Genomic DNA, 57,671 nt, shown 5'->3' with positions numbered 1-57,671 from the left:
AAGTCCTTTAATAGGGCGAATGGAAAGTCTCGACAGTGCAAATGCCAGACCAACAACAGGGAAAAAAGCAATGATAATGACCAAAGAAACAGAAACGAAAGTTTCTCTTATTCGGCTCCAGAACAAATTGGTATTATGCAAGGAGTAGACTTTCCAGCCATTGTCTAAATTACGCACATCGAATGAGTAAGACAGATTGGAGCGATTAATTAAGGCCGTTGCTCCAAACAATTCATCACTTTGAATTTCGACCGTAACCGGGGTTAGATACTCTAACTTTAAATCCTTTGAACTAAATATTACTCGGTTGTTTTTTCCAATAACGAGCAAGCTCACATTGCGTTTCGACGCATACTCATTCCGAAAGAGGTCAAATGCATAGAGATTTAATGAACCTTCGACAATACCATTGAACTGCTTTTCACCGTCATAGAAGGGTGCACTAATGGCAACAATAGGATCGGTGCCAAAACCCTTGCCTCGGAAAGCGTCGGATAAAAACGGCTGATGCTTATCTCTGGCATGAGTAAAATATTCGCGGTCAGCAACGGATAGGCCATTTTTAGCCAACTCAGATGGACTAGACAATATGAGCTCACCATCTCTATCAGCCATCAGCATGGTGATAAACCCACCATAGTGCTGATGTAGATTCAAAAGATGGAGTTGTTGTTGCTGAGTTGAGAACTCAGAGTTAGAAAGGATCATGGCGAAATTCTCTATCGCCTTACGATATTCATTTAAAAAACTTTCTATTTTCTCGGAGCTTTGCTCTGTTTCATAGACCAGAAGGGTACGAATATCTTTTAACTGTGAGCTTTGTATTTGAGATTGCGTAATCAAAGAGACAATCATCAAAGGTACAAACAATAACAAGGTTAAGGCTTCAGAGTAAAAGGTGGTGAGAGAGCGTTGTGCTCCTTTTCGAATACGTTCAACGGAGTACTTTTGAATTGCCGGAAACCATAAAATTAGGTCGGCAATCAAGATATAAATAAAACCATTAACAGGTTGCTTCAAAAGGATACTAAAAAAGGCCGAGCTATCGGTGGGCTCTATATAAGTCAAAATAAACCAGACCAGCGGAATACCAAGAATCAACCAATAAAGTGCATCGACCAAAATAGGCTGCCAGCCTTTGCGGCACCCCCAATAGAAAAACAGACACTCCAACGTATAAATGATCGGATTATACAAGCTCTCGTATAACCAACAAAAATGTCCCATGGTAATAATCAAAGTAACGAGTCCATAACGAAGCCCCAAGGCTCGTACAGAGATCATTAACACAATAGGGGAAGAAATCAGTTCAATTGGCGGAAGTATGGGTACAGAAAGGTAGTTTAATCCTATTCCTATAATGCCCAATAAAGATGCATAGAAAAAACTTGTGAATGCTCGTTGGCTCAAAACTCGTTGCTCGACTTTCATGGTTACACAAAAAATAGCACAAATATCAATAACTTGTGCCAATTATTCTCGAGCTTGTTAATAATATGCCTTCCATTTCATCTCAAAGGAAGAATATTATTAGTGAGAGAGAGTCACTACTCAAGATTGAAAAGCTTTTGAGATAACCTTAATCTAAAACAATCCTTTCTACCAGTAACCGATATTTTCGTAAATCACCCTTACGAAACAAGACAAGCACAGGTTCTACATCATGACCCATCCCGTTGATAAGCTGCTCAAGAAACACACAGGCCTTATTCAGTCCGATATGAAAAAAGTCACCTCTCATGTACAAAGAGAAGACGGAGAATGGTTTATTAACACTCTAATGATTGACGGTTATGAACCACCCTTTAAATACAAGCGGAAAAAAAAGTACAAAAACCTCGAAGGGCAACGAGTCAACCTTACCTACTATCCAGATAAAGAGACTGTCGCTGGTTTTGAGATCGAAATTATGAATGTCGTTCGTATCAAAATTGCCTAATATTTATGGTTAACAACACAACTCTAAGTGATCAAGCAATATGCCTTCGTATTTTTTGAAGAATAAGAGTAGTTCATGAGCGAATCCGAGAACACAGTTCACCATATTATTTTAGTTGAAGACGACCCTAAATTGGGTCAGTTACTTGAACAATACTTTTCATCCCAGGGCTTCACGGTCACTCTGGAAGCCAATGGCGCCCTTGCAGCCAGCCTTATTCAGCAACAACAACCAGCTCTTGTTATTCTTGATCTCATGCTTCCAGGCAAAGATGGACTAACTATCTGCCGCGAAATTCGTTCGCAGTTTACAGGGAAAATCCTATTTTTGACCGCAAGTGACGATGATATAGATCAAGTAGCAGCACTTGAAATAGGCGCCGACGACTTTGTTGTCAAACCTATCCAGCCCCGAGTACTACTTGCCAGAGTAAGAATGTTACTGCGCAGAACCTCTTCAAACACTCCCGATGGCAAACAACGTCCTTTAAAGGAACTGTCTTTTAATGCCCTCCGCCTGGATATATTGCTCAAGCATTGCTATCTCAATGAGCAGCGTATTGATCTAACCCCCGGCGAGTTTGATCTGCTGTTATTATTGGCTGAGCACGCAGAGCAAGTATTGTCGCGAGAAGAACTGGTCAAAAAAACAAGAGGGATAGACTACGACGGACAGGACCGTACTATCGACAACAAAATCGCTAGCCTGCGCAAGAAGCTAGGCGACAATCCTTCTCTTCCACAAAAGATCATCACGGTAAGAGGCAAAGGCTACCTGTTTGTGCCCGACAATTGGTAACTTACTTATCGGTACATCTTCATACAGACCCTAGCGAAGTATATCGATATACTCTTGACTAAGGCGAAAATTAAGTCCTCCAGGATTTACTGATGAAAAAGCTATTTATTACACTCTACCTGGGTATCGTTGGCACCTTATTCTTGTTTTTGATACTCGCCAACATTTTGACTCAAATACTTTACTTTGATGATGAAGCAGAAATAGAAAGAAATCAGTTTAAAGTGCAAAGTCAACTGCTTCAAACGCTCGCCGCTGTTGACAAGCAAGGCATCAATAGTCAATTCAAACCGCTTGAATCACTTAATCACTATCGTTACCAACGCCTGGAAAAAGAAAGACTGTCTTGGTCATCCGCTCGATGGAATTATCTAAAGGAGAAGCAGGCTATCTTTGATTTGGATGACGATAACATTATCTATCTCTATCTCTCAGAATCAGAACTCATTAAAGCGACCAGATTGGAAGAAAATCAATTTTGGCAGCAAGTAGATGCCATTGACGGAATTATTCTCCAAATGCTTTATTTGTCGATAGCAATCAGTACTGCTCTTTGGTTGCTGTTTTTGCACAGGAAGTTGGCTCGACTCAATGAAACCGCCAAACGAATAGCGGATGGTGACCTTGGCGCTCGTGCACCAACTCAGTCGCGGCTACAAGTTGGCGATCTTAATACGACATTTAATTCAATGGCCGAAAAAGTTCAGCAACTACTACAACGAAACAAACAGTTAACCAGTGCCATAGCTCACGAGATACGCTCCCCTGTTTTTCGAATTGAATGTCAATTAGAAATGCTAGCCTCCAACAAACTAGATGAAAGTCAGATGGCGACACTAGGCAGCATTCATGATGACCTGGATGAAGTATCCCAGTTGATTGATGAACTGCTTAACTATGCCCGTATGGAGCGCTCAGAAGTAGTTGTAAAGAAAGAAATGCTGAATATAGAGGAGCATCTAAGCTGGGTACTAGAGAGCCTTCAGCGAGAGTCTCAAATTAAGTTTGAAATTAATTATAACACCACCGACCTATTAGTACTTTTTGATTCCAAACTCATGGAGCGAGCCATCAATAACTTGATAAGAAATGCAATAAAGTTTGCTTCAGAGCACATAGATGTTTACGTGACAAAAAGTGAGAGTGATATTCTATTGACTGTTGATGATGATGGCCCAGGAATACCGCTCGATAAAAGAGAAGACGTGGTTCAACCTTTTCATCGTCTTGATCCGTCACGAACCAAACAGACCGGAGGTTTTGGTTTAGGTCTTGCCATTGTGAGTGAGATCATATCACTCCATAATGGATCGCTAACTATTGGGAAGTCAAAATATGGCGGTGCTAGCCTCCAGTTATGTTGGCCTCAAAAGAAAGAAGAGGCTTGATAACCTCTTCTTTCACCACTCAAGCAATACGAAAATTAGGACTCAGATTTTTAATGTAGTCCATCTGATCGCCTAATATTCTCTTATTTGATAAGACCAACATTTCAAAACGATTAGGACGAAAAGGCACTGCCAGCAATTTCATTTTGGCCTGCTCAGGTGTTCGACATCCTTTTTTGTTGTTACACGCAAAACATGCGGATACCACATTCTCCCAAATATCTTTGCCTCCCTGACCTTTTGGAATAACGTGATCTCGAGTCAGTATTTTGGAGTTATAAATATTGCCGCAATATAAACACATGCTTTGATCTCGCTGAAACAAAGCATCATTAGTCAGTGCGACAGCAAATGACTGATACTTGGAGATACGGCCTTCGGTTGCAACAATGGGATGCAAAGCAATGACTGACTGCTCCTGTGTCATGCGACAAATTCCACCATGCAGATGAGTAAAACTATCTCCTAACGTCCACAGCACCTGATTTTTGACGTAAAGCGATGCGGCTTGCTCATAGTTAATCCATTTAATCGGTGTACCCGCTTTATTTAATCTCAAAATTTTAGCTGACATAGCTTGCTCCAAAAAAGATTTGCTTTTTTAAAAGCAAATCATCCCTAAAATAACAAAAACATCAGAAGTTCATGTTTTGTCATTAAAAAAGTCAGTCGCAACAATCCTATCGATTGATTTTCAAATAAAATTTTATTAATTAAGTATAGTCGACCTAGCTTAAAACTTTATGACAAATCAAAGAAAGTGGTTAAAACACCGTTGAAACTGCAATAAAATAGAAGTGGAGAGAGTGGGATTCGAACCCACGTACTCGTAGCAATACTGATTAGCACAGATGTTAAAAACCACACATGCTTCCCCCCAAAATTAGTTCCGTTAGACTGAACTCGAAATCAAAGATATCTATGCACTTCTCCGAGGCCAATTTAATGTCAAATGTAAGGTCTCCATCCTTGGAGATTTTGATCACACTCCTTACTCCATAACCGTTGTTCACCGCATGCTTTTAAAACCAGAGCAAGTACCCAATGCCATAAATTGAAAAGTTAAATGCACTAATCCAATAACGTGTATTCGTTCGCTCAGAAGATCATTTCGATGCTTAAAAATATGAGTCAGTGGCTTTTCACTTAATACGCCACTAAAAAGTTATCTTCTCTTGGAGTTACAGCCATCCTGCTGTCACAAATATCCTTGTCTCTCAATTGGCAAAATTTTGCACTCAGTTGCTTTTGAAGTCAAGCTAAACCTCATAAAAATACAATCTAACTCATTGATTTTTATATTTAATTAAACATAAACATACCTCGTAAAAAATCTACGATAATCCTGGATATCACTTAGTCAATAAACTCAAAAAAACACTTACTTAATGTCAAAATATCTCGTTAATTGTTTTCCTTAACCAACACATATAATCCTTTATGCTTTGGTTTAATACATTTCTGATAATCTTTGCTTATTCTCTAACGCGAAATGAAAAATGATACTTCCTTAAATATTTGAGCGGCATTTTAACTGAAGCCAGCGACAAATCAAGTCCATCTTAGATATTCAACTTTAAAACCTCCCCTGCAAACTGGATGAAGTGTGATATTCTCTAGCAATACCGCCGAATAAAAAGTCTGAGAATAAACATGAAAAAATGGACTCGAAGAGGATTGATCGCAACCAGCTTAACTCTTGGAGGAGGTCTGCTAGTTGGTGTCGCAGTAAGACCTGGAAACAGAAATAGTCAGCTATCTCCTTTGGTTAACAAAGAAAATGAAACACTGGTTAATACCTGGGTGAAAATCGACTCGAATAATCATGTTACCGCTATCATACCGCACGCCGAAATGGGTCAGGGCGTGCACACCAGCTTGGCTCAAATGTTAGCGGATGAGCTCGATGCGGATTGGTCACAAATGAAAATGATGGAAGCCCCCGCCCATTCAGGATATGCCAACTATGCTTTGGCTCGAGGATTCCTTGCTGGTGATTTGAGCGTACCAGACATTTTGGTACCAACAATCAATGGGCTTTTTCTGCAAGCGACACAGCTGTTAGATATCCAAGTCACTGGCGGCAGCTCTTCAGTAAGGACAACGGGCCACTTGGGAATGCGCGTGGCAGGCGCGGCAGCAAGAGAGCTACTCATAAGAGCCGCAGCTCAAACATGGCAAGTAGAAGAATCCAGTATCAAAACAGAAAAAGGCATTTTGTATCACCCTGCTTCCAATCGAAAGGCGCCCTACTCTGAGTTCGCCAGTGTCGCAGCCAAGCTGACACCTCCGGATCAACCAACACTAAAATCCCATCAGCAATTTAAACTGATGGGCAAGAGTCTGCCTCGCTTTGATACACCTGGGAAAGTCAATGGACAGGCAACCTTTGCCCTGGACATACAATTGGATGGAACCTTGTATGCAGCCATTCGACAGGCCCCGGTATTTGGTGCAACAGTAAAAAGTTATTCGCCCTCTTCTATAGAGTCAACGAAAGGCGTCGTTAAAACCGTCAATTTAGAAAACGCAATTGCTGTCATAGCAACCAGTTACTGGTTGGCTCAAAAGAGTGTAAACCAGCTTTCTATTGAGTGGGAAGAACCGAAAGAAAACCAGCTATCACAATCCGATATTTATCAACAATTTAAAACCGCGATAACAGATGCTCAACAACACAATGGCGGAGATATAGATTTACAGGCAGGCGAACCCGATAAATACTTCGCAACACAATCCGAGAGTATTCAAGCTGACTATCAGGTCCCTTATCTGGCTCATGCTGCCATGGAGCCACTTAACGCTGTAGCAAACTGCTCGTCGACACACTGCGAGCTTTGGGTTGGAAGCCAGAATCCCTTAGGTGTCAGAGCAGAAGTCGCCGATAAACTAGATATGCCCGCCGATGATGTCATTGTTCATAACCAATTGCTCGGAGGCAGTTTTGGTCGCCGCTTGATGAGTGACTTTGCCGTTCAGGCTGCTCAACTTTCTCATGCGGTTCAAAAACCCGTTAAGCTTATCTGGTCAAGAGAAGAAGATACGCAACATGATTTCTATCGGCCAGCGGTGGTCAGTCGTTTTCGTGCAGCAATGGGCGACGATGGTTTGCCTTATGCTTGGGAAAACTACTACGTTGATAAGCATGACCCCAAGTTTGCGCCTTTTATTCCTTACCCAATACAACATCAAAAGGTGGTTAGCGTAGAAAGCCCAACCCATGTTCCCTTTGGTTCCTGGCGCAGCGTTGCCCATTCTCAGCATGCATTTTTTACCGAATCTTTTTTCGACGAGTTAGCGCACAAAGGAAATAAAGATCCGTATCAATTGCGTCACGATATGCTTCAAGACTCACCAAGAATGCAAAAAGTTTTGGACTTGGCCGCCTCAAAAGCCCAATGGGGGAAACAGCTAAACGAAAACTCTGCTCAAGGGATCGCAATTCACAAATCATTTCACTCTATCGTTGCACTGGTTGCTCAAGTATCCATGGTTAACAATCGGCTAAAAATAGAAAAAGTGACTTGTGCTGTTGATGTCGGTTTTGCTATCAATCCTGATGGACTGAAAGCTCAAATGGAGTCAGGTATCATCTTTGGACTTACCGCAGCTCTCTTTGGCAATATCACTATCGAAAAAGGCGCGGTCAAACAGAGTAACTTTCATGACTATCCAATGCTAAGAATGAACCAATGCCCAGAAATTAACGTTCATATTTTGAATAGTGGAGAGCCAACAGGAGGTGCAGGAGAACCCTCAACACCTGTCATAGCGCCAGCGGTTACCAATGCTATTTTTTCTCTCACAGGAACAAGGATCAGAGAACTGCCTATTAACAAACACTTCTCTGTATAAATCAACTCAGGCGGCTGTTCTCATGCCGCCAGTCACCTTAGTCATTACTCTGGCGGAGCATACTTAGCAAACACTTCTGCTCCAGTCATATTTTCGGTCTGATTAACAAATGCATAATGCTCAGGTTTCTCATCAATAAAAATTTGATGGTCAAAATCAAAATTTGTTTTTTGATCAAATATTCCTGCAGACATGATCAACTGCCCTGTTGGCTTCAACCGATAAAACAAATGACTGCCGCATTGCTTACAAAACCCTCGTTCAGCCCAGTCTGAAGAAGAATAAACACCGATCATCTCTTCGCCGTCAAACTCTACGTCTGTACCACAGTCTAAAGTCAAAAACGGCCCACCGCCCCAATTACGGCACATGCTACAATGACAAGCTCCCATAGCATCACTCGCTTGAGAAGCCGATACTTTAACAGCGCCACACAAGCAGCTGCCTTTATTTTCATGCGTATTAGCCATTACACTCTCCGAAACTATCTATTTCGCCCACACAAAACTACTTAAACAAGTAGCGCTTTGAGTATGACATAATTTATCGGATAAGCAACTAAAACCAGCGGTTTAACGCACACTCAAACTATCCAGCTGCAGTTCATTAAAGATGGCGCTCGGATAGTAGACTGAAAAACCAGAGGCTCTAAGTGCAGAAACTATCATTCGGGCATCCATTACCTGACCGAGTTCAAAGATCCTTTCGGGCTCAACCCATCGATACCGACAACACTCTGTGATTTTTAGTTGCACAGGTTGATCGCTATTAACCAGGGTACATAAAAAATAATAATTACCATGCATCAAAGTTTGAAGTCGAATTCCCTCTAGTTCTAATCCCACTTCTTCTCTTACTTCTCTTGCACAACCATCCTCGGGTCGTTCGTTAATATGAATAGAACCGCCCGGTAAACACCATTGCAAGGAACGAGACTTGCTTGCACTACGTTGAACAAATAATACTTTCCCATCGTTTTCTATAATTGCCCATGCTGCCATAATAATAGTCCTTTATAACCGTTGAGATAGAAGGGTCAACACGCTCACTGTGAATAACATCTTCTTGCTCTCAATATAATAGAACTTTAAAAACTATGCCAAGATTTTAGCATTGAATTTTTTACCTATTTATTAATCCTATAGGCATTACGTCTCAAAAGTTTTACAAAGCCTATTAGCCATACAAAAACTCAAATTAGAGATACTTTAAGTATAAAATGTGAAACCTTTTGTTAAATCGATACAAAAATTAAGTATTAGTAATACGGTTGCAAACTACATGAGCCACAGATAATGCTACCCTAGCGAGCCTGCCCAATTAATGACAGAGAGAACTATGTTAGGAAAATGTCTTTGTGAAGCCGTTCAGTTTGAAATTATTCAGCCACTCCCCGCGATGTATCAATGCCATTGCAGCTTGTGCCGTCGAGTAACAAGCTCTGCCTGCAACTCTTCTTTAATCATTCCTATCGAGCAACTGCGCTGGATATCGGGCGAAAATAATATTCAGTCTTTTATCAAAAACAGTGGTTACCGAGTTGATTTTTGCAAGACTTGTGGCAGTCCAACGGCAAACGAAATGAGAGACCAAAAACATGCCTGGATACCTGTTGGTGCCTTAGAGAACTCAGATGAATTAGAAATGGGCGCTCATTTATTTATGGATTCCAAAGCTCAGTGGGATCAAGTTGGAGACTCTGGTAAAAAATATTCTGACATGCCAGAAATTAAAGAGCTTATCCATCAACTCTATGCAACTCAATAAACTCCGTGTTAATCAATAAATTCAAGGAACTAAGCTAGACAAACCAAAACTTTATTATTGCAAGCCCCAAAAAATCACTTCCAGGTAATAAGCTATACAAAGGAGCTAATGTTTAAGAGTAGTCATTGCAAAGAAAAGATAACTTTTCTACACTACTGCGCCTAAAATTTATACTATTGCTATATTCAAGCCCAAGGAGGGCTGTTACATTATGTCGATTTCGGAAGAAAAATTAGAAGCGCTGATACATCAGGCGGAAGAAGATTTAAATAACAACCAAGACAAATACAAACGCAAGCTCTTTTTTTATTCACTATTAGGCTATAGCGTTATTTTTGGTTTAATCATTTCTCTTATTGGTCTGGTTTCGGGTACGGTGGCTCTGGCCTTTTATAGTTCATTCTTTTTGATTCTTTTACTTAAGAAAAAATTGATCATTCCTCTGCTTATTATGATTTGGGTTCTATTTAAATCAATATGGATAAAATGGCCCAAGCCCGAAGGATACAAGGTTACGAAAAAAGAGTGTCCTACGCTTTTTAAAGAACTTAAGGCCATGCAGAAATCCTTAAAAACTCCAAAGATTCATCAAGTCATCTTAACGGCTGACTTTAATGCCGCGATTTCTCAGACACCCCGCTTTGGTGCTTTAGGGCTCTATCACAACACCTTGTTTCTTGGTATTGAATTACTACTCACATTGTCGCAAGAACAAGCTAAGGCAGTGATTGCACATGAACTAGGGCATCTGTCAGGTAATCATAGTAAATTTAACGGGTGGATTTATCGAGTCCGAGAGTCTTGGGAGCGTATTATGTATGCTCTGGACCAACAAGGTGGTTGGGTTACAGCTCCATTAAGAGCATTTTTCGACTGGTATGCACCTCGGTTCTCAGCTTATTCGTTTGCACTGGCTCGGCTTAATGAATATGAAGCCGACAAAGTATCCGCAGAGATCACTTCCAACCAGGATGCAAGCCTTGCACTTGTGAACACTTATGCCACGGCACCTTATTTAGAAGAACACTACTGGCAGGAATTCTTTAAAGAAGCCGATGATTTTCCTGAACCTACAACGTCGCCATTTTTGGGGCTTTATGAATTTGTCCAAAAAAATCAACAAGGACAAAAGGAAGTTCTAGAAAGAATCAAACAGGCACTAAAAGTAGAAACCACTTACCATAACACTCACCCAGCGCTTAAAGATCGACTGCGAGCTCTGGGTGATCTATCTGTAGTTCCGAAGCCATTAGATAAAAGCGCTGCACATTGCCTGCTCGATGCACACCTTGATGTGCTCATTAATGATTTTGACAACTTATGGAAGCAACATAACCTTCCACTATGGCAAGAACACTACAAAGAAACTCAAGAAGAAAAACGTCGCTTCTCAGAACTCAAAGCAAAAGCAGAAGCATCATTGACTCAGGACGAGCAATGGGAGCTGGCTTACTTCACCGATAAGTTTGCTTCGCCAGATGAAGCATTTGTCCTCTTTGATCGCTATAACCAGAACTTCCCCAGTGACCTCAAAGGCGACTTTATAGTAGGACGGATGAAACTCGAACGAAAGGATGACTCAGGTTTAGCCAAACTTGAAAAAGCCTGTGAGTCTGATGACTTTGTTAGAAGTGCTTGCGAAATAGCTTACACCTTCCTGATAGAGCTAGAACGCACTGACGAAGCCAACGAATGGTTAGCAAAACTTCGACGTCAGGACGAAATTGATCTACTCGCCGAAAAAGAAAGACGAGAGCTACTACCAACGGATCAAATTGTGGCCTTAAATCTTGATAAACAACTGGTCACACATATTGCCAATCAACTGTTGACGGTAGATAAAGTAAAAGAGATTTATCTGGCACAGAAAGTAGTGAAACACTACCCCAGTAACCCGGTTATCGTGTTTGCCATCAAAACAACCGGAATGTTTACTGACGATGATGACGTGCTCAATGCCATATTAGACTCATTAGATACTCCAATTCCAGTGTTTGGTATCTCGAAAAAAGAGCACAGTCAGCTATTCAAGTCTGTTAGCGAAGTGGGAACCCAAATTCTCTAAGTAATCAGCAGGAGTGTGATCCAGCACTCCTAAAACATTATTTGTTATTTTTTGTCCGCATTTTTGATTGCTTCCTGTATTAGTCAGTAAGGCTTATCACTTAATGGTGCTATGCCCTTACCGGATATTCAATTAACAGGAGAATCAGGATGAATAACCTATATCAGAAAACACTTAAGAAAATCTGCAATGTCACTTTTTTATTGATGGTGTCGGCTGGATTAAATGCTATTTATGCCGACGATGCTTATCAAAAAAACAAAAGCAGACATTACAATCTGGACTTAGAGTTAACGGACCAACCTAACAAGGGCTACGCGTTTATCAAGCAGATTCTTGATAGAGACCGTGAGGTGCCCTTTGTTACCGTGAGTCTCCGCAACACACCGACTTGGGAGCTTCCCGAAAACTGGACCTGGGAAGTCGTTAATCCCAGTGATAATCAACTAAAACACGATTTAACCTTTAAATGGTATGATCAGGCTGCTTGCCCTGGTGACTTAACCCACTTATCGGTGAATGGTCCTGGTGGCTATAAAGTGCAAAACCCGTTAAAAAATCCTATCGCAGGATACTTTAACTATCAAAGCTTTGATCACCAGAATATTAAAAATATTTGTGTCGACTGGGCAACGACAAACAACTGTGATCCAACCGATCCAGGCTGCCAGTTGTACGAAGAGTTTAACTTGGTAGGCGGTGTATTTCCGGTAGCGAATGATCTACTCAACCTTAGAGCACAATGCGCTAACGGAACAATGATCGATAATCTCTATGCGCCAGTGATGACACTTCGTTGTGATAGAAGTGGGTTGTATTAATATTTAGATATCTTCCTTTAGTGGACGAAAGAGAGAAGTGCTAAAGCATCATGCGCTTCTCTCTTCCTATATTGCAGATGCTAAAAATACAGTTCGCACCAAATCGGAATACATTTCATCAAGTTCTCAGCCTCTTCCTTAGATACCGTTATTGAAGCCCCAGTTGGTTGGTAATCATCAAGCCTATCCCATATTGAGCGGCTATAAATTTTTTTAACTCTCATATTCTCGATGGCATTAGCCCTAATAACACACCTGACATATTTACCTGTTTTGCAATGTTGGCCGACAGCAATAATGCTTTCGCACATGCCAAAATAGGCACCAATAATATGAACTTTAGCACCACCTCTGAATTGATTCGTACCATTTCTTATCTCTTTACCGCCGGGTCCATAAGGAATATCTCTTCTTATGTTAGCAACAACAGCCCAAAGCTCTGTACTTGCTTCTCTCTCCATTACTTCTAATCCTTTTAAATATTTAGTTTTGATTTTATTCGCCAACAAAACCATCTGAAGACAAAAGTTTCTTAGCGCACAGCGGGTATGACGAACTGTGAAACTCATTCTCCTCCTTTCCATAAAACACGCTAAAGATTGGCTCGTTAAAATGATTATCCTTTCTATTTACATAAACTTCGCCTAACTTAATATTGCCTTTAAAAACCGACACAAAGACACATGTCTGCTCACCAATATCTAACACCACACAAAATCCAAGGCTTCGCTTGAGCACTTCCTTCGCCAAAGCTTTCAATTCGGATATTTCCCATACTCCATCACTTTCAGGGCAAAAATAATCTGGGCATCGCCACGATTCTGGTTTTGATAACTCCATCTTCTTTATCACTTGTTACTTTTCTAAAGTTGCTAATAAGCAAACACTTCAGATACAAAAAACCCGCAAACTGAGCAAACAATTTACGGGCTTTTAGTGCAATGACTAATTGAAGATTCTCGTCTTAGAACGGAATATCATCGTCAAATGCATCATTAAAGCCACCATCGCCTGCAGGTTGCTGTGCTGGCGCCTGCTGAGGAGCAGCCTGTTGTGGTGCCGCTTGCGGAGCAGCCTGCTGAGGAGCAGCTTGTTGTTGATAACCACCGCCTTGCTGCTGATAGCCACCTTGTTGCTGTGGAGGACGTTGCTGATAGCCACCGCCTTGTCCCATACCTGCTTCACCACCGGTACGGCCACCTAGCATCTGCATAACACCGCCAATATCAATAACGACTTCGGTGCTGTAACGATCCTGGCCTTGTTGATCTTGCCATTTACGGGTCTGAAGTTTTCCTTCCAGATAAACCTGAGAGCCCTTGCGCAAATACTCACCAGCAATCTCGGCTAACTTGCCAAAAATAACCACACGGTGCCACTCGGTTTTTTCTCTTGGCTCACCTGTGTTTCTATCTTTCCAACTTTCAGACGTTGCAATGCTCAAATTAGCAATTGCGCTACCGCTTGGGGTATAGCGAATCTCAGGATCATTACCTAGATTGCCTACCAAAATGACTTTGTTAATGCCTCTACTGGCCATGAACTTTTTTCTCCTTTACGATTTTCATCGTAATTCACACGACGCGTGCTTAAATGAACAACTTTCGGTTTGCACCGATATTAACATGCCCTCATAACGGACATAATATATTCTTTATGCTGGCAGTCTAACAGATAAGCGCTCAGGACACGATAGGCTAGGTGCGTTGGCCTAGCTTTTCCCCTGGTTACTCTTGAGAGCCTGAAGTGCCGCCTCATCAAACTGGCTCTTGTCCACCTTTAAATACACAGCCCCAGCCTCAGGTAACGCAATAGCTTCTGCCACACCTTCTATTGCATGAATGTCTTTTAACAGCTCGGCATAGTTGTCTTCGACCATACTATGAACCGTCATAGTGTAACTTGTCAGGCGTGGAGGAGATTTAAGACCTAACCCCGCAACGGCCCACAATAGAGCCAACACTGCGCTCGCCCAATACACTGCTTCACCGCCATGAGTTTGCACTAACCAACCAGCAATGGGTCCACCTAGTGCAGCACCTAAAAACTGACTGGTGGAATATATTCCCAATGCTGCGCCTTTTTCTGACACCGGAGCAATACGAGAAATCAGTGAAGGAAACAAGGCTTCCATCACATTAAAGCCAGTAAAGAACAATCCTAGAAGCAGGACCAGTCCCCACATGGGCCCCACGTAGGCAACAAAACCCGCCTCTAGCAGAGCGATTGAAACAATGATCCCCACCATCACAGCTTTATGCAGCCACTTTTTTTCAGCCAAGATGATAAAGGGCACCATCAGCACACCAGCAATTAGCATTACAACTAAATAGAGCCATCCACTATCAGCGAGGTTCATATTCCAATCAGCCAGTTTTAATGGAAAGCTGACAAAGAAAGCTGTCATTAAAAAATGTAGAGTAAAAATGCCACAATTCAGCCGCCACAGTTGAGGATGACGAATCAGTTTTCGGATCTGGCCTTTACCCGCAATTGCATCTCTTTGCAGCATCTGATGTTTGGGTGTAGGAGTCCACCATTGAATAATTAAGATACCGCAAACCGCTAGAACCGCTGTCACCCCAAAGATTCCTGACAGCCCCTGCCATTGCGCCAACCAGGGTCCAACAAACATGGCAACGGTAAATGCCAAACCAATGCTCATACCGATAGACGCCATCACTTTGCTGCGTTGTTCGTCACGAGATAAATCAGCCGCTAATGCCATCACCGCACTGGCGATTGCACCAGCACCTTGCAATAAACGTCCGAATATTACGCCATAAATAGATTCAGAAAATGCGGCAACCACGCTGCCTAGAGCAAATAAGATTAAGCCAATCAGAATAATGGGTTTACGTCCCCACCGGTCTGATAAACGGCCAAAGGGAATTTGAAAAATGGCTTGTGTCAGACCGTAAGCACCGATGGCTAAACCAATCAGTAAGGGTGTCGCCCCATCCAGTTGCTGGCCTAAAACAGCAAATACTGGCAGCACCATAAACAACCCTAACATGCGGGTAGCAAAAATCAGACTTAAGGATATAGCCGTCTGCTTTTCAATCGAGTTCATTTAACTGGATTCCTGATGGCGGTGCGTATTAAGATACGCAGTTCATCTTAATAATTCGGTCCGAAGACATCGGCAAAGCTAAAAGGCGGCTATTATACACGATGGAAAATATAGAAGTACGTGGTGCACGCACCCATAACCTGAAAAATGTGAATTTAACCCTGCCCAGAGACAAACTGATCGTCATAACGGGCCTTTCAGGTTCAGGAAAATCCTCTCTGGCTTTTGACACTTTGTATGCCGAAGGTCAGCGTCGCTACGTAGAATCCCTGTCGGCTTACGCCCGCCAGTTTTTGTCTTTGATGGAAAAACCCGATGTTGATCATATTGAAGGGCTATCTCCCGCCATCTCAATTGAACAAAAATCAACCTCTCATAATCCACGATCAACGGTGGGTACCATCACCGAAATATATGACTATCTGCGTCTGTTGTTTGCTCGTGTAGGCACACCACACTGTCCTGAGCACGACATTGCGCTAGAAGCTCAAACCGTCAGCCAAATGGTTGATCAGGTGTTGGCATTGCCCGAAGGCACCAAAGTCATGTTGATAGCACCTGTGGTTCGAAATCGTAAAGGGGAGCATGTTCAACTGTTTCAAGAGTTGCAGGCCCAAGGTTTTGTTCGTGCTCGAGTTAACGGTGACATCATCGAAGTCGCTTCACCGCCTAAGCTAGACCTGCATAAAAAACATACTATCGAAGTCATTGTCGACCGCCTGAAAGTTCGCCAAGATCTACAGCAACGTATCGCCGAGTCTTTTGAAACTGCACTCGACATGGCCGAAGGTCTGGCTCAAATCAGCTTTATGGACGGTGACAAAGACGACTTACTCTTCTCGGCAAAGTTTGCCTGTCCAGAGTGTGGTCATAGTTTGACAGAGCTAGAACCTCGTCTGTTTTCATTTAATAACCCAGCAGGAGCATGCCCAGAGTGTGATGGTCTAGGTGTGGATCAATTTTTTGATCCTGAGCGAGTCATTATTAATCCCGAGGTGTCTCTCGCTGGCGGTGCCATACGAGGGTGGGATAGACGCAGTATTTATTACTACCACATGTTGCAATCACTCGCGGCACATTACGACTTTGATATCGAAGCCCCCTATCAAAGTCTGCCAAAGAGAATCCAAAAGTGCATTTTGTATGGCAGTGGACGTACATCCATTGAATTTAATTATGTGAATGACCGAGGCGATGTTTACGTTCGTAATCATCCCTTCGAAGGTGTTATTCCAAACATGCAACGGCGCTATCGCGAGACTGAGTCTCAGGCAGTAAGAGAAGAACTGTCGAAATACATGACGACGCAAAACTGTCCGAGTTGCGATGGCAGTCGTTTGCGCGAAGAAGCGCGTCACGTATTCATTAAAAAAATGGATCTGCCTACAGTAACTCACATGCCGATTGGCGATGCGTTTGATTATTTTAACAAGCTCAAACTTGCTGGCAAACGAGGCAAGATAGCTGCCAAAATCCTCGCCGAAATTCAAGCTCGTCTTGGCTTTTTGGTGAACGTGGGTCTGGAATATTTAACCCTGGAACGTAGCGCCGATACTTTATCAGGTGGTGAAGCACAGCGTATTCGTTTAGCTAGCCAAATTGGTGCTGGACTCGTTGGCGTGATGTATGTACTCGACGAGCCATCCATTGGCTTGCACCAACGCGACAATGAGCGACTCCTTAAAACACTGACTCACTTGCGCGACTTAGGTAATACAGTCATTGTTGTCGAACACGATGAAGATGCTATTCGACTGGCTGATTATGTGGTTGATATCGGCCCAGGCGCTGGTGTGCACGGTGGAGAAATTGTTGCCGAGGGGACATTCGAAAAAGTTTGTAAATCACGTAAGTCGCTGACCGGAAAATACCTTTCTGGCAAAAAAGAAATCAGCATTCCGAAACAACGAACGCCTGTTAACGAAGAGCAGATCTTTAGACTGTTTGGCGCGACCGGGAATAATCTAAAAGATGTGGATTTAGAAATTCCTGTCGGTTTATTCACATGTGTCACTGGTGTTTCGGGATCAGGAAAATCAACGTTAATCAATGATACGGTTTACCCACTTGCTGCCCATGACTTGAACGGTGCAGAGTCTCATACTCCTGCACCACACAAAAGTTATGAAGGCATGGATAACTTCGATAAGGTGGTGGACATCGACCAGAGCCCGATTGGCCGTACACCCCGCTCTAACCCAGCAACCTACACAGGTATTTTCACTCCAATACGTGAGCTGTTCTCTGCTACCCCCGAAGCACGTTCACGGGGTTACAAACCTGGACGATTCAGCTTTAATGTGAAAGGTGGTCGTTGTGAAGCCTGTCAGGGTGACGGTGTGATTAAAGTCGAAATGCACTTCTTACCTGACGTCTATGTTCCTTGTGATGTGTGTAAAGGTAAACGCTATAACCGTGAAACTCTGGAAGTCCTTTACAAAGGAAAAAACATTCACGAAGTACTCGACCTTACCGTTGAAGATGCTCGAGAATTTTTTGATGCTGTGCCTGCGATTGCCAGAAAGCTGCAAACCCTGATGGATGTTGGTTTGTCTTATATTCGTTTAGGACAAGCCGCGACGACACTCTCTGGAGGTGAGGCGCAACGAGTAAAACTTTCACGAGAATTAAGTAAGCGGGATACTGGAAAAACCCTTTATATTCTGGACGAGCCAACCACTGGATTGCACTTCCATGATGTGAATCAACTGCTCACGGTATTGCATCGACTTAGAGATCATGGCAATACGGTAGTGGTGATCGAGCATAATCTGGACGTCATCAAAACTGCAGACTGGTTGATTGACTTAGGCCCAGAAGGTGGTAATAAAGGTGGTCAGATTATTGCGACAGGAACACCCGAAGAGGTAACCAAAGTGAAAGCCTCGCACACAGGGCGCTTCTTAAAACCCATGCTAGCGAAAAAAGCAAAGAAGTAGCGAAACAAAAAAGGAGAAGCTAAGCTTCTCCTTTTTTTATTAATTGACGAACTAATATTCACTTTCGGTAGTATTACTTGGTACTTTCATCATTCATATTGTCTATTAGCAGCTCATGCTCCAATTTATTAACGTTTTTATGCTCTTCAAAAAAAGCAACTACGGCATATATTTGCTTCAACTTTTTGCCGGTAAAGTGTTCATCTAAGAAAGATTTTATCTCGGAAAACTGCCAAGTAACTTCGTTATTAGGGATATTTTTAACAGCGAGTAAAATAGCATCTGCAGTAGATTGATCTAACAAAAACCGTAAGAAGGTCATAACTGCAATAGTTTGTGAATCTGGCTCTCCAGATTCACATATAGTAATTCTATTCAGAGTCTGCTCCTCTGTTTCAATTACTAAAGAAAGCTCAGCAGAATTAGCCAAAGCACCACCAATAAGCTTTTTAATATCATCATGTTCTTCGTTGTCTTTAACGTGAGAAAGAAAAGCATCATACGCTCTAATAGCTCCTTCAAACTGCCCACTTCTACCTAAAAAGCTCCCTTTATAAAACATCCCTAGAGCAACCTGAACCTGAATGTCAACTTCAGGGCAATCCTTAAATTTTGCTATCAATGTATCAAAAACTTCAAGCGCACCTTTATGTTGCTCCAGCTGATTCAAAGCCACTCCTTTGTTTAGCATCCCTCTTGCAACTGGCTTCTGGATACCTACTTCAGAGTTATCCTTAAATTCTGCTACCAGTGTATCAAAAACTTCAAGCGCGTCTTTATGTTGCTCCAGCAGACCTAAAGCCACTCCTTTATTTAGCATACCCTGAGCAACCCGAGCCTGAATACCAATTTCAGGGTTATCCTTAAACTCTGCTATCAATGCATCATAAACTTCAAGCGCACCTTTATATTGTTCCAGCTGAACTAAAACCATTCCTTTATTACACATTCCTTGAACAACCAGCTCTTGGATGCCAATTTCAGGGTTATCCTTAAACTCTGCTATCAATGCATCGTAAACTTCAAGCGCATCTTTGTGTTGTTCCAGCTGGCCTAAAGCCATTCCTTTATTTAGCATCCCTCGAGCAACTTGCTCCTGGATACCTACCTTAGGATTATCCTTAAACTCTACTATCAATGCATCGTAAACTTCAACCTCTTCTTCATATTGTTCCAGCTGGCCTAAAGCCACTCCTTTATTTAGCATCCCTCGAGCAACTTGCTCCTGGATACCTACCTCAGGGTTATCCTTAAACTCTACTATCAATGCATCGCAAACTTCAACCTCTTCTTTATATTGTTCCAGCTGGCCTAAAGCCACTCCTTTATTTAGCATCCCTAGAGCAACTTGCTCCTGGATACCAACTTCAGGATTATCCTTAAACTCTGCTATCAACGCATTGTAAACTTCAACCTCTTCTTTATATTGTTCCAGCCAACCTAAAGTCACTCCTTTATTTAGCATCCCTCGAGCAACTGGCTCCTGAATACCAACCTCAGAGTTATTCTTAAACTCTGCTATCAATGCATCATAAACATCAAGCGCATCTTTACGTTGTTCCAGCTGACTCAAAGCCACTCCTTTGTTTAGCATCCCTCGAGCAACTGGCTTCTGGATACCTACTTCAGAGTTATCCTTAAACTCTGCTATCAATGCCTCATAAACTTCAAACGCATCTTTATGTTGTTTCAGCTGACTTAAAGCCACTCCTTTATTACACATCCCTCGAGCAACTTGCTCCCGGATACCTACCTCAGGGTTATCCTTAAACTCTGCTATCAATGCATCATAAACTTCAACCTCTTCTTTATATTGATCCAGCTGACCTAAAGTCACTCCTTTATTTAGCATCCCTAGAGCAACTGCCTCCTGAATACCTACTTTAGAGTTATCCTTAAATTCTGCTATCAATACATCATAAACATCAAGCGCATCTTTATGTTGCTCCAGCTGGCCTAAAGCCGCTCCTTTATTTAGCGTCCCTCGAGCAACTTGCTCCTGGATACCTACCTCAGGGTTATCCTTAAACTCTGCTATCAATGCATCATAAACTTCAAGCGCATCTTTATATTGTTCCAGCTGACCTAAAGCCACTCCTTTATTACACATCCCTCGAGCAACTTGCTCCTGGATACCTACCTCAGGGTTATCCTTAAACTCTGCTATCAATGCATCGTAAACTTCAAGCTCTTCTTTATATTGTTCCAGCTGGCCTAAAGCCACTCCTTTATTTAGCGCCCCTCGAGCAACTTGCTCCTGGACACCAACCTCAGGATTATCCTTAAACTCTGCTATCAATGCATCATAAACTTCAAATGCACCTTTATGTTGTTCCAGCTGACCTAAAGCCACTCCTTTATTATACATCCCTCGAGCAACTTGCTCCTGGATACCTACCTCAGGGTTATCCTTAAACTCTGCTATCAATGCATCATAAACTTCAACCTCTTCTTTATGTTGTTTCAGCTGACTTAAAGTCACTCCTTTATTTAGCATCCCTAGAGCAACTTGCTCCTGGATACCTACCTCAGGGTTATCCTTAAACTCTGCTATCAATACATCAAATAAAGAAATAGCGTCTTTATATTGATTTAACTTTTCAAAAATAACGCCTTTAATCATCAATGCTCTTGTATAAAGAAACCTATCACCATCTACCAACAATTCCAGAACTTGATCGATTAAAGAAAGCGATGTACCGTATTCTTTATCATTATAGCTATCTACAGCCATTACGAATAATTCTTTAATGGAGCGCCTATCAGATCTACTAATACCTGTCTTTTTAGCGCCACCTTCAACCTCAATACTCTCGGTGATTGTCTTAATTTCAGCCCTTGCACCATCTTCCAGATCTTTTAGTCGATGCTCTAGGCTAACCTGAGTTTCATTAAACTTTGTATCAGCCCTCTCTAATAACTCACCCTCGTGCTTTTCATGCCATTCTTTAGCATAATCACCCGCGGCTTTTCTTGCCTCCGATACTGCTTTTCGACGAGTCGAGAACCCAAGAAAAATAGCGCCGACGGTAATGACTAATCCAAAGCAAGAGAGAATAACTCCCCACATATTTGTGCTAAAGGTAATATCTGAAATCCGCTCCTTAAGTGTTAAATGCTTCTCCGATTCAAGTTTTTCTATTGTCCGAATATCCAAAGTCAACTTATTCAAATCTAGTTTGAGAGAGTTTAGGAATCTCTCATGTTTGATCAGGTTCTGAGTGTCAATATTCTGCGATGCAAGTTGAACTTCCAATTCTGCTATGCGTTTTTGCAGTGCAAACAACTGCTGATAAATGACAGCTTGATGATGTTTCAATGGTTGAGTTTGCAATTCAGCGCTAATAGATGAATTAACTAACTGCCCATTTGCACTAGATTCTACCGAGAAACCAGCTGAGCTAACCAATAGCAAACAGATAATCACCCATAACAAAATATGCTGTCTCATCTTTAAATATCCTTTTAACTAAATACTAACTCGATAATACTTGGATTACTTCTGGATACGCAATAACTAATAAAACACTATAGAGTGAACTCAAATTTTACTAAGTTCATCTAAGCTCCTTCTATTAAATATATCCCAAAGTAGTAACCGACGACGCTTCATGATATTGGGCTTAATGACCGTCGAATGTAGCACTTGCGAGTAGCTCCGAAAGAGTAGCAAAGAAATAAAAATCCTGGAGGCTCAAGTCCCCAGGATTTTTAATAAATAGCAAAACGATAAAGCTTGGGTCAAATTAAAATGGAGCTGTTATCGGTGAATCACAAAGTAACTTAGTGTTTCTGAAACAGATTGATCAATACAAGCTTCTCGACTTCTAAAAAAAACATCTTTCTGCGCAGTGAAAGCCACCATAAGAACACTCAAGTATTCCTTTGCTCTTGGGCGACTCATTTTAAAAGAGTAGTAGTCACCATTAGCACCATGGCAAGAAGCAGGATTTTTCACGCCCCCTTCAGGATAAACATAGACAAGATCCCCTTCTTCATACATCAATATTTTCTCAATTTTAGCGGTTGTGTTTCCCGCCAATGCCGACACAGAAAACAGTGAGAATAAACCTATCAGCAATAAACCTCTCATAAATAATCTCCAATTAATAATGATTAGCTCTAAATGTTCAGCCAACATCTCTTGCAGAAATATTGATAAAAAACAAATAGATAAGAAAGTTAAAAGTTCCTTGTAAATCTTCATAACCTGAAAGCCATCCAGGTGCGCTCATACTATACACAACTTACTCCGACATCAACTGAAGGCTCGGTGTGTGATATGATGAACTCACAGCAACTGAAAAGCTTCTGGCATCCAGGCCAATTTCCGTTACAATAACCCTCCGAACGACCTCACACTTTTGTATATTTTATGACCATTAAGCATTGCATCATTCACAAAGTCGAACGCGCTCAACCCGGTGCCAATCTCAGTATTAAGCTAAAGCCCGAAGAACACCCTCTAGAAGGCCCTATGGCTTCATTATTTGAGCAGTTGAAAATGACCTTTACTCGTAATGCTCAAAAACAATATGGTCTTTTTGATCCTGATATCAGCGATAACCCTATGCCTGCTGGTTTAAAAGAGCTCGAAGAAGAGAAATCGTCTTTTATTTCTTTTACACATAGAGTTATGAACCACCTGAAACAGCAACTGGATGCAATGAATGATGCCTTTAGTGGGCATATACTCTTTGTTGTCGAAACCTTAATGGAACAAGACTTCTTTTACTGCTTCTGGGTAAACCACTCAGATGCAACAAAAATTGGCGGAGACTTGCAGACAGAACCTCTTGAATTTATCAATACAAGCAAGCTGACCTATGCCTTTAAAATCGACATAGAACAATGGAAAGTCGATGGCTGGGATCAATACTTCTCCCTTATCGCAGCAAAGGGTAATAAAGATCTGGCTGCGGCCTTCTTAAAGTTCTCTGGCTTTATTTCTAGTGTTGATCTAAAAGAACAAACCGAGCAATTTCTAGAGGTTGTTGATCAATATACCGAAAGTTTAGAAGCGCCGATGGCGAAGCAACTAAAAAGCAAAATTGTAGAGTACTGTATTGATCAAGATACATCGGGAAGCCCCATTGATATCAAAGATCTGTCCAGCCAACTTGACGAAGAACAGCCAGAACACTTTTCTAACTTTGTTAACGAAAATCAACCAGAAAGTAGAAATGAAATTTTTACGGATCGAGCCAGTCTAAAGAAGTACGTGCGCTTTTTCGGTCGAGACAAGAATCTTAGTATTAGCTTTTCTTCAGATATGTACGGTGAAGAGATTATCTATGATGCGCAAACAGGCTCGTTAACTTTTAAACAGATACCTAAATCACTCAAAGCGCAATTAGCAAAGTATTTGAATAATTCAGAGGACTAAAAAAAGGGCTATCTTAATAGCCCTTTTTTCTGCTTATAGCTGTTTGATTTTATATCCCTTATCTCGCAACATCTTTAAAACACCTTGCTCCCCAACCAAGTGCAGCGCACCGACCATGATGAACTCTTTTTCTTTTGTTTTCATCATAGACTCAATTTGAGGTATCCAGTTTTTATTTCTCTCTACCACTAGCTTGTCATAAATACTGGGGAAAGCTTTAGATGGTTCTAGCACTTTCTCTGTCAAAAATTGAGTATCTCCCTTTTTGACAGCAGTGATCATGCTGTTCATTGCCGTTTCAAAATCTGACATATCCTTAAGGCTGTACTTAAAGAAGTTATTTTCGTTACCCACTCCCATGCTGGTGATATAAGAAAGTTGCAAATCAACGGTTTCTAACGCACCGATTTGTTTGCCATCTTTTTTGGCTTGCTCAAAGTAGCGGCTATCAATGCCTTCCATTGAGAAGCCATGCTTCTGTGCCATCATGACCAAAATCATCGAGCTCAAAAAGCCAGGCTTTACTTTGTCATTAAAAGGAATCCCTTCTTTGGTGCAAAAATCTTTTAGGCGTTTATACACATCAGGACTCATCACAGTTTTAAGAGACTTTTCGCCCGAATAAAATGCCTGGGTCATCATTTTGCTCTGGAACTCTGGCGCGGCTAACTTATCGATGGGTACTTCAAAAATAACTTTTTCTGCATCTTTATAAGCTTGTTTATATTCACCAGGTAATGCAGGCTCTGAATTCTTAAGGATATGAACCGTCCCACCCAGATAGGCGACATTGCCGTCTTTCTCTATCTTCCACACAGAAGATTTAGCATTCACAACACTACTGAACGACAGCATGGCGGTAAGTAATAAAGATAGTTTTTTCATTTATATTCTCCAGTATTAATCAAATCCCATCTGATTAAATTTAGCGTGCCTTAAACAAGCACTTTCCATCATCAGAACTCAATAGTCCTGAGTTAACAAGTTATATTACAACGAATATCTCACGATTATATTTGAGTAAATAAGAGGTTTAGTAAAGAATCAGGCGCAAGGATACATAGCCTAGTCTATCGAACAGGTATACTATATACAATAATACCGAAAGCCAGTTATCTACTGGCTTTCGTACAACTAATACAAAACGGATCTATTGAGCAAGAACGTTTGCAGCTTGTAAGCCTTTTGGCCCTTTCTCAACATCATAAGAAACAGATTGTCCCTCTGCCAAGGTTTTAAAACCTTCGGATTTAATTGCAGAGAAATGCACAAATACGTCCTGACCTCCATCGCTTGGAGAGATAAAACCAAAGCCTTTTGACTCGTTAAACCATTTAACTGTACCGGTTGCCATTATTCGTCACCACTAACATATTTATTAATAAAACCAAAAACTAAGTGCTGTTTTCTGCTCGTGTTACCGACAAGAAACACCCTGAATTCTTGCAAGTAATCGCTCAAAAAACACCATGCACGTCAATGATGCTACCGCAATTCTAATCGAGGTTCCAGCCCTTTTACATCCATTTCTCGAATATAGATAACTCTCGAAACTTGTTGCTTTATGCCACAAATAAAACGTTTATAAGCGTATTTCTAATGGAATTCTCAGTATAGAAATTATGATAGAACGATCATGAGTGCCGCAAATTTTCGCAGGCCGATAAGAAAGGTTTTTAGCATTTTTGTGAAGATAAAATGACAGAGGAAAGGGGGAGAGAACTCCCCCTGTTTTTTACTTCAAGCGATCCATTAAATAAGTGTAAACCATTGCATTCAAATAGGCGCTTTGCTTCTGGTTTGCTGCACCACCGTGTCCACCTTCAGTGTTTTCGTAATAGAAAACGTCGTGTCCAAGGGCTTCCATTTTTGCAACCATCTTACGAGCGTGACCAGGGTGTACGCGATCATCTCGGGTTGATGTCGTGAACAATACTTTTGGGTAGCTAGCTGTCTTAGTTAACTGATGGAAAGGAGAGTAAGAAGCCAGATACTTTCTTTCTTCTTCAATGTCAGGGCTGCCGTACTCACCCACCCAGCTAGCACCAGCCAGCAACTTGTGAAAACGCAGCATGTCGAGTAGCGGAACCTGACAAACAATCGCATTGAACAGCTCTGGTCGACGAGTCAACATAGCCCCCATCAATAAGCCGCCGTTACTACCGCCTTGAATTCCTAAGTGCTTGGGCGAAGTGACTTTACGCTGAATCAAATCTTCTGCAACAGCTTCAAAATCTTCGTAAGCTTTATGTCGGTTTTGCTTAAGTGCCGCTTGGTGCCAGGCAGGGCCATACTCACCGCCACCACGAATATTCGCCAGAACATACACACCGCCCTGCTCTAACCAGTCAATACCAACTGTTGAGCTGTAGCTAGGACGTAATGAAACTTCAAAGCCGCCATAACCATACAATAAGGTCGGATTACTGCTATCGCTACTCATGCCTTTAGGCTTAACAATAAAGTAAGGTACTTTAGTGCCGTCTTTCGAGGTCGCAAAGTGCTGTGCCGTTTCATACTTAGAAGCATCAAAGAAAGCCGGAAGCTGACGCAGTTTTTCAGACTTCAAGTTTTTGCCATTCACAATATAGAAGCTGTCTGGCTGAAGGAAGCTTTCGTACGATAAGAAGAACTGCTCTGAGTTTTCGTTAGTTCCAAAAACACTGATGCGGCCATTGGCATCAAATGGCAAATCACGCGACTGCCACTTGCCAGATTTGTCTTGCTTATAAACGCTGACGCTGCTTTTTACATCTTTTAGCCAACTTACCAAAACATAACTTTTGGTAAAGCTAATGCCAGCAATGGTATTCGACTGAGAAGGAGCAGCAAATAACTCAAAGTTCTTCTTACCCGCTAATAAGTCTTCCATTGGAATCGTAATCACTGATCCTTGCTTAAAGATCTTGCCATTAACATTCCAGTCACTTTTTAAAGAGATAAAGGCCTGCTTGTTAAAGTAACCACTGATGACTGCATTATCAGGCTTCTGAATTTTAACTCGCCCTTTATCAGTAAGAACGTAAGCAACATTGGTAAAGAAAGTCGGTGCTTCAACCAACATATCCAGAGAACCGTCTTTTGAGAAAAAGCGAGCCCCGTAAGCATAAATAGATTCTGGCTTTGCTTCATAAACCGTTTTAGCATCGGCTAATGGCGTGCCACGTTTCCAGCGCTTTACAATTCGAGTGTAACCACTCTCGGTTAAGCTCCCTTCACCGAAATCGGTGCCAACAAAAACAGTGTTGCTGTCGATCCAGGCGATGCTGCTTTTGGCTTCGGCTAGCTTAAAGCCATTTTCAACAAATGACTTTGTCTTCATGTTGAACTCTCTCACTACGGTAGCATCCGCACCGCCGCGAGATAGGTTCACCAAACATAAGATTTCTTTGGGATAAAGGCAGTTCATGCCTTTGTATACCCAGTTTTCATTCTCTTGTTTGGCCAACGCATCAAAATCGATAACGACTTCCCATTGAGGGTTATCACTTTTGTAAGAGCTTAAAGTTGTTCGGCGATAAATACCGCGTTGATGCTCAGCATCTTGCCAAAAGTTATAGTAGTACTCGCCTCGCTGTGTAATATAAGGGATGCGCTCATTAGACTGATAAACATCCAGATTCTTACTATAAAGCTCTTTAAAATGACTGGTTGTTGCAAGCGCCTCATGAGTCACTTTGTTATGCTCTTCTACCCAGTTTAAAGCACGTTTATCTTCAACGCCTTCTAACCATAAAAAGTCGGTATCTTTGACTTGTTGAGCACTGTGGGCAACTTTCTCAGCCGATGGTGTTTCAACAGGTTGATGAGAACAGCCTGCAATGGCTGCACTGACAAGGGCAACACTCGTCAACCACTGAAGGTTCGTCTTTATTTTCATTTCATCCCCTTATAGATAGACTGGTCTAACAAGCACTTTGCTTATTTAGCCATACGATATTTCGATGAGGGGCACTCTATTACAGAGTCAGATGAAGGGCAACAGCAAGGCTATGGGTAACGTTCACGCACATTTTGGGGCATACGATGAAAACGTGCTTCCATCATCGCATCCATGACCTGATACAAAGGACTCACATCACTATCATCGAGCTGGTTAATGCAGTAAGCCAAGGCTTCCAGAGTCGATAAGCTGTCTTCTCTCCCTGCTTTTCGAATCCAGTACCTAGATTCAGGCACATTAGAAAAGCTCATTTTAGGGAGCGCTAGTAGCCATTCATTTTTTTGTAAAATTTTATGAACTTTACGCCAGGTACCATCGAGCAAAATCAAAGTAATAGCCCCGCCGCCAGGTTCATCCTTTGCAGCCAACGACTCTATCGCAATACTGTCTTCACCTGGATATACAAGATAGCAAGGCTGCTGATCGTCCTTTAACAATGCTTTGACGGCATCAAAATCACTTTCGACTTCTCCCGCGACACAGATCACATCGGGCATGCATAACTTGATGAGCCGAACCGTACCTTTGGACGCTTCCATTTCTGAAGGATGTTGTAGAATAATCACCCTATGCCGGGTAGTAACACTCGACACAGCATGGCAAATACAGGTCGACTTAGGGTACTGGCATTGGCAACATAGCTCGCGCTGACTCATCCTAAACCTTACTCATAACAGAAGCTTTAATCGTCATTAACACTACTTCACAACTCGTCACAACGCGATGCCCCTTACTCGAGGTGCTCCAAAGCATCCAGAACCGCTTGCTCCATATCATTAATCGATTGAGTAAGAACCTCATTTGCATTTTTCTCTACGTGAAGTTCCGTTGAGTGCTGCGTCCACATTTGTTTCAACTCGGCAGCCTGGTGTCTTACTGATGATGGCATGACTTGAGTCAGTGATAGAATAAAATTAACGCGAACCCATCCATCAATCGAATCCGCAGACTTTGAAGATCCATAGAAAGCCAGGTCGGTTAGTAATTGCAAATGAGCGCATTCTCTAAGAATTTCAAAACTCGCTGCGCGAATATTGCGGTTATCCTCGGTTTGTTCGTTACGCCAGGTGTTATAAGTCAAAGCCACAATCGCTACGATCAAACTGATAATCGAAACCAAGTTCTTTTTGAGTGATTGCCCTATACTCGAATCCACTGATTACTCTCTATAAGAAAATTACTAATAAGAGTATGACATCCCTGAGACATTTTTAAAACTGAGGTTCCTTGCATAAAAAAGGCGGCTTATTTTCATAAGCCGCCTTCTTCATTATGAGCGCTTAACTCTAAGGTTGCCACTGAGCATTCAGTGTCACTCCTGAGTAAGCTCGATATCCTCTTAAACCAATGTGCCAGGTATCAGCACCTGGATTATTAAAGGTACAGGTCTCAGAGTTACCGTTGCGGTAAGGGCGACAATCGTAGCTCGAGGTCGAAGGTTGTGATCCTTTACGAACATAAAGATCTGCATCGCCAGAACCACCATTAATAGTGATAGTAAACGACGACATACCTGCTGGAATCACAACGCTATAACGATCCCAGGCCGACTGAGAGCCAGACAAATTGCTTTCTGTTAGCGAACCACCATTGTTACCGCCACCTTCAGAGAAAGAGCCTGTCAAACTCACGCCAGAGAAAGTGCTGTAAGCACGTAACATCACCCAGTAACGCCCTTCTTGCGCACTTGAAATGTTACAAGTCTCTGCATTGCCATTACGGTATGGACGGCAGTCATAGCTAGAGGTCGTTGGCTTAGAACCAAACTTCACATAAAGGTCGGCATCACCGGAACCGCCACTGGTCACAAAACTTAAGTTTGTCGCACCCGCTGGTACATCCAGGTAGAAGAACTCTTCGTTACCTTGTGAGCCACCCAGACCAGTTTGCGCCTGACCATTGGTTAATGCAGTGTCGCTACCGCCTCCACCACCGCTGCCTTTAAAGTTAGCAATAGTGGGTGATGTAATGTTCAAAACGCGCGCGTTATCATTGGTAGAAGACGTTCCCATAGCAACGCCGTTACGGGTCTTGTTAGGGTTTGACCACCAGTTAATGCGAGTACAGCCACCAGAACAGTTATAGGCCATGATGGTGCGCCAGTTACCTGCCGCATACTGATAACCATGTCCAAATGCATAAGGTGTCGAAGTCGGATCGGCATTCGGATCGTGTCGAGCCGATTGCAAATGCCCTACTTCATGACCGAAAGAATAATATCCTGTCGCACAACCATGATAAACCGCGGCAAATGCCGTGGATGATGTCGAGCCAATACCCGATGCCAATCCACAATAATCCGTAACATTAGTCATGATCATGGCAACGTCAGCACCATACTGATCACGTTTGCCGTGGACTTCGTCCATCACTCCGTCATTATTATTACGGAAGTAACTTAAGTCAGTACTAAAGTTGCTTTCTGTGTAGTTCACCTGATAGGTATGCACCAAGGTCATGGTCGCATCGACGCCACTGTTGCTGTAACCCGTGTTAGTTTCTGCTACAGCTAGCTCAATCAATCCCTGAATATCAGAAACAGCGTTCTTCGCAGCGGCAGTGTAGCCAACCAGAATTCCAATGTCTGCCGTTGCAGCAATTTCGGCCTGAGTAGATACCGTGTTTTGAACAGACGCTTGAATATCGTCATACGAAAGAGCATCGCTTTGCTCAATGGTCTGCATTGCACCATGAGGATGATCCTCTGGCATTTTGCTCTCATTAATTTTGTAGACAGCATGAGCACCATTGCCTAGAGGACGAATGCTATAAAGTTGTCCATTAACACGCACACTACCGGTGATCCCGGAGTCACGCTTAACCAAAATTACACTGTTATCCATCAAACCATCAGAGACTGCCATTTTCTGATGGTTAGCACTGGTGACTGCCCCTTTCCAGACAACACTGCCTTGCGGATTAGTGTGAACGCTGTGGCGCGACACTTTTAAATTCAGATCGGACGCCAGGTTAATGTCCAAAGATTTTGCTGATAGGTTGACCAGCGCCGTATTGGCTTTAAATGAAACAACAGACTCGGTCGCCGGACTGCTCATCTTGGCCGCAACAGACTCTGATGCTTTAAGAGATTGCTTAGATAATGGTTGAAACAAAGGTTCTGCTTGTGCGCCAACAGAATAGCTCGTCCCAACGAGTAAAAGTGCCGATAAGGCACTCAGTTTAAATGTGTTCATATTGGTTATTCCCATATTTATAGTGTTTTTATTGAAGACTGCTCAGCTTTCAATATGAACGATAAGAATGCTTGTATACCCCTACAAGCAGACCGATTATTAAATAATCGCGATCAATACTCTGTGAAATATTCACATTCACCAATGGAAATATTGTTGCAAATTTCACTTTAAATTTTCATATATCTCTATCCAAAATTATTTCACTTGCCTTTCGCCTGTTATTTAGCATTTTCTAATGTAATCTCGATGATTTTAAAGGTTTTTTCTACTCTCAAGGTTGTGATGAGAGTCCAGTTGTACAGTCAAAAAAGTGCGACTTAGCTCTCATAAAAAGCGTCGATTCGAGCACATATCAAAACAGGATGAAGACTCTTAAATAACCATTTAATCTGGTCAGAGCAGCTATAAAGTATTTTCCATTTAAGGGACATCCATAGACAATAAACGCCTCGTAATGGCCAAGTGTTTCGGTCAATAATTATTCGTTAAAACAACCCTATCCAAATTCTACGATAGCGTTTTTTAAAGGAGTGAACTTCATGTCAACAGACGTCTTTTCGGACGCTCTAAACCGCGTTAAGCAAATTGGTGAAAGCGCAGACGTATCCCCAGAAATCATCGAGGGGCTCATGCACCCTAAAGCAACGATGACGGCCTCGTTACCTGTTCGTATGGACGATGGTTCAACCAAGCATTTCACAGGTTATCGCTGCCAGTACAACAACGTTTTAGGGCCAACTAAAGGCGGTATTCGATACCATCCAGACGTATCCTTAGAAGAAGTCCAGGCTTTGGCCTTATGGATGACCATTAAGTGTGCGGTCGTAGGTTTGCCCTACGGTGGTGGTAAAGGTGGCGTGATTGTCGACCCCAAACACCTCTCTCCTATGGAGCTAGAAAGACTGTCTCGTTCTTATGTAAGAGCGATGGCTGACTTTATTGGCCCACAAACAGATATTCCAGCACCCGACGTTTACACCAACGCTCGCATTATGGGCTGGATGGCCGATGAATACGAAGCCATCAAACGCGTTAAAGCGCCTGGTGTTATTACCGGCAAACCCGTACGCCTTGGCGGCAGCTTAGGTCGTGACGATGCAACGGGCCGTGGTGCCTACCTTTGTGTGCTCGAACTGGCTAAAAAGAAAGGCTTGAATCCAGCAGAAACTACGGTTGCCGTTCAAGGATTTGGTAATGGCGGCTATCACGCGGTACGCCTGCTTCAAGATGCGGGCTATAAAGTTGTCGCCATCAGTGACTCACAAGGTGGCATCTACTCCGATAACGGATTCGATGTGAATAGTATTTACCAAGAAAAACAGCGTTCTCGTCGTGTACGTGCTGTCTACTGCGAACATTCGGTTTGTGAATTAGTGGATCATAAGAGCATCAGCAACGAAGAGCTACTAGAGCTTGATGTTGACATACTGATCCCTGCGGCGTTGGAAGGTGTGATCACAGCAAAAAATGCAGCCAATATTAAAGCCAAATACATCGTGGAAGTTGCCAACGGGCCAATCGAGAGTGATGCCGATCCGATTATCGATGAAAAAGGTATCGTTGTAATACCAGACGTTTTAGCCAACGCCGGTGGTGTTACTGTCAGCTACTTTGAGTGGGCACAAAATCGAGCGGGTTACGCCTGGACACTGGAAGAAGTTCATCAGCGCCTTGAGCACATCATGCAAAAATCTTTTGCTGATGTTTGGGAGCTGACAGAGTCCGAAAATCGCAGCATGCGCGATGCCGCCTATACTGTTGCCATGCGACGTATTGGCCAGGGTATTGAAGCGCACGGAACTCGCGACTACTTTAATTCCTAATATATCAAAGTCGCAGTGGAAACACTGCGACGCTCTTTTCTAACTAATCACTTCGTGGCATGGGCTACTATCCAAATCTACGACTTTCACTTACTTTTCACCTATTACCTTATATACTGGCTATGAACTCTATTCATCAGGATCGTAGCATTGAAAGTCCTTCTTATCGAAGACAACGAAACTATCGCTAAACAGCTTGCCGAATTTCTCACGTTACAACACTGGCAGGTCGATTATGCCAGCACTGCCAAGCAAGGTATTCAACTTGCTATCAATAATATTTTTGATGTTATTCTACTCGACTTGAATTTGCCCGATGGTGATGGTTTGGATGTTTGCAAAAAAATAAAACAAGAGGCCACCGTACTTCCCCCCATATTGATGCTAACCGCCAGAGACAGTTTCGATGACAAAGTCAAAGGATTTAATGAGGGCGCCGACGATTACCTGACTAAGCCATTCGACTTACGAGAAGTTGTACTGCGCTGCAAAGCACTGGCTCGGCGCCAAAATCTGCACCAGACGCAGACTATCGAAGTAGGGGAATTAAGTCTCGATCTAAAAAGCCGCGCAGCATCCAGGAAAGGAGAGCCGATCAAACTAACCAAAATAGGCTTCGACATTTTAGAAATATTGGTGAAAGCTCATCCCAACTCTGTATCACGCAGTTTTATTATTCACTCAATCTGGAGCGATAATCCGCCCGAAAGTGACGCACTAAAATCACATATTTATAGCTTGAGAAAATCACTTGATAAATCATTTAACAAACCGATGCTCAAGACAATAATGAACGTAGGATTTAAGCTTGATATATGACAATTTCTAGCATAAAACATAAGACGCTGCTTATTCTCTGCGGATTTACAACGGGGCTCAGTGTTATTTATTTCGCTCTCGTTATTTTTATTTCTTATGCGGTAGAAGACGAAATCATTGAAAGACTACTTCGTATAGAAACCACCCGCATACAAGAGCAATACCGAATCACTCATCAATTAGTTGTTCCTCAAGCTGACTACATTAATCTTTACGAAGACTTTGATGCTCTTCCTGAGGTCATACAGGCAGAACTCAGACAATCTCCACAGACAGAAGAAGTTTTCACACCAACTCAGGACCACTATCATCTGGTGACGATCAAACTCTACGATCAGAAGAGCGTTTTTCTGGTTGCCGAGGTATCGCCACTATTAGTCGTTACTTATCTATCTTCTCGTGTCCTGCTTCTCTTTAGCATCGCATTTTTTGCAACACTTTTGCTTGGAGTGTGGATAGGTTACAAACTAAGCTTGATCACCGCAACACCGATTGTTGAGCTTGCCGAATCGGTCAAGAAACAATTAGCTCAGAAAAATGAGCTTTCTCTCAAAGCCTATCCTTACGAAATCGGCTATCTATCGCAAACGCTGGAGCATTCTATTAATCAACTACAACATGCCTTAACAAGAGAGCAAAACTTCACCCGAGATGTAAGCCATGAGCTAAGAACACCTCTCACCATCATTAAAAATACCTTGATACTCTCTGATAGCAGGGAGCTAACTAATAAAGACACACAAGACTTAAAGTCCGCTTGCGAGCAAATAGAGGTCACTCTAAATGCGTTACTTTCTTTAGCCAGAGCCGAATCTCTAACCAAAAGTGATATCGCATTAAATGAGCTTATTGAAGAAACTATTATTGAATGTTCTGATGAGCTCATAGCAGGTAGTTTTGAAGTCGATATAGATATACCATCTAATATCCAGGTAACGGCTAACCGACATTTACTCAAACTGGTAATAACGAACATTATTAACAACGCGATTAATCATGCCAGTAGCCCATCCTTGAAAATCAGATACCAAGATAAGCAACTTGCCTTTCATAACACTATAGAGAATATTGAGCATCAAGATATCACTCAAGCAGGTGTCAAAAATAAGAAAAGCAAAGGGATGGGGCAAGGGCTATTTTTAGTATCAAGAATGGTAGAGTCAATGAGCTGGACTTTTAACATTACTCAAACAAAAAAAGAATTCACATTGACTCTAAATTTAGCTGATAAGAAAGCTACTTCTTATGAATAACGTCTTTTCCATGAATGAGAACTAAAGCATCTTTCTCTGATTTCTTTAGACCATTCACAACTAAACTATAAGAGCGGTCAATCATTCTCTTTATTTCTGACTCTGGAATGCTGCCATTTAAGATAATCGTATTCCAGTGTTTTTTATTCATGTGATATCCAGGAATAACGGCCTCAAAAACATCCCTTAGCATCAAAGCTTCTTGCGGTTCGCACTTTAAATTCATCTGAGCAATAGACTCATGATAGGCGAGCGTGGCAAACATTTTATTCTTTATTTTGAACACAGCGACATCTTCACCAAATGGATAATCTTCAATCGCTTCAGGTTTTGATAAGAGGTAAGCTTGAGAAGCTTTGTAGTTCATAATAGTAAGCTCTACTATATCTCAGTTTATGAAGGCATAATAAAAAACAGTATAACACACTGATTAAGATTCCTAGTTAATGACTTTCTCAAGTATTTTCATAAGTAAAAAAAGTGCACCTTCCTCATACTTGGCTTTCGCGGAGACACAGTTGCGATGATACCAAGCATTAAAAAGGTACACTAAACCTAACTAGAAAAACCATCTCTATAAGAGTGAAGAGTTTCTTGTCAGGAGCTGTTTAAGCTCATAAGACCCAAATGCGGAAAGTAGGTATTATCTAACTCAAAACAGCAAAACATAGTCATACATTTTAAATGTACAAAGCTGAACGCAGGCTTAAAAACTATAAGGTTTGTAGAATGCCAGTTGGCTATTCAAATAAATTAAATTCCAATTAGAACGTATAAAGAAATCCATTTTCCTTGTGCTAATTATATTAAATATAGGCAGTCAATTCAATTTAAAAGTTACCTCTAAAACAAAGATTCTATCCACATGGGCAAATCAGATTCAGCGGCATCAATTAGCTGAAAACCACATTCAAATCCTTCATCAGACTCTCGACACCAACGAATCTCTGCATACAATAAATAATCACAACAATGTTCTTCATCGTGAAAACAAAGCTCGACAATAAGCCCCTTCGGTAACATTTTTGGGACTAATGTTTTAAACCCACCTTTAGACAAGTCTTCTGTCACACAGGGAATTTGACTAAACTCACCTTCATCTCCCATTATCAACAGATCAAAGACCAGGCTTTTTTGCTTATCCAGTCTCTCGTCAGCTCTTCGGTTGCTTAAATCATCTTGACTATGTTGTTTCATTTAACTTTTCTCTCTGGTGTGCGACAACATTTTCAATCGTTGAGCTCGTGCGCTCGGCAGAACTCAGCAATTCAACAACGCCATTGGTTAAGTCAGTTGCCAGCTCCTCTGGACTATATTCTTTGACTTTAACTCCAAGATGATTAACAAATAACAAACTCCCTTTAGACCTTAGTCTCAAAGCTAGCTGAATTATTACTTGTTTTTCATCTTCCGTGTTCATAGAGAACATAGAGCCGATCTCAAGGCTGGCAACAAGCTGTTTGTGCTCATTCAATCGTTGATGCCAGATTTGCTTTTCTCTGGTTTCTTGAGCTCGCTTTTCACCAAGCTTTCTTTCTTTGAAGATACTCATTCTGTTCTTTCGTGATGCCATTATTCTTTGCATCACATTTTTCTTGATAGCGCTCTGCTTTCTTTCATGCACTTTCTTCTCATAGTCAGATATCATGCTATCAACGCTAAACTCAAGCTCTTTGATATTGTCATCAAGATGGCTATGAAGAGAAACTACCGTTAAACATTTATTATCAATTAAACTCTTTGCCTCAACAAAGCTTAATGAATCAACTCTGGCACCATTATAGTTAACTAATATGAGACGCCCCAACTGAATATCTCTGCTTGCGACACGGCAGAATATTGACTGTTCGTTTTTTCGGTACTTAACCCAGACACCATTTCTAAATGCACTTAATGCGAAGGTTAACTCTCTTTGACTGATCGAAGCTTCACTCATCTCGTTATGCTTAACCAGAATCAAAGACTCAACGTGCTGGGTATTGCCTTCTAATATTGAGATATGCAAATTCTCTAAACGATTCAAAAAGTCATCAATAACTGAATCCCCGACCACAATGCTGGTAAATAACTCTCTCACTCTATCTCTAAGCGGTAGTATGCGTGGAGCGAAATTCTCCTGGACCTCTTGATAATCATTAACCGTTAAAGCCCACAACAATTCTTTGAGAACATTGCGGCTATTGTTTGCTTCGTCAGACTGTTCGCCATGCTTTAACAAAGCGATGTGAATAAGTTTAGTCCAGTTATCCATTAAGAACTCATAAGCCCACTCCGGAATTCTTTGCTCACTGAATATTTGATTAATAATATCCTCTGCTTTTTTTCGAGCGGTCATATTGCGTGCTGTCTGCTGCTCAGAAACTACCACTCTTTGCTCGAATTTCTTCACTCCGAGGTTAAAGTCTTGATATTCTTTCGACAGCTTTTGATAAAGCTCTTCAATGCCCTGCTGAGAAGAATCACCATCCCAAATGGATGCTCCAATCAGCTCATTGTACTTTTCTAATAATTGATATATTTTTTTGCCAGAATAGGCATCAATAGGGATCATCAATCGAGCAAGGAACTCAAGAACGCTCTCGAAATTATGTTGAGAATCGGATGTTGTAGCAATAAGCCACTGTTTCATCACCCATAAAGAAAGATGAGAAAGAGAACTTTGTAGTGAAAGACCCTCTCTAAAAAATGAGAAAAATTGTTGTATAAATAGGTCAGCGAGAGGCTCCATAGCATGAAAACATGCGCTCTCATCTTCGCCTAACCGAATAATGCCTTGATCCACTCGTTCAAGACATAGAGATAATGAATCAGGTGTAGTCTCTAGATTAAAGTCTTCCTGCTTTAAAATGCTGGCTATCATTCCCCAATTATCAAGCAGCTGCCGACAGTGCTTATGAAAGCTACCATCTTCTATATCTGCCTTGTCTAAATAGCGCAGGTAAGTAACGTAATACTTCTCAATTTGGCCATCAAGTCGAGAAAAAAATAATTCCATAAATAGCCCTGAAAAACCTCAAGAACAAATCAATAAAGTGACATCAGATTTTTGTTGGTAATTAGGGCCTGTTGCCCTAGAAAACTTAATGCTTTTATTCTCTATTAGTATGAAGGCCTCTGACCAAACAAGCCTGCAATAGAGTAAAACAACTTATTTGAGTATAGGCTCAAAATGAAAATTCATCTCAAAATATCAAAGAGCTTGAGGGCTGGCAGCGAATACTCACAACCAGCATGCTCTAGACCTGCTGCTGATGGGGAATAAGTCAGCGGCAGATTTAAAATCTCAGACAGAGAAACATCTAATTTCTTTAAACAAATTACTTACTTGATGTTTTTTTATTACGACGACGGTGCCAACGCAACTTTGACGGAGCCGAAGTAAAAGCTTTAACTTGAATAGTCATAAACTCCTCCTTGTATATATAAATACAGTATATTACCTGCTAGTAATTATCCAATTTGTCAGCCATTAATCGGCCCAGTATTTGCTTAATGAGATGTATTCTTTGTTACTTCTGGGGCGAAAGTAGGCAAAGCTCCTGCAAACCAATATCATTGGGCGCTGACAATATATTACTAACAGAACGATTAGTAATTTGGGTATGTCTCGTATCGACAGACTTCAAACTACGACATTTTATGACAACATAAGTTCCCTTAACGTTATCATTCACTAAGCAGGTATAACCCACTCAAAATTCTGGAAAAAATAATAGCTATTCCGCATTACCGAAATCATTTGTTGCCTTTTTAAAACAATCTTAACTCTTCCATCAATAAACAGTGTTTATTTATCAATAAGATAGCCTAGCTATTAATCGAGTATTTAGAACCACTAGAAGCTTTTGTAAAATCTATCTCACCTTGATAGCAAGCATCCTTTAAGGTGTAAAAACCAACCCTATAAACGAGCATTCCATTATTCTCTTTTTCCAAGCGCGGGTATGGTACCGATCTTTTTAGTGTTAAACAATGATTTTTATTCACTTTTGTTCATTTCATGAGCAAATATCTCCTATTTGCTGTGTGATTAAACGCACAATTCTTTGAGAAATCTCTTACAAGAATTAGCGAAAACGGTAATTTTATACAAGACTTGTTTGCACTAAGCTATTTCGTATGCCAACTATACTTACATTGTAGGAGCCAGCACATGTCACGGAATCATCACTGGGTTAGTTATGTAAAGGGTCGTATTAGTATCAAGGGATGTGCTAAATGCGGTCAAATAATGTTACCAAGCAATGAATCTCAAGAATGTAATGAGGTTTCTATCGCGGATAACCAACTTATTGCTAAGGGTTACCGTATTGTTCCTTTAGAGGACAAAGCCAAAGTCGCATAAAGTCATTGCGCATTAGCAGATCGATATCCGGAGTTTTCCAATAACAACTCCGGAGAAGTGCTTTGTGTATGTTTTCTCAAGCACAAAGTTCGCCCGTCAAATTTCGTTATCAGCCCAACCATCAGTGTTGTCACACTAGTGTCAATTTTTCATCACCTTCTTTTAAGAAATACAACACATAACTGACCCATATTTTTCAAATAAATTTAAGATATTTCGCACCTAATTGTAAGTTAGCTCCGCCAAGATCGCCCCTATTCGAATAACATCTTAATAGGGGATATTATGTTCACTCAGCTCAAACCAGTTTGCGCTGCATTACTACTCGCCACTGGCGCATCTGCTGTCAATGCCAACGTCTTAATTACTGAGTATGTTGAAGGAAGCAGCAATAACAAAGCCATTGAAATTACCAATTTAGGAACCGAAAGCGTCACTCTTGATGATTACGCATTAAATGTATTTTTTAACGGAAATACGTCTGCAGGAGCCTCGATTCAATTGTCAGGTTCACTAAGCGCAGGAACTTCTTATGTTTTAGCTCATAGCTCTGCTGACGCGGCTATTCTTGACGTCGCCAATCAAACCTATGGCGGAGGTTTGTTTAATGGTGATGACGCCATCACTTTGACCAAAAGCGATACCATTATCGACTCAATCGGCCAATTAGGAGTAGATCCTGGCTCTGAGTGGGGCAACGACCTGACGAGTACTAAAGACAATACTATTCGCCGCAAAAATAATGTTCAGTCTGGCCGTACTGATGCCACCGCAGACTTTGATCCAGCTAACGAATGGGATGGATTCGAGAAAAATGACTTTTCTGATCTTGGTCAATATCAAGGTGGAGACAATGACAACACACCACCGGTCTCCGAAATCGGCTCCTGTGGTGACTCTGCAACACTGATCAGTGAAATCCAGGGCAACCAGGCAGAAACCACCTTAAAAGGTAGCGAACTAAATGTTGAAGCCATCGTCACTGCCAACTTCACAGCTGCCGACTCATTGAAAGGTTTTTACCTGCAAGAAGAAGTAAGTGATCAAGATGGTGACAGTACAACATCCGAAGGTATCTTTGTTTACACAGGCTCAAACGCACCAGAATTGGCCGTTGGTGATATTGTTCGCGTTCGTGCCAAAGCGGGCGAATTCTACAACCAGACTCAGCTAAGCAGCGTAAAAGAATTTGTGAACTGTGGCTCAGCTGACGAAGCTCTGGTATCAACCAACATCATGCTTCCAGCAGCAACTGCTGACGCTATGGAATCAGTAGAAGGCATGCTGGTTACATTCAATGAGCCGCTATTTGTTACCGAAAACTACAACCTGTCTCGCTACGGTGAGTTTGTTGTTTCAGCTAATGACCGCTTGTATGTTCCAACAGCTATAGCAAAGCCTGGTGCTGATGCTATCGCGCAGCAAGCTCAAAACAACCTTAATCGCTTAATTGTTGATGATGCTTCGACAAAACAAAACCCGACGGTGATTCCATATCCAGCACCTGAGTTAAGCGCCCACAACACACTACGTAGCGGCGACAAGGTCATTAACCTTACAGGAGTCGTAGGATACTCTTTCAATCAATACCGTTTGCACCCAACTCAAACACCCACCTTTGAATCAGCAAACCCGCGCACTGGTGTTCCTACACTGCCAGGTGTTGGTAGTCTAAAAATAGCTAGCTTTAACGTTCTTAACTTCTTTAACGGTGACGGTCAGGGTGGTGGATTCCCAACACCTCGTGGCGCCGACAACGCCGATGAGCTTGAACGTCAGAAACAAAAAATTGTTAGCGCGATTTTAGCAATGGACTCAGATATCATTGGTTTAATGGAAATCGAGAACGATGGCTATGGCGAATTCAGTGCTATTGTAGAGTTAGTTGACGCCTTAAATCTGGCTTACGGCAGCGATGTCTATGGTTTTGTTAATCCAGGCCTTGAGCAACTTGGTAGTGACGCCATTGCTGTTGGCTTCATTTATCGTACCGATAAAGTCAGCGAAGCAGGTTCAGCCGCTACATTAAGCAGCTATCCTTTCGACGACAAAAACCGCCAGCCTTTAGCTCAAACTTTCTTGGAGCTGGCATCAGATGAGCACATCACTCTGGTTGTCAATCACTTCAAATCTAAAGGCAGCTGTCCAAAAGATGGCAGTGCCAACGATGATTCCGGTGATGGCCAAGGTTGTTGGAATGAAAAACGAACCGAAGCATCCAACGCTATTGTTGACTGGTTAGCAACTCAACCAACAGGTGTTGAAACCGATAACCAGATGATTATGGGTGACCTGAACGCTTACGCTAAAGAAGACCCTATTAAAGCGATTGAAGACAGAGGTTTCACTAATCTTATTGCAGATAAATTAGGTGAAAAAACTTACTCATTCGTCTTTTATGGACAATCTGGCTACCTTGATCACGCGTTATCAAGCGAAGCCCTGACGCCGAATGTGACAGGCATTAAAGAATGGCACATCAATGCTGACGAGCCACGCGCTCTGGATTACAACACTGAGTACAAAACAGATCTACAAAAGGTCAATCTGTATGATGCAGGCCCCTATCGTGCGTCAGACCATGATCCTGTTATCATCGAGCTAAACCTTTCTGGTTCTCACCTTAATCAAGCCCCTGAAGCAGATTTTGATGTTTACCGTTTCTGGTTCGTTCACTTGTTCGTAAGCAAAAGCAGTGACGAAGACGGCCAAATCGTTGAGTCAAAGTGGTCTTTCAATGATGACTTTACGGCGGTAGGTCCACTGGTACTACGATTCTTCTGGTGGAATGCTGAGTCCGCAACTTTAACGGTGAAAGATGACAAGGGTTCTGAGTCATCAAAAACGGTTAATCTGTAAAGGAGATTTAACAAGAGGGAGAGCTTCGATTCCCTCTTGACTCCCATTGCAAGTAAAGTAGTATTGCCACCATAGAAATAGGGTGGCAATTTTTTTTATGGCTCGTTCAAACCTGATTACCAGCGAAGGCGCAACCCGGCTCAGAAACGAGCTGGCCGATCTCTGGAAGAATAAACGCCCCGAAGTGACTAAAGCGATTACCGCCGCAGCTGCCGAAGGTGACCGTTCTGAGAATGCTGAATATATCTACCGAAAAAAGCAGCTAAGAGAAATGGATAGACGTATTCGTTACCTGCAAAAACGCACCAGTGAAATGCAGGTAGTCGAACACTTACCATCGGATCAATCTCGTGTTTTTTTTGGAGCCTTTGTTGAACTGGAAGATGAGGACGGCAACCAGTTTAGCTATCGCCTGGTAGGTTCGGATGAATTCGACATAGCACCAGAGTATATTAGTATCGACTCGCCTTTGGCACGCGCTTTACTAAAAAAGCAAATGGATGATGAAGTGATCGTTCGTTCCCCAGAAGGTCAGAAAGTCTACTACATTAATAAGATAGATTATCAGAAATAGTCCTCAACATTAAAAAACTGAGTGATCCGACTAGCCAAAGCTCAAAAAAAGCCTTATTTTGCGACCCGACCATCACTAATGTAATGAACTATGAAACCACTAACGTTGTTTGCCAGCTTATTATTCAGTACTCTCGCAGTAAATAGTCATGCCAATGCCTCTCTCTCTGAAGACGAAGCGCTTTTAGAGATCGGCGTGAGCGTCGCGACTGTTTATGTCCCTCACTATGAGGGCAGTGATCAAACCAAAACCGTCGCCTTTCCCTTCCCTTATCTGGTTTATAAAAGTAACAAATTCTCCTTCGATCAAACGGGTGCCAAAAGGCATCTCATTGAATCCGATACCTGGGAGCTAGACTATAGCTTTTGGGGTACTTTTCCGATTGAAAGCGAAGAAAATGATGCGCGCAAAGGCATGCCCGATTTAGATTGGTTGATTCAAACTGGCCCAGCAATCAACTATAAGTGGATTCATGAAGAAGGCTTCTCAGCGACCTTTGAGTTCCCTCTAAGAATAGCCATCACAACTGACTTCAGTTATCTTGATTACAGCGGTTGGCAACTAAGCCCAACGTTTAGAACCGAAAAAGATTGGTATGTAAATGGCGATAAATGGCAACTCACAACCATAACAAGCTTGTATCACTCCAACAAAGACTTCCATGACTTTTATTACTCCGTTGCGCCAGATTTCGCGACAACAGAACGCCCAGCTTATGAGGCTGATCGAGGTTTTGGCGGGTACCAATTTATCGTGGGGCTCACCTATCGCAGCGGCGACTTTTGGGTTGGCACCTTTGCCCGTCACCGCTCGCTTGAGAACGCAACCTTTATCGATAGCCCTTTGGTTAGACAAAAGGACAATGTTTATGTGGGTCTGGCCGTCGCCTGGGTATTCGAGTCGGCAAAGCTATAATTTATAAACAGCTTACCACTCCTGAGAAACCTATGGGCACAAACCTCTTGTTTTTAGAAGCTCTAGAATTTTAGTATGGTTATTATTTTCTGCAAAAGTGAAAGCATTTCCTGTCTCTAGTCCTTGCTCAATAAAATAATCCAGGCAATTCACAGCATTAAAGATAGCAGCCAGCTCGCATAAGTTATGTTGGTAGTCACTCAAGTAGTTTTTACCAAACTGACTAATAACTTTTTTGCCCCCTTCAAGAGTGTTTTGCTGAACTAACTCTAATACAGCCTTATAGTCATCACTGATTTCTTCATCGCTCTCATCATCCATAGGCTCCCAACAATCAATAAATTCAACAAATGAGTCAGCGGCCTTATAAAAGCTCACAAGAGATTCACCCTCTTGCAGTACTTTCCTCTTTTTTCTAAGCTCCAAATAGTTAGCGATACCTTCGGACAAATTAGGAAACATCCGATAGAAAACCTCATCCTCCCAAAAACATCGTTGTTCATGATCCCAATAATATACAGCACCAAAATCTTCCTCTCGCATTGATAAGTAGACTCCACAGCCAAACATATTATTTCCAATACACAACATTCCTAGCTCAAAAAACTCGTCTTCTGCTAAATACTCAGCGACTGGAACAAATAAGCTTTCGATCACTCCACTGCCGAAAGGTGTCGGCTCTTTTAGAGGAAAAGAATAACTAGGCTCCAACCAGTCATCTTCTAATTTATTTACATAAGTCTTAAACTCTATTGGTAAGGCTTTACCAATAATGGATTCTATTTCTTTTAATTCATTTTCGTACACGATAAGGTCACCCGAAAAATAATTTAGATTCGAAACGAGCAGTGGCAACAACTCTCGATATCATCAAGATATTCTTCTGTCTATTATATTTTGAGCCAGTCCTTCCGAAATATAGCCCTACTCATACTACGCCTAATTCACTGGCTTATATCGTTATTCATCCTGAATATAATTCATTATATAAACTTCAAAAAATCAATTCAAATAGAGAAACTCTAACTAGCTCAGTGTAGCTTGTTCATCCAAGAAAAAATGGTAGAACACGGCTTATAAATGAACTCTTTCAACGCAGAAAATTAATTAGACTTGTGGCGCTCTGTGCTCATCAAGATCAAGGCGAAAGCGCGCAGTTTATAAGTATAAATGAGCACTTTCAACGCAGAGATTTAATTAGACTTGTAGCGCTCTGTGCTCATCAAGATCAAGGCGAAAGCGCGCAGTTTATAAGTATAAATGAGTACTTTCAACGCAGAGATTTAATTAGACCTGTGGCGCTCTGTGCTCATCAAGGTCAAGGCGAAAGCGCACAGTTTATAAGTATAAATGAGCAGTTTCAACGCAGAGATTTAATTAGATCTGTGGCGCTCTGTACTCATCAAGATCAAGGCGAAAGCGCGCAGTTTATAAGTATAAATGAGCACTTTCAACGCAGAGATTTAGTTAGACCTGTAGCGCTCTGTGCTCATCAAGATCAAGGCGAAAGCGCGCAGTTTATAAGTATAAATGAGCACTTTCAACGCAGAGATTTAATTAGACCTGTGGCGCTCTGTGCTCATCAAGGTCAAGGCGAAAGCGCGCAGTTTATAAGTATAAATGAGCACTTTCAACGCAGAAAATTAATTAGACTTATGGCGCTCTGTGCTCATCAAGATCAAGGCGAAAGCGCGCAGTTTATAAGTATAAATGAGCACTTTCAACGCAGAGATTTAATTAGACCTGTGGCGCTCTGTGCTCATCAAGATCAAGGCGAAAGCGCGCAGTTTATAAGTATAAATGAGCACTTTCAACGCAGAGATTTAATTAGACCTGTGGCGCTCTGTGCTCATCAAGGTCAAGGCGAAAGCGCGCAGTTTATAAGTATAAATGAGCACTTTCAACGCAGAGATTGATGAGCACAGAGTGCCACATCAGAGAAAGTGTTTAATTTTATCCTTGTAGCTCCTACTCATCTTCAACCGAGCGCCACCTTTTAGCACCAAAAAATATTCACTGTTAATGTGGGAACACACTTTTTCGACGCAGTCCATGTTGACGATGGTTGAACGGTGAATGCGTTGAAAGTGAGTTGGATTGAGTTGGCCTTCAAGTTGTTTGAGAGTGCTGCGGAGTACGTGGACTTCACCGTTGGCGTGGATACACATGTAGTCACCTGCGGCTTCAACCCATTCTATGTCCTGAGTTTTTACAAAGCTGATTTCACCACGATCTTTGATGGCTATTTTTTCGGGGTAAGCTTTTGCAGGAGAGTCGGCTTTGAGGTCGGTGTTGAGATCTGTTGGATGTTGCCCGGTAATGTGAGTGATGAGATCCATCAGGCGTTTTTTATCGCTGATGGCATCTTCTTTTTGTAGATAATCTCTTGCTCTGACAAGCGCTTGTTCGAGTCGCTCTTCTTCAACGGGTTTAAGAACATAGTCGACGGCATGAACTTCGAAGGCCTCGATAGCGTATTGGTCGAACGCTGTGACAAAGATAACGAGAGGCATGTTATCGCCTTGCATGGATTTAACAACATCAAATCCGTCCATGCCGGGCATTTGGATATCAAGAAACATAAGTTGAGGCTGATGCTCGGCAACGGCCTGTAGTGCTTCTTTTCCGTTGCAGCATTCCGCAATCACTTCTATATCATCAAACTGCTTGAGTCTGAGCTGTAATCCGCGTCGGGCTAAAGATTCATCATCAACGATCACGGCTTTTATCATAAAAACACCTATACTTTTTCTTTTTCGTAAGGAATACGAATACTGACCTGTAACCCATTTGGCACTCGATTGCTTAACTCAAATGCGTGCTTATCACCATAGAGTTCACTGAGTCGTTCACGGGTATTGCGCACACCGACGCCTAAACCATTGGGTATCTCGCCATTAACAAGCTTGATGCCGGGGCCGTCATCACTGAGTTCCAACAGCAACTCTCGCGCAAACACTTTGGCCTTTATTGTAATCGTACCGCCATTTTCTGCTTTAGCGATGGCATATTTAATTGAGTTCTCCACCATGGGTTGAAGCAACAAGCTGGGAATCAAAGCTTCATTCGCTTGCTCTTCAATATCAAAGCTCAATACCAGACGTTCTTCGAACCGAACTTTTTCTATGCCTAAATACAATTTGAGTGCGTTAATCTCTTGCGATAAGGTCACTTTTTGCATGGGATCATTATCTAAAGAATAGCGCAAAAAGTTAGACAAGCGAGTGACCATATCGTTCGCTCTTTTGGTATTTTGCTCTAGCACCAAAGTCGATATGGCATTTAAAGTGTTAAATAAAAAATGCGGGTTTAGCTGATAACGCAGCATTTTTAATTGGGCTTGATGAGCCAGAGAATTTGCTTTGAGGGCTTTTTGAGTTGCTTCCTGCATTCCCTGATAAAACTTAAAACCAAAGTAGAGGCCACTCCAACATAAAAATACATAGTAGATATGAGTGACGCCCTTAAAATACTTCATAAAGTAAGACGGCACATAGCCATCATCATGGAAATTCCATAAATAGAAATTAGTGAATGCAGCCATGAGCGCCGCACATATATAAGAAACCGCCAAAACAGCAATCAATCGTACCGCTAAGCTGCTGTTCCATATTCGTTGATACAATCTGCGCAAAAGAACACAAATAAACAATCCAATGAGCGCTCCCACCAATCGATAATCGATAAGCCCCCATTTAACGCCCCAATAGCGACCAGCAAGATACGACGTCAGCGCCCATCCAGCCCAGCCAGATAAGTTGAGAAACCAGAACAAATAATCCCGGTTGACGAATAGATCTTTGAGTTGTTTCATGCAATTAAACCTGAAGTCTTACTTTTCTTTATTTGTGTATACATTATGCGACACGCCCTCATTAAAATTATATCGAATAATAAACCAGCAAGCCCGGCATTAGTCGCAATGACATTTCGTTTCGACGGATGCGTCGGCTCATCAGCCCTGGGTGTCGATTTTCCTTACACTTAGAAGCCTTATTTCCTGTTACACAAACAAAAGAGCCTCCCTAATGGAGGCTCTTTGAACTCACTAACAAAGACGTTAACCGCCCTTTTTCTCTACCTTGGCCCAACTATCTCGCAAGGTAACGGTTCGGTTAAAGACCAGCTTGCCATCGACACAATCAATACGATCAGAACAAAAATAGCCTTCTCGCTCAAACTGGAAGCGTGTCTCAGGCGCGACCTCTTTCACACTCATCTCAATGCGTGCCTCAGTGAGTACATTTAAAGACTCAGGGTTCAGCGTTGACACTAAATCGTCTTCAGCCCCCGGATTCTCAACATTAAACAAGCGGTCATACAGGCGCACTTCGGCAGGCAATGAATGAGAAGCAGACACCCAGTGAATTACCCCTTTTACCTTTCGGTCTTCAGGATTTTTGCCTAAGGTCTCGGGATCATAGCTACAGCGCAGTTCTACAATGTTCTCGTCTTCATCTTTAATAACTTCATCACAACGAATGACATAAGCATTACGAAGACGAACTTCTTTACCTAACACTAAACGCTTAAAGTGTTTGTTGGCTGACTCACGAAAATCTTCCTGGTCAATATAAGCTTCACGAGTAAAGAATAAAGTACGTTCGCCCATCTCAGGTTTCTGCGGATGATTCGGCGCAGACAGCTCTTCAACTTTATCTTCAGGATAGTTAGTAATAACAATCTTAAGCGGCTTAAGAACGGCCATCACACGAGCAGCGCTCTTATCAAGATCATCGCGTACGCAACTTTCTAGCGAGCTCATCTCAATCGTGTGATTTTTCTTTGTGATCCCAACGCGCTCACAGAACTCTCGAATAGATGCTGGTGTGTAACCTCGTCGGCGCATTGCCGAAATCGTAGGCATACGAGGATCATCCCAACCGGACACATGATTGTCTGTGACAAGTTGATTCAATTTTCGCTTACTGGTCACCGTGTGCTCTAGATTTAAGCGCGAAAATTCGATCTGCTGGGGGCGAGTTTCGATTGAAATATTAGCAACGACCCAATCATAAAGCGGACGATGATCTTCAAACTCCAGCGTACATAACGAATGTGTAATGCCTTCAATCGCATCCGAAATACAGTGAGTGTAATCGTATGTAGGATAAATACACCAATCATCACCTGTGCGGTGGTGGTGCTGACGTTTAATACGATAAAGCACTGGATCCCGCATGTTCATATTTGGCGAAGTCATATCAATTTTGGCACGCAAAATATAGGCACCATCATCGAATTCTCCGGCACGCATACGCTTGAACAAATCCAGATTATCTTCAACGCTGCGCTCTCTCGACGGGCTATTTTTGCCAGGCTCAGTCAGAGTGCCACGATACTCGCGCATTTTATCAGCGGGTAAATCGTCCACATAAGCCAAACCTTTTTCGATCAACTCAATCGCATAAGTATAAAGCTGTTCAAAATAGTCTGAAGCATGACGCACTTCACCATTCCACTCAAAGCCCAACCAGCGTACATCCGCCTCAATAGCGTCAGCATAAGCTTGCTCTTCTTTGGCAGGATTCGTATCGTCAAAACGTAGATTACAGCTTCCTTGGTATTCACCAGCCAGACCAAAATTCAAACAAATGGATTTTGCGTGTCCCACATGCAAAAAGCCGTTAGGCTCAGGCGGGAACCGAGTAGCGATCGATGCGTGTTTTCCTGTTTTCAGGTCTTCATCGATAATCTGACGGATAAAATGTTTAGGTTTTTCTGCGGTTTCTGTTGTCATCTACGACTTCCAAGCTGTGATTGGCATCAAACCTGTTAGTGTACACCAGAACGCCCGAATAGGTTAGCGCGAATACGCAAAAAACAAAGGTTTCTAGTAGGATGCATCATGCTCAAAAGCACAGAGCTCCTCAGGCGAACTCAAAAAGCTGAGAATGGGTAATTTTCGGTCTTTAATACCCTGATCCTAAACTCAGATTATTTATCATCCCCTGTACTAAAAACAAATTTACTGATCAATTCTTCAATATCCAGAGCCGACTCTGTTTGCTCAAATTCGTCGCCTTCTTGCATAAAATCTTCTTCGCCTCCAGGCGTCACTTTGATGTATTTATCACCAATAATTCCGGAGGTTCTAACGGATGCAATCGAATCCGTTGATAACTTTACTGTGTTTGGAACTTGCATGGTAACCACAGCTTCTTGCCGTTCAGTATCATAAATAATCGACGTCACTTTACCCAGCTTAACGCCAGACAGTTCAACCGATGCGCCATCTTTAAGGCCCGAAACAGAGGTGAATCGTCCAACGACCTGATAGGAATTATCCTGTTCAAACAGGTTCAAATCGCCCATCTTAACAGCCATATAAGCTAAGGCAGCAATTCCCGCGATAACAAATAGTCCCACGTAGAATTCAACTTTGAGTTGTCTCATGAATCATTTCCAACTTAAAAAATAGTTAAATCATAAAGGCAGAGATTAAATAATCTGCCACCAATACAGAAATCGATGCCAGTACTACCGCCTGAGTGGTAATACGACTTACGCCTTCAGCCCCATAAGAGCCCTCGCGATCCAGATGAAGCAAGAAACCTTTGCCCGTTGATATCCACACGATGATCAAACCAAAAACAAAAGACTTCACCAGCCCCATATTAATATCGACCCAATCAACGGACGAATACATGCCATAAAAATAGGCACCTGAAGGCACATCAAAAATCCAGACGCCCGCAACATACCCGCCCAGAATGCCAACCACATCGCTGATAGCTACCAACAAAGGTAACGAAATGATGGTTGCCCAAAATTTAGGGACCATTAAAAAACGATAAGGATCAATGGCCATACATTCCAAGGCGTCCAGTTGTTCGTCGGTACGCATAATGCCTACCTCGGCGCACATTGCAGAACCTGCCCGACCAATCACCATCAGAGCGGTCACAACAGGCCCCATCTCGCGAATCATACTGAGCGCAACCACGGTGCCTAAGCGATCAACGGCGCCAAACTTGTTCAGCTCATAATAAAGTTGCAGCCCCAAGACCAAACCTATGGTTAAACTGGCGGTTACAATCACAAAGGTCGATTTAGCACCAATAAAATGCAGTTGCTTGATAATCGGCCCAAGCTTGATAGGCCAGCTAAACATTCGACCAAGGGCACGCAATAGGAACAACGTCAGATAACCCGCCTGCTCGCAGTTATAAATAACACTCTGCCCTAATCGGCTAATCATATTAATCATGGATACGTCCCGGAATTGGTCGACTGGCTTTGGTTCGGGTCAATAGGTCCAAATATTCGTCAGGAGAAATCGGATCGCGAGCGGCACGACGGTTGAGCAGATTCTGCACGTGTTGATCCTGGCTTTGTTTCACTTCATCAACGGTTCCCGTGATCACCATTTTGCCTTTGTCGAGAATGGTAATACGGTCTGCAATACGAAACGCACTTTCTAACTCGTGAGTCACAACAACAATGGTCATATCCATTGCTTGTTTCAACTCCAGAATATACTCGTCTAGCTCTGCTGCAACAACGGGATCGAGCCCAGCAGAAGGCTCATCAAAGAACAATAACTTTGGGTCCATCACAACCGCTCTGGCTAGCGCGGCACGCTTAATCATGCCACCAGATAGCTCAGATGGCATCAAGTCATCAAAACCGGATAAATTCATCATATCCAGCTTCAGGCGACTCATAATGCGAATGGTATTTTCATCCAGATTGGTGTGCTCTCGAAGCGGCAGCTGGACATTCTCAATCAGTGACATGGAACCAAATAATGCCCCGCCCTGAAAAGCCACCCCAATGTTTCGACGTAACTGGTAAAGCTGCTTACGATTGGCATTCACCACGTCAATCCCCATGATATCCACAGAACCTGACGTCGCTTTGTTGAGCCCCAGCATGGTTCTGAGCAACGTGCTTTTACCAGAACCACTACCTCCCATAATGACCAACACTTCTCCTCGGTTCACTTCAAGATTTAACTCATCGAGAATCTGACGCTCACCATAATGCGTGGTGAGCTGCTCAATCTTGATGATGCCTGGCGCTGTTTGGTCGTCGGTTGTGGTCATTTTTCTGTTCTTTATGGTTTTATTTTCAGCCTCAAAGGGCTGCCATCTATGTTTGTAACTACTGACAGAAACAAACTCTTTTAGAAAGAATAAGGTAGCGCTATCTTCTCACAAAACACTTTATTTTATCCTGCATATTTATGTAACAAACTACAAACTTTTTTGCTGACCAATGCCTCAAAATCCCCATTGGGTCACTGGATCTGGTTTGTTTTTTGAGCTATTGATCTATTAATAAACAAGCGAAGTTACATTATGAAAACCTCAAACTACTTACGTCAGGCAAAACGCAGAAGCCATCGTCCAACCACTGAAAAGTCGAACTGGCAGGACAAAATTATAGGCAAAAACCACCTTATCTCGGTGCTCGACATTAACCGGGCTCAATTGGAGGTTTGGTTAAAGTCCGGTATGCCCGTGTTAAAAACAGGCAACCATGGCAATGAGTGGGAATTTGACCTGGTCGCAGTGAAGGCCTGGCTCCAAAGTAACCATCTAAATCATCCCGGCGAAGCTTAATTTTCTTCTTCTGTTGTTTCTTCTTTATCTACATCCAGTACTTGGCTCGGTGGCGGATCACCTTGAACAATGACAATTTCTACTCGTCTGTTTTTTGCTCGCCCGTCTGCCGATGCATTATCAGCTAACGGTTTGGTATCAGCATAGCCCGTAATAACAAAACGATCTCGCTCCAGCTCTCCAGAACGCAACAGTTCACGAACCACAGAACCAGCACGTCCACCAGACAATTCCCAGTTCGATCGAAAACGATCAGTATCGATAGGAATATTGTCAGTGTGTCCAGCAACTCGCACCTCACCATCGGTTTCGAGCAAAATATTTTTTATCTTATTAATTACTGGCAAAAAGGTTCGTTTAATCCGTGCCGAGCCAGAACCAAAAGAACCATTTTCGCGGATCCGAATAACAACCAGCTTACCATTGGTCAACAACTCAACTTGACCCGAAGCCAACTCTTGCGACATTTTTTTCGCTATATCTTTTGCTAGCTCTTCGGCTTCTTCGATAGCAGCTTGCTCACCTTCTCCCACGTCAGAACTTTCGCCCATGCCGGTATTGGTTTCTGAGCCTTCACCTTGATCCGGCTCTTCTTCAGTGGCTTCATCAAAATCCAGTGTTTCTTTGGTGATCTCTACCGTATGTTGCATGATGGATTCGATCATCGTAGGGGTGGGTTTGCCTGGAGAGAACTCTTGTGCGATCACACTAGTACCTTTGGGAATGTCTTTAACTTCCACTTTGTTTTGAACACCAAAGGCATATTTCATTGAGCCAGCGATCTGCTTAAACTTAAGTACGTCCATTTCAGAAAACGCTAGCAACAATACAAAGAAACACATCAACAGAGACATAAGATCGGCAAAGGTCCCCATATAAGCGGGGAGTCCTTCGGGAGGGCAATTACACTCTTCTTCGTCACTCATGAGCGATTATCCATCATCGCCAGAAGGACGTTTGGATTCAGCCAGATAACCATGTAAAACCTGCTCGATAACGCGTGGATTTTGCCCCGCCTGAATACCAAGCAAACCGTCAATCATCAAAGTTTTGGCAACTTTTTCTTCTTCATCACGTTTGCCCAATTTCTCTGCAATGGGAATGGCCATCATGTTGGCAATCATCGCACCATAGAGCGTGGTTAATAACGCAACCGCCATAGAAGGGCCAATAGACTTGGGGTCATCCATATTACCTAACATGGCTACCAATCCAACCAGAGTACCGATCATCCCCATCGCAGGAGACACATCGCCCAGGGCTTTAAAAATATCTTTTCCTTGCTCATGACGTTTTGATGCCATTTGCACATCTTTACTGAGGATCGCTTTAACCACTTCGCCATCATGCCCATCGACAAGCAGGCCGACTCCTTTCTTCAAAAAAGGATCTTCTATTTCTGCGCCTTCGAGAGATAGTAATCCTCCTTTGCGAGCCAAGTCGGCTAACTCAACCACCTTGGCGATAATTTCATCACAGTTAGGCGATTTAAAAGTGAGTGTTTTTAGCCCAGCTTTTGCAGCGCCGACAAAGTTCCCCATAGGAAACTGCCCCATCACCACAAAATGGCTGCCAACCACCACAATAAGTATGGAGCCTACATCAATAAACTGAGCAAATCCGCCGGCCAGAACCATTGCCATAGCGACAATCCCGGCCGCGCCAACCAAACCTACCAGAGTTGCTATATCCACCTGTTAAATAGCCTCTTTCATCTTCTTTGTCTTATTTGAATCCAAGAACAGCAAGGCACGCATACACTTGACTACCAAGCACTCGGGGTTGCCTGTCTAGGGAGAGTTGGTGCAACACCACGTGCGCCAGTTAGAAACCATTCAGTTCGTAAAGCAAACCCCAAAAAGCCCAGCTGTTTCTTTGCAGTGCTTTTAATGAAAAGATTAGTCAGTTTTAAGACAGTTTCCAGTATCTTGCTGAAAATAATCGAAATTCTGACGTATTCCAGCGACACCAAACACTACTGCTGAACACCGATTATTGACCTTTTGTTGAAATTATAGTTAGTTAACTCTTTTTCATCGCCCAAAATCCCCACTCGAGATTCGGTTTTCTTCCGCGCCATTTTGAGCGACAATAGGCCCCCTCGTTTTAAACGAGATAACTTTGAAGCAGGAAATAACTGAATGACTAAAGAACCAACCCAGGATAGTTTCGAAACGCGACTGTCACGGCTGGAAAATATAGTGGAGACAATGGAGCAAGGTAAGTTGTCACTGGACGAAGCGCTTAAGCACTTCGAAGAAGGCGTAAAACTCACCCAAAATTGCCAGCAAATGCTCGACAATGCGCGCCAGCGAGTCAAAGTCCTGTCTAATGATCAACAGCTTGACGATTTTGCCAGCCCTACAGAAGAATAATTCATGTCGTTTGAGTCTTTTAAAAGCGAGTTTCGAACTCGTATTGAACAGTGTCTAGAAAGCCATTTACCTGCTGCGACCATCACACCAACCAGGCTACATGAAGCCATGCGCTATGCCGCTCTCAATCCTGGCAAGCGCCTGCGTCCACTGCTTACTTATGCAACAGGCCATATTTTTTCGGCTCATAACGACGATCTGGATATCCCCGCCATGGCAGTTGAGCTGATTCATGCCTATTCATTAGTCCATGATGACTTGCCTTGCATGGATGATGATGACTTACGTCGTGGACGCCCTACCTGCCATATCCAGTTTGATGAAGCCACTGCGGTACTTGCAGGTGACGCATTGCAAACCCATGCCTTTGATCTGATGATCAATGGCGCATTCTCAGCTCAGGCAGAAAACAACCGTATTCCAATGCTTGCTCTGCTGGCTCATGCCAGTGGCTCACTGGGTATGGGTGGTGGACAAGCCATTGACCTGGCTGCAACAGGCCAGCAACTGTCGTTGCCAGAACTTGAAACCATGCACACCATGAAAACAGGGGCACTGATATCGGCCTCGGTTGAACTCGGCTATCTGTGCAGCGGTCAAAATGACAGCCATATTAAGCAGGCATTGTCTCGCTACAGCAAAGCAATTGGGCTGGCTTTTCAGATTAAAGACGACATTTTGGATATCGAAGGAGACACCGAGCAGCTTGGCAAGCCTAAAGGTTCAGACCAAGAAGCCGACAAAGCAACATACCCAGCACTGTTGGGGCTCGATGGTGCCAAGCGTCATGCGCAACTTCAAGTTGAAGAAGCGTTAGAGGCCTTAGAAAACTTGCCTTATAATACGCAGCTCTTAGAATACTTCGCCCAACACATTATTAACCGCGACAGTTAATTTTGGGCAATTTATAAACGATTTAGCCAAAAATCGTTGCCAACAGAAAATCAATGGAGTTCAACCGTTCAATGAATGCCAATATTGCAGATTATCCACTCTTAAAAATGATCGATAGTCCTGCCGATTTACGGGCGTTGGAAGAAACGCAGTTACCTTTGCTTGCCGAAGAACTCCGCCGCTACCTCATTAATACCATCAGTCGCTGTGGAGGACACTTTGCAGCGGGCCTCGGAACCGTTGAACTGACTATCGCTCTGCATTATTTGTACAATACTCCCGAAGACCGTATTGTCTGGGATGTTGGCCATCAGGCATATCCACATAAAGTACTAACAGGTCGCCGCGAGCGCCTGGAAACCATTCGCCAAACAGATGGGTTGCATCCGTTCCCGGTACGTACCGAAAGCGAGTACGACACTTTTGCAGTCGGTCACTCCAGCACCTCCATTAGCGCCGCTTTAGGCATGGCCATCGGTGCGAAACAACAAGGTATTGATCGCAAAGCAATTGCAGTCATTGGCGACGGAGCTATGACGGCCGGTATGGCCTTTGAAGCGATGAATCACGCATCCGATACCGACACCGATCTGCTGGTCATTTTGAATGACAACGACATGTCGATTTCTGAAAATGTCGGTGGTCTTAATAACTATCTCGCCAAAATTTTATCGGGACGTTTTTATTCGTCGATCAAAGAAGGTGGCAAAAAAGTTCTTAAGAACATGCCTGCCATTTCTGAATGGGCACACCGCGCCGAAGAACACATGAAAGGCATGATGTTGCCAGGCACTTTGTTTGAAGAATTAGGGTTTAACTATATTGGTCCTATCGATGGCCATAACCTTGAAGCTTTGGTGCAAACCCTTAGTAATATGAAGCAGCTAAAAGGCCCACAGTTTTTGCATGTGGTTACCAAGAAAGGGAAAGGCTACGAACCCGCCGAAAAAGATCCCATTGCTTACCATGGCGTACCTATTTTTAATCCTCAAGAGGATTCCTTGCCCAGTGGTGGTAAGAAAAAGCTGACCTATTCGAATATTTTTGGTCAATGGCTCTGTGATATGGCCGCTGAAGATGAACGTCTTGTCGGTATCACCCCTGCCATGCGCGAAGGCTCCGATCTTATTGAATTTTCGCGACAATACCCAGAGCGCTATTACGACGTAGGTATTGCCGAACAACACTGTGTCACCCTCGCTGCTGGCTTGGCATGCGAAGGCGTCAAACCCGTAGTTGCAATCTATTCGACTTTCTTGCAACGCGCTTATGATCAATTGATTCATGATTGCGCCTTACAAGATCTGGATGTTTTGTTTGCTATTGACCGTGGTGGTTTGGTCGGTGGTGATGGAGCGACTCACAATGGCGCTTTTGATTTAAGTTATCTTCGCTGCATTCCTAACATGGTCATTATGGCTGCTGCCGACGAGAACGAATGCCGTCAAATGCTTTACACAGGCTATCAATACGAAGGTACCGCTGCCGTGCGCTATCCTCGTGGTGCGGGCACAGGTGTGACACCAGAGCAAACCATGACAGCGCTCGAGATAGGTAAAGGGCGTCTTATTCGAAGTGGACAAAAGATCGCAATTTTGTCATTTGGCTCAATGTTAGAAACAGCAAAAGAAGTGGGTGAAACTCTTGATGCGACGGTTGCTGATATGCGTTTTATCAAACCCATTGATGGTGCATTGATCACTGAGCTTGCAGGCACTCACGATGCCATCGTAACGTTGGAAGAAAACGCCATTAGTGGCGGGGCAGGAAGTGCTGTGAACGAATATATTCTCGATAAAGGCCTATCAGTCAAAGTAAAGAATATTGGCTTGCCTGACCTCTTTGTTGAACATGGTGATCACGCGGATCTGATGAAACGCTTAGGTTTAACATCAGATGCTATTACCGAGACACTGCGGACTTGGACAACAAACTAAGCCAGCTTATCCGACCCTGTAAATTATTCTGTGTATCTGCCAGTTCACATATATTCATCTAAGCGGCCATCAAAAACAATCATAAAATGATTTAAGGCCGCTTTCCAATTTCTAATCGGCATAGTCCACTTTTTTGAAG

Annotated in this window: 49 protein-coding genes (1 of these 49 running past the window's edge); 21 read left to right on the top strand and 28 right to left on the bottom strand. The window is 42.5% G+C overall.

The features are described 5' to 3' along the window. Positions 1-1,473, bottom strand: the 5' portion of a protein-coding gene (locus NH399_RS20815) for an ATP-binding protein (RefSeq protein WP_253043128.1). The gene continues 1,314 nt to the left of window position 1, outside the view; 1,473 of the gene's 2,787 nt are visible here — the first part of the coding sequence; the start codon lies at positions 1,471-1,473; its stop codon lies off the left edge, out of view. 190 nt (positions 1,474-1,663) lie between these two features. Here NH399_RS20815 and NH399_RS20810 point away from each other — a divergent pair, with 190 nt between their 5' ends. The 3 genes from NH399_RS20810 (at position 1,664) to NH399_RS20800 (ending at position 4,125) form a co-directional block, all read left to right on the top strand. Next, on the top strand, positions 1,664-1,939 hold the full coding sequence (locus NH399_RS20810; protein WP_253043127.1) for a hypothetical protein: 276 nt from the start codon (positions 1,664-1,666) through the stop codon (positions 1,937-1,939). Between the two features lie 75 nt (positions 1,940-2,014). Then, positions 2,015-2,737 carry a response regulator gene (locus NH399_RS20805; RefSeq protein WP_253043126.1) on the top strand — a complete coding sequence of 241 codons (723 nt, stop codon included), beginning with the start codon at positions 2,015-2,017 and terminating at the stop codon, positions 2,735-2,737. 92 nt (positions 2,738-2,829) lie between these two features. Further along, positions 2,830-4,125, top strand: coding sequence for an ATP-binding protein (locus NH399_RS20800; RefSeq protein ID WP_253043125.1), 1,296 nt, complete (start codon positions 2,830-2,832; stop codon positions 4,123-4,125). Between the two features lie 19 nt (positions 4,126-4,144). Here the strand turns inward: NH399_RS20800 and NH399_RS20795 are convergent, their stop codons facing one another. Further along, positions 4,145-4,699 carry an HNH endonuclease gene (locus tag NH399_RS20795; protein ID WP_253043124.1) on the bottom strand — a complete coding sequence of 185 codons (555 nt, stop codon included), beginning with the start codon at positions 4,697-4,699 and terminating at the stop codon, positions 4,145-4,147. A gap of 1,079 nt (positions 4,700-5,778) precedes the next feature. Here NH399_RS20795 and NH399_RS20790 point away from each other — a divergent pair. Further along, positions 5,779-7,980 carry a molybdopterin cofactor-binding domain-containing protein gene (locus NH399_RS20790; protein ID WP_253043123.1) on the top strand — a complete coding sequence of 734 codons (2,202 nt, stop codon included), beginning with the start codon at positions 5,779-5,781 and terminating at the stop codon, positions 7,978-7,980. Positions 7,981-8,024: 44 nt separating this feature from the next. Here the strand turns inward: NH399_RS20790 and NH399_RS20785 are convergent, their stop codons facing one another. Further along, a complete protein-coding gene (locus NH399_RS20785; protein WP_253043122.1) occupies positions 8,025-8,450 on the bottom strand; it encodes a GFA family protein in 426 nt (141 codons plus the stop codon). 102 nt (positions 8,451-8,552) lie between these two features. Then, positions 8,553-8,981: an NUDIX hydrolase gene (locus tag NH399_RS20780; RefSeq protein ID WP_253043121.1), complete on the bottom strand. Its 429-nt coding sequence runs from the start codon at positions 8,979-8,981 to the stop codon at positions 8,553-8,555. 337 nt (positions 8,982-9,318) lie between these two features. On the opposite strand from NH399_RS20780, the gene NH399_RS20775 reads away from it, so the two are divergent. From NH399_RS20775 to NH399_RS20765, 3 genes are all read left to right on the top strand, one after another. Continuing rightward, positions 9,319-9,747 carry a GFA family protein gene (locus NH399_RS20775; protein WP_253043120.1) on the top strand — a complete coding sequence of 143 codons (429 nt, stop codon included), beginning with the start codon at positions 9,319-9,321 and terminating at the stop codon, positions 9,745-9,747. A gap of 211 nt (positions 9,748-9,958) precedes the next feature. Beyond that, positions 9,959-11,812 (top strand): M48 family metallopeptidase, encoded by a 1,854-nt coding sequence (locus tag NH399_RS20770; protein WP_253043119.1) that lies wholly within the window; start codon positions 9,959-9,961, stop codon positions 11,810-11,812. 149 nt (positions 11,813-11,961) lie between these two features. Continuing rightward, positions 11,962-12,633: a hypothetical protein gene (locus NH399_RS20765; RefSeq protein ID WP_253043118.1), complete on the top strand. Its 672-nt coding sequence runs from the start codon at positions 11,962-11,964 to the stop codon at positions 12,631-12,633. Between the two features lie 80 nt (positions 12,634-12,713). On the opposite strand, the gene NH399_RS20760 is transcribed toward NH399_RS20765, so the two are convergent. From NH399_RS20760 to NH399_RS20745, 4 genes are all read right to left on the bottom strand, one after another. Beyond that, positions 12,714-13,139 carry a hypothetical protein gene (locus tag NH399_RS20760; protein ID WP_253043117.1) on the bottom strand — a complete coding sequence of 142 codons (426 nt, stop codon included), beginning with the start codon at positions 13,137-13,139 and terminating at the stop codon, positions 12,714-12,716. Further along, on the bottom strand, positions 13,129-13,473 hold the full coding sequence (locus tag NH399_RS20755) for a hypothetical protein (RefSeq protein WP_253043116.1): 345 nt from the start codon (positions 13,471-13,473) through the stop codon (positions 13,129-13,131). The genes NH399_RS20760 and NH399_RS20755 overlap by 11 nt, the downstream gene beginning before the upstream one ends. Positions 13,474-13,597: 124 nt before the next feature. Next, entirely contained in the window at positions 13,598-14,173 is a 576-nt protein-coding gene (gene ssb / locus NH399_RS20750; protein ID WP_253043115.1) for a single-stranded DNA-binding protein, read from the bottom strand. A 171-nt stretch (positions 14,174-14,344) separates the two neighbouring features. Beyond that, on the bottom strand, positions 14,345-15,706 hold the full coding sequence (locus NH399_RS20745; RefSeq protein ID WP_253043114.1) for an MFS transporter: 1,362 nt from the start codon (positions 15,704-15,706) through the stop codon (positions 14,345-14,347). A 101-nt stretch (positions 15,707-15,807) separates the two neighbouring features. On the opposite strand from NH399_RS20745, the gene uvrA reads away from it, so the two are divergent. After that, positions 15,808-18,645: an excinuclease ABC subunit UvrA gene (gene uvrA / locus NH399_RS20740; protein ID WP_253043113.1), complete on the top strand. Its 2,838-nt coding sequence runs from the start codon at positions 15,808-15,810 to the stop codon at positions 18,643-18,645. A 73-nt stretch (positions 18,646-18,718) separates the two neighbouring features. Here the strand turns inward: uvrA and NH399_RS20735 are convergent, their stop codons facing one another. Continuing rightward, positions 18,719-22,096 (bottom strand): tetratricopeptide repeat protein, encoded by a 3,378-nt coding sequence (locus tag NH399_RS20735; protein ID WP_253043112.1) that lies wholly within the window; start codon positions 22,094-22,096, stop codon positions 18,719-18,721. 309 nt (positions 22,097-22,405) lie between these two features. Then, positions 22,406-22,738 (bottom strand): hypothetical protein, encoded by a 333-nt coding sequence (locus NH399_RS20730; protein ID WP_253043111.1) that lies wholly within the window; start codon positions 22,736-22,738, stop codon positions 22,406-22,408. 282 nt (positions 22,739-23,020) lie between these two features. On the opposite strand from NH399_RS20730, the gene NH399_RS20725 reads away from it, so the two are divergent. Then, complete coding sequence (locus NH399_RS20725; RefSeq protein ID WP_253043110.1) at positions 23,021-24,031, top strand: nucleoid-associated protein; 1,011 nt, start codon at positions 23,021-23,023, stop codon at positions 24,029-24,031. Between the two features lie 33 nt (positions 24,032-24,064). On the opposite strand, the gene NH399_RS20720 is transcribed toward NH399_RS20725, so the two are convergent. The 6 genes from NH399_RS20720 to NH399_RS25775 form a co-directional block, all read right to left on the bottom strand. Continuing rightward, complete coding sequence (locus tag NH399_RS20720; protein ID WP_253043109.1) at positions 24,065-24,916, bottom strand: TraB/GumN family protein; 852 nt, start codon at positions 24,914-24,916, stop codon at positions 24,065-24,067. 265 nt (positions 24,917-25,181) lie between these two features. Further along, the gene (locus NH399_RS20715; RefSeq protein WP_253043108.1) at positions 25,182-25,385 is read right to left on the bottom strand and encodes a cold-shock protein; all 204 of its coding nucleotides are present in this window, start codon (positions 25,383-25,385) and stop codon (positions 25,182-25,184) included. Between the two features lie 381 nt (positions 25,386-25,766). Then, positions 25,767-27,911 carry a prolyl oligopeptidase family protein gene (locus tag NH399_RS20710; protein ID WP_253043107.1) on the bottom strand — a complete coding sequence of 715 codons (2,145 nt, stop codon included), beginning with the start codon at positions 27,909-27,911 and terminating at the stop codon, positions 25,767-25,769. Positions 27,912-28,021: 110 nt separating this feature from the next. Beyond that, positions 28,022-28,630: a tRNA-uridine aminocarboxypropyltransferase gene (locus NH399_RS20705; protein WP_253043106.1), complete on the bottom strand. Its 609-nt coding sequence runs from the start codon at positions 28,628-28,630 to the stop codon at positions 28,022-28,024. A 74-nt stretch (positions 28,631-28,704) separates the two neighbouring features. Continuing rightward, complete coding sequence (locus NH399_RS20700) at positions 28,705-29,130, bottom strand: hypothetical protein (RefSeq protein WP_253043105.1); 426 nt, start codon at positions 29,128-29,130, stop codon at positions 28,705-28,707. Between the two features lie 130 nt (positions 29,131-29,260). Further along, entirely contained in the window at positions 29,261-31,168 is a 1,908-nt protein-coding gene (locus tag NH399_RS25775; RefSeq protein WP_305885107.1) for a pre-peptidase C-terminal domain-containing protein, read from the bottom strand. Positions 31,169-31,710: 542 nt separating this feature from the next. Here NH399_RS25775 and NH399_RS20685 point away from each other — a divergent pair. The 3 genes from NH399_RS20685 to NH399_RS20675 all read left to right on the top strand — a co-directional run bounded on the left by NH399_RS20685 (position 31,711) and on the right by NH399_RS20675 (position 35,066). Then, the gene (locus tag NH399_RS20685) at positions 31,711-32,994 is read left to right on the top strand and encodes a Glu/Leu/Phe/Val dehydrogenase (RefSeq protein WP_253043104.1); all 1,284 of its coding nucleotides are present in this window, start codon (positions 31,711-31,713) and stop codon (positions 32,992-32,994) included. Positions 32,995-33,144: 150 nt separating this feature from the next. Beyond that, positions 33,145-33,813 carry a response regulator transcription factor gene (locus NH399_RS20680; protein ID WP_253043103.1) on the top strand — a complete coding sequence of 223 codons (669 nt, stop codon included), beginning with the start codon at positions 33,145-33,147 and terminating at the stop codon, positions 33,811-33,813. Further along, positions 33,810-35,066, top strand: a complete 1,257-nt coding sequence (locus NH399_RS20675) for a HAMP domain-containing sensor histidine kinase (protein WP_253043102.1) — start codon at positions 33,810-33,812, stop codon at positions 35,064-35,066. The genes NH399_RS20680 and NH399_RS20675 overlap by 4 nt, the downstream gene beginning before the upstream one ends. Here the strand turns inward: NH399_RS20675 and NH399_RS20670 are convergent. The 3 genes from NH399_RS20670 to NH399_RS20660 form a co-directional block, all read right to left on the bottom strand. Beyond that, positions 35,050-35,433 (bottom strand): MmcQ/YjbR family DNA-binding protein, encoded by a 384-nt coding sequence (locus NH399_RS20670; RefSeq protein ID WP_253043101.1) that lies wholly within the window; start codon positions 35,431-35,433, stop codon positions 35,050-35,052. The genes NH399_RS20675 and NH399_RS20670 overlap by 17 nt on opposite strands. Positions 35,434-35,909: 476 nt before the next feature. Continuing rightward, positions 35,910-36,263 (bottom strand): PilZ domain-containing protein, encoded by a 354-nt coding sequence (locus NH399_RS20665; protein ID WP_253043100.1) that lies wholly within the window; start codon positions 36,261-36,263, stop codon positions 35,910-35,912. Then, the gene (locus tag NH399_RS20660; protein WP_253043099.1) at positions 36,250-38,061 is read right to left on the bottom strand and encodes a DUF1631 family protein; all 1,812 of its coding nucleotides are present in this window, start codon (positions 38,059-38,061) and stop codon (positions 36,250-36,252) included. Before NH399_RS20660 ends, NH399_RS20665 begins: the two co-directional genes overlap by 14 nt. Positions 38,062-39,219: 1,158 nt before the next feature. On the opposite strand from NH399_RS20660, the gene NH399_RS20655 reads away from it, so the two are divergent. From NH399_RS20655 to NH399_RS20640, 4 genes are all read left to right on the top strand, one after another. Further along, positions 39,220-39,411 (top strand): hypothetical protein, encoded by a 192-nt coding sequence (locus tag NH399_RS20655; RefSeq protein ID WP_253043098.1) that lies wholly within the window; start codon positions 39,220-39,222, stop codon positions 39,409-39,411. A 285-nt stretch (positions 39,412-39,696) separates the two neighbouring features. After that, positions 39,697-42,270 (top strand): ExeM/NucH family extracellular endonuclease, encoded by a 2,574-nt coding sequence (locus NH399_RS20650; protein ID WP_253043097.1) that lies wholly within the window; start codon positions 39,697-39,699, stop codon positions 42,268-42,270. Between the two features lie 97 nt (positions 42,271-42,367). Further along, on the top strand, positions 42,368-42,844 hold the full coding sequence (greB, locus tag NH399_RS20645) for a transcription elongation factor GreB (RefSeq protein ID WP_253043096.1): 477 nt from the start codon (positions 42,368-42,370) through the stop codon (positions 42,842-42,844). Between the two features lie 90 nt (positions 42,845-42,934). After that, positions 42,935-43,759 carry a MipA/OmpV family protein gene (locus NH399_RS20640; protein WP_253043095.1) on the top strand — a complete coding sequence of 275 codons (825 nt, stop codon included), beginning with the start codon at positions 42,935-42,937 and terminating at the stop codon, positions 43,757-43,759. Positions 43,760-43,789: 30 nt separating this feature from the next. Here NH399_RS20640 and NH399_RS20635 read toward each other — a convergent pair whose 3' ends face one another. After that, entirely contained in the window at positions 43,790-44,566 is a 777-nt protein-coding gene (locus tag NH399_RS20635; RefSeq protein WP_253043094.1) for an SMI1/KNR4 family protein, read from the bottom strand. A 308-nt stretch (positions 44,567-44,874) separates the two neighbouring features. Between NH399_RS20635 and NH399_RS20630 the strand changes: the two genes are divergently transcribed. Beyond that, positions 44,875-45,675, top strand: coding sequence for a hypothetical protein (locus NH399_RS20630; RefSeq protein ID WP_253043093.1), 801 nt, complete (start codon positions 44,875-44,877; stop codon positions 45,673-45,675). 18 nt (positions 45,676-45,693) lie between these two features. On the opposite strand, the gene NH399_RS20625 is transcribed toward NH399_RS20630, so the two are convergent. The 6 genes from NH399_RS20625 to NH399_RS20600 all read right to left on the bottom strand — a co-directional run bounded on the left by NH399_RS20625 (position 45,694) and on the right by NH399_RS20600 (position 51,807). Beyond that, on the bottom strand, positions 45,694-46,491 hold the full coding sequence (locus NH399_RS20625) for a LytTR family DNA-binding domain-containing protein (protein ID WP_253043092.1): 798 nt from the start codon (positions 46,489-46,491) through the stop codon (positions 45,694-45,696). An 8-nt stretch (positions 46,492-46,499) separates the two neighbouring features. Continuing rightward, positions 46,500-47,573, bottom strand: a complete 1,074-nt coding sequence (locus NH399_RS20620) for a sensor histidine kinase (protein ID WP_253043091.1) — start codon at positions 47,571-47,573, stop codon at positions 46,500-46,502. Positions 47,574-47,819: 246 nt separating this feature from the next. Continuing rightward, positions 47,820-49,499, bottom strand: a complete 1,680-nt coding sequence (locus tag NH399_RS20615) for a glutamine--tRNA ligase/YqeY domain fusion protein (protein WP_253043090.1) — start codon at positions 49,497-49,499, stop codon at positions 47,820-47,822. 197 nt (positions 49,500-49,696) lie between these two features. Beyond that, on the bottom strand, positions 49,697-50,155 hold the full coding sequence (gene mlaD, locus NH399_RS20610) for an outer membrane lipid asymmetry maintenance protein MlaD (RefSeq protein WP_253043089.1): 459 nt from the start codon (positions 50,153-50,155) through the stop codon (positions 49,697-49,699). Between the two features lie 25 nt (positions 50,156-50,180). After that, a complete protein-coding gene (locus tag NH399_RS20605) occupies positions 50,181-50,969 on the bottom strand; it encodes an ABC transporter permease (protein WP_253043088.1) in 789 nt (262 codons plus the stop codon). Further along, complete coding sequence (locus tag NH399_RS20600; RefSeq protein WP_253043087.1) at positions 50,962-51,807, bottom strand: ABC transporter ATP-binding protein; 846 nt, start codon at positions 51,805-51,807, stop codon at positions 50,962-50,964. Before NH399_RS20600 ends, NH399_RS20605 begins: the two co-directional genes overlap by 8 nt. 255 nt (positions 51,808-52,062) lie before the next feature. Here NH399_RS20600 and NH399_RS20595 point away from each other — a divergent pair, with 255 nt between their 5' ends. Then, entirely contained in the window at positions 52,063-52,326 is a 264-nt protein-coding gene (locus NH399_RS20595; protein ID WP_253043086.1) for a terminase small subunit, read from the top strand. On the opposite strand, the gene NH399_RS20590 is transcribed toward NH399_RS20595, so the two are convergent. Next, positions 52,323-53,252 carry a flagellar motor protein MotB gene (locus tag NH399_RS20590; RefSeq protein WP_253043085.1) on the bottom strand — a complete coding sequence of 310 codons (930 nt, stop codon included), beginning with the start codon at positions 53,250-53,252 and terminating at the stop codon, positions 52,323-52,325. The genes NH399_RS20595 and NH399_RS20590 overlap by 4 nt on opposite strands. Before the next feature lie 6 nt (positions 53,253-53,258). Continuing rightward, entirely contained in the window at positions 53,259-54,020 is a 762-nt protein-coding gene (gene pomA, locus NH399_RS20585; protein WP_253043084.1) for a flagellar motor protein PomA, read from the bottom strand. Between the two features lie 447 nt (positions 54,021-54,467). Here pomA and NH399_RS20580 point away from each other — a divergent pair, with 447 nt between their 5' ends. The 3 genes from NH399_RS20580 to dxs all read left to right on the top strand — a co-directional run bounded on the left by NH399_RS20580 (position 54,468) and on the right by dxs (position 57,532). Beyond that, complete coding sequence (locus NH399_RS20580) at positions 54,468-54,701, top strand: exodeoxyribonuclease VII small subunit (RefSeq protein WP_253043083.1); 234 nt, start codon at positions 54,468-54,470, stop codon at positions 54,699-54,701. A gap of 3 nt (positions 54,702-54,704) precedes the next feature. Then, positions 54,705-55,595, top strand: a complete 891-nt coding sequence (gene ispA, locus NH399_RS20575) for a (2E,6E)-farnesyl diphosphate synthase (RefSeq protein ID WP_253043082.1) — start codon at positions 54,705-54,707, stop codon at positions 55,593-55,595. 71 nt (positions 55,596-55,666) lie between these two features. After that, positions 55,667-57,532, top strand: coding sequence for a 1-deoxy-D-xylulose-5-phosphate synthase (gene dxs / locus NH399_RS20570; protein ID WP_253043081.1), 1,866 nt, complete (start codon positions 55,667-55,669; stop codon positions 57,530-57,532). Positions 57,533-57,671: the final 139 nt, after the last annotated feature.

This window comes from Pleionea sp. CnH1-48 (assembly GCF_024124665.1).
GTDB lineage: Bacteria > Pseudomonadota > Gammaproteobacteria > Enterobacterales > Kangiellaceae > JAMXSB01.
Note: the sequence above shows the minus strand (reverse complement) of the source record. Positions and strands in the feature narration are given on the sequence as shown.

Bases quoted from the DNA above. Each gene is read 5' to 3' on its own strand.
- mlaD (WP_253043089.1), bottom strand. From the start codon at position 50,155: ATGAGACAACTCAAAGTTGAATTCTACGTGGGACTATTTGTTATCGCG.
- NH399_RS20755 (WP_253043116.1), bottom strand. From the start codon at position 13,473: ATGGAGTTATCAAAACCAGAATCGTGGCGATGCCCAGATTATTTTTGC.
- NH399_RS20795 (WP_253043124.1), bottom strand. From the start codon at position 4,699: ATGTCAGCTAAAATTTTGAGATTAAATAAAGCGGGTACACCGATTAAA.
- NH399_RS20605 (WP_253043088.1), bottom strand. From the start codon at position 50,969: ATGATTAATATGATTAGCCGATTAGGGCAGAGTGTTATTTATAACTGC.
- NH399_RS20660 (WP_253043099.1), bottom strand. From the start codon at position 38,061: ATGGAATTATTTTTTTCTCGACTTGATGGCCAAATTGAGAAGTATTAC.
- NH399_RS20705 (WP_253043106.1), bottom strand. From the start codon at position 28,630: ATGAGTCAGCGCGAGCTATGTTGCCAATGCCAGTACCCTAAGTCGACC.
- NH399_RS20665 (WP_253043100.1), bottom strand. From the start codon at position 36,263: ATGAAACAACATAGTCAAGATGATTTAAGCAACCGAAGAGCTGACGAG.
- NH399_RS20810 (WP_253043127.1), top strand. From the start codon at position 1,664: ATGACCCATCCCGTTGATAAGCTGCTCAAGAAACACACAGGCCTTATT.
- NH399_RS20595 (WP_253043086.1), top strand. From the start codon at position 52,063: ATGAAAACCTCAAACTACTTACGTCAGGCAAAACGCAGAAGCCATCGT.
- NH399_RS20780 (WP_253043121.1), bottom strand. From the start codon at position 8,981: ATGGCAGCATGGGCAATTATAGAAAACGATGGGAAAGTATTATTTGTT.
- NH399_RS20580 (WP_253043083.1), top strand. From the start codon at position 54,468: ATGACTAAAGAACCAACCCAGGATAGTTTCGAAACGCGACTGTCACGG.
- NH399_RS20600 (WP_253043087.1), bottom strand. From the start codon at position 51,807: ATGACCACAACCGACGACCAAACAGCGCCAGGCATCATCAAGATTGAG.
- NH399_RS20730 (WP_253043111.1), bottom strand. From the start codon at position 22,738: ATGAGAGGTTTATTGCTGATAGGTTTATTCTCACTGTTTTCTGTGTCG.
- NH399_RS20675 (WP_253043102.1), top strand. From the start codon at position 33,810: ATGACAATTTCTAGCATAAAACATAAGACGCTGCTTATTCTCTGCGGA.
- NH399_RS20670 (WP_253043101.1), bottom strand. From the start codon at position 35,433: ATGAACTACAAAGCTTCTCAAGCTTACCTCTTATCAAAACCTGAAGCG.
- NH399_RS20620 (WP_253043091.1), bottom strand. From the start codon at position 47,573: ATGAAACAACTCAAAGATCTATTCGTCAACCGGGATTATTTGTTCTGG.
- NH399_RS20655 (WP_253043098.1), top strand. From the start codon at position 39,220: ATGTCACGGAATCATCACTGGGTTAGTTATGTAAAGGGTCGTATTAGT.
- ispA (WP_253043082.1), top strand. From the start codon at position 54,705: ATGTCGTTTGAGTCTTTTAAAAGCGAGTTTCGAACTCGTATTGAACAG.
- NH399_RS20725 (WP_253043110.1), top strand. From the start codon at position 23,021: ATGACCATTAAGCATTGCATCATTCACAAAGTCGAACGCGCTCAACCC.
- dxs (WP_253043081.1), top strand. From the start codon at position 55,667: ATGAATGCCAATATTGCAGATTATCCACTCTTAAAAATGATCGATAGT.
- NH399_RS20765 (WP_253043118.1), top strand. From the start codon at position 11,962: ATGAATAACCTATATCAGAAAACACTTAAGAAAATCTGCAATGTCACT.
- NH399_RS20805 (WP_253043126.1), top strand. From the start codon at position 2,015: ATGAGCGAATCCGAGAACACAGTTCACCATATTATTTTAGTTGAAGAC.
- NH399_RS20685 (WP_253043104.1), top strand. From the start codon at position 31,711: ATGTCAACAGACGTCTTTTCGGACGCTCTAAACCGCGTTAAGCAAATT.
- NH399_RS20775 (WP_253043120.1), top strand. From the start codon at position 9,319: ATGTTAGGAAAATGTCTTTGTGAAGCCGTTCAGTTTGAAATTATTCAG.
- NH399_RS20745 (WP_253043114.1), bottom strand. From the start codon at position 15,706: ATGAACTCGATTGAAAAGCAGACGGCTATATCCTTAAGTCTGATTTTT.
- NH399_RS20625 (WP_253043092.1), bottom strand. From the start codon at position 46,491: ATGATAAAAGCCGTGATCGTTGATGATGAATCTTTAGCCCGACGCGGA.
- ssb (WP_253043115.1), bottom strand. From the start codon at position 14,173: ATGGCCAGTAGAGGCATTAACAAAGTCATTTTGGTAGGCAATCTAGGT.
- NH399_RS20590 (WP_253043085.1), bottom strand. From the start codon at position 53,252: ATGAGTGACGAAGAAGAGTGTAATTGCCCTCCCGAAGGACTCCCCGCT.
- greB (WP_253043096.1), top strand. From the start codon at position 42,368: ATGGCTCGTTCAAACCTGATTACCAGCGAAGGCGCAACCCGGCTCAGA.
- NH399_RS20720 (WP_253043109.1), bottom strand. From the start codon at position 24,916: ATGAAAAAACTATCTTTATTACTTACCGCCATGCTGTCGTTCAGTAGT.
- NH399_RS20640 (WP_253043095.1), top strand. From the start codon at position 42,935: ATGAAACCACTAACGTTGTTTGCCAGCTTATTATTCAGTACTCTCGCA.
- NH399_RS20615 (WP_253043090.1), bottom strand. From the start codon at position 49,499: ATGACAACAGAAACCGCAGAAAAACCTAAACATTTTATCCGTCAGATT.
- NH399_RS20650 (WP_253043097.1), top strand. From the start codon at position 39,697: ATGTTCACTCAGCTCAAACCAGTTTGCGCTGCATTACTACTCGCCACT.
- NH399_RS20800 (WP_253043125.1), top strand. From the start codon at position 2,830: ATGAAAAAGCTATTTATTACACTCTACCTGGGTATCGTTGGCACCTTA.
- NH399_RS20735 (WP_253043112.1), bottom strand. From the start codon at position 22,096: ATGAGACAGCATATTTTGTTATGGGTGATTATCTGTTTGCTATTGGTT.
- uvrA (WP_253043113.1), top strand. From the start codon at position 15,808: ATGGAAAATATAGAAGTACGTGGTGCACGCACCCATAACCTGAAAAAT.
- NH399_RS20785 (WP_253043122.1), bottom strand. From the start codon at position 8,450: ATGGCTAATACGCATGAAAATAAAGGCAGCTGCTTGTGTGGCGCTGTT.
- NH399_RS20715 (WP_253043108.1), bottom strand. From the start codon at position 25,385: ATGGCAACCGGTACAGTTAAATGGTTTAACGAGTCAAAAGGCTTTGGT.
- NH399_RS20790 (WP_253043123.1), top strand. From the start codon at position 5,779: ATGAAAAAATGGACTCGAAGAGGATTGATCGCAACCAGCTTAACTCTT.
- NH399_RS20710 (WP_253043107.1), bottom strand. From the start codon at position 27,911: ATGAAAATAAAGACGAACCTTCAGTGGTTGACGAGTGTTGCCCTTGTC.
- NH399_RS20770 (WP_253043119.1), top strand. From the start codon at position 9,959: ATGTCGATTTCGGAAGAAAAATTAGAAGCGCTGATACATCAGGCGGAA.
- NH399_RS25775 (WP_305885107.1), bottom strand. From the start codon at position 31,168: ATGAACACATTTAAACTGAGTGCCTTATCGGCACTTTTACTCGTTGGG.